This is a genomic window from Nissabacter sp. SGAir0207 (assembly GCF_005491205.1).
Classification (GTDB): Bacteria; Pseudomonadota; Gammaproteobacteria; order Enterobacterales; family Enterobacteriaceae; genus Chimaeribacter.
On sequence record NZ_CP028035.1, the window covers coordinates 2339767 to 2394659 of the forward strand.

At 58.6% G+C, this 54893-nt stretch carries 60 protein-coding genes and 4 tRNA genes (2 of these 64 only partly in view); 34 read left to right on the plus strand and 30 right to left on the minus strand.

What is annotated here, in order from left to right:
- A protein-coding gene (rne, locus tag C1N62_RS10280) for a ribonuclease E (RefSeq protein WP_137763549.1) crosses the window boundary here: on the plus strand, nt 1–1256 show its 3' end. The gene continues 2212 nt to the left of window position 1, outside the view; the window shows 1256 of its 3468 coding nt (coding positions 2213–3468); its start codon lies beyond the left edge, outside the window; the stop codon is at nt 1254–1256.
- Between the two features lie 84 nt (nt 1257–1340).
- On the opposite strand, the gene C1N62_RS10285 is transcribed toward rne, so the two are convergent.
- On the minus strand, nt 1341–1628 hold the full coding sequence (locus C1N62_RS10285) for a putative quinol monooxygenase (protein ID WP_137763550.1): 288 nt from the start codon (nt 1626–1628) through the stop codon (nt 1341–1343).
- A gap of 214 nt (nt 1629–1842) precedes the next feature.
- Here C1N62_RS10285 and pyrC point away from each other — a divergent pair, with 214 nt between their 5' ends.
- The 8 genes from pyrC to C1N62_RS10325 all read left to right on the plus strand — a co-directional run bounded on the left by pyrC (nt 1843) and on the right by C1N62_RS10325 (nt 7755).
- Nucleotides 1843–2898, plus strand: a complete 1056-nt coding sequence (pyrC, locus tag C1N62_RS10290) for a dihydroorotase (RefSeq protein WP_137763551.1) — start codon at nt 1843–1845, stop codon at nt 2896–2898.
- A gap of 67 nt (nt 2899–2965) precedes the next feature.
- Complete coding sequence (dinI, locus tag C1N62_RS10295) at nt 2966–3208, plus strand: DNA damage-inducible protein I (RefSeq protein ID WP_137763552.1); 243 nt, start codon at nt 2966–2968, stop codon at nt 3206–3208.
- Between the two features lie 184 nt (nt 3209–3392).
- A complete protein-coding gene (locus tag C1N62_RS10300; protein ID WP_137763553.1) occupies nt 3393–3662 on the plus strand; it encodes a hypothetical protein in 270 nt (89 codons plus the stop codon).
- A 225-nt stretch (nt 3663–3887) separates the two neighbouring features.
- Nucleotides 3888–4142 (plus strand): biofilm formation regulator BssS, encoded by a 255-nt coding sequence (bssS, locus tag C1N62_RS10305; RefSeq protein WP_072925467.1) that lies wholly within the window; start codon nt 3888–3890, stop codon nt 4140–4142.
- A 140-nt stretch (nt 4143–4282) separates the two neighbouring features.
- Nucleotides 4283–5398 (plus strand): N-methyl-L-tryptophan oxidase, encoded by a 1116-nt coding sequence (gene solA, locus C1N62_RS10310; RefSeq protein ID WP_137763554.1) that lies wholly within the window; start codon nt 4283–4285, stop codon nt 5396–5398.
- A 183-nt stretch (nt 5399–5581) separates the two neighbouring features.
- Nucleotides 5582–6238, plus strand: a complete 657-nt coding sequence (locus tag C1N62_RS10315) for a response regulator transcription factor (RefSeq protein ID WP_168195848.1) — start codon at nt 5582–5584, stop codon at nt 6236–6238.
- 331 nt (nt 6239–6569) lie between these two features.
- A complete protein-coding gene (locus C1N62_RS10320) occupies nt 6570–7124 on the plus strand; it encodes a cytochrome b (protein WP_137764975.1) in 555 nt (184 codons plus the stop codon).
- Nucleotides 7125–7167: 43 nt separating this feature from the next.
- The gene (locus tag C1N62_RS10325; RefSeq protein WP_137764976.1) at nt 7168–7755 is read left to right on the plus strand and encodes a YceI family protein; all 588 of its coding nucleotides are present in this window, start codon (nt 7168–7170) and stop codon (nt 7753–7755) included.
- Between the two features lie 49 nt (nt 7756–7804).
- Here the strand turns inward: C1N62_RS10325 and C1N62_RS10330 are convergent, their stop codons facing one another.
- Nucleotides 7805–8866, minus strand: a complete 1062-nt coding sequence (locus C1N62_RS10330) for a rhodanese-related sulfurtransferase (protein ID WP_137763556.1) — start codon at nt 8864–8866, stop codon at nt 7805–7807.
- A gap of 271 nt (nt 8867–9137) precedes the next feature.
- Between C1N62_RS10330 and C1N62_RS10335 the strand changes: the two genes are divergently transcribed.
- The 5 genes from C1N62_RS10335 (at nt 9138) to C1N62_RS10355 (ending at nt 13812) form a co-directional block, all read left to right on the plus strand.
- Nucleotides 9138–10241 carry an NADH:flavin oxidoreductase/NADH oxidase gene (locus tag C1N62_RS10335; protein WP_137763557.1) on the plus strand — a complete coding sequence of 368 codons (1104 nt, stop codon included), beginning with the start codon at nt 9138–9140 and terminating at the stop codon, nt 10239–10241.
- A gap of 315 nt (nt 10242–10556) precedes the next feature.
- Complete coding sequence (locus tag C1N62_RS10340) at nt 10557–11477, plus strand: Kdo(2)-lipid IV(A) acyltransferase (RefSeq protein ID WP_137763558.1); 921 nt, start codon at nt 10557–10559, stop codon at nt 11475–11477.
- 52 nt (nt 11478–11529) lie between these two features.
- Nucleotides 11530–11814: a YciI family protein gene (locus tag C1N62_RS10345; RefSeq protein WP_137763559.1), complete on the plus strand. Its 285-nt coding sequence runs from the start codon at nt 11530–11532 to the stop codon at nt 11812–11814.
- A 163-nt stretch (nt 11815–11977) separates the two neighbouring features.
- Nucleotides 11978–13195, plus strand: coding sequence for a multidrug efflux MFS transporter MdtG (gene mdtG / locus C1N62_RS10350; RefSeq protein ID WP_137763560.1), 1218 nt, complete (start codon nt 11978–11980; stop codon nt 13193–13195).
- A 236-nt stretch (nt 13196–13431) separates the two neighbouring features.
- Entirely contained in the window at nt 13432–13812 is a 381-nt protein-coding gene (locus C1N62_RS10355; RefSeq protein ID WP_137763561.1) for a MysB family protein, read from the plus strand.
- A 21-nt stretch (nt 13813–13833) separates the two neighbouring features.
- Here C1N62_RS10355 and C1N62_RS10360 read toward each other — a convergent pair whose 3' ends face one another.
- The 4 genes from C1N62_RS10360 to C1N62_RS10375 all read right to left on the minus strand — a co-directional run bounded on the left by C1N62_RS10360 (nt 13834) and on the right by C1N62_RS10375 (nt 18994).
- Nucleotides 13834–14079 (minus strand): YceK/YidQ family lipoprotein, encoded by a 246-nt coding sequence (locus C1N62_RS10360; protein WP_206057747.1) that lies wholly within the window; start codon nt 14077–14079, stop codon nt 13834–13836.
- A gap of 116 nt (nt 14080–14195) precedes the next feature.
- Nucleotides 14196–14804: a hypothetical protein gene (locus C1N62_RS10365; protein WP_137763562.1), complete on the minus strand. Its 609-nt coding sequence runs from the start codon at nt 14802–14804 to the stop codon at nt 14196–14198.
- A 148-nt stretch (nt 14805–14952) separates the two neighbouring features.
- On the minus strand, nt 14953–17496 hold the full coding sequence (gene mdoH, locus C1N62_RS10370) for a glucans biosynthesis glucosyltransferase MdoH (RefSeq protein ID WP_137763563.1): 2544 nt from the start codon (nt 17494–17496) through the stop codon (nt 14953–14955).
- On the minus strand, nt 17489–18994 hold the full coding sequence (locus C1N62_RS10375; protein ID WP_137764978.1) for a glucan biosynthesis protein G: 1506 nt from the start codon (nt 18992–18994) through the stop codon (nt 17489–17491). Before C1N62_RS10375 ends, mdoH begins: the two co-directional genes overlap by 8 nt.
- 354 nt (nt 18995–19348) lie before the next feature.
- Between C1N62_RS10375 and mdoC the strand changes: the two genes are divergently transcribed.
- Nucleotides 19349–20506 carry a glucans biosynthesis protein MdoC gene (gene mdoC / locus C1N62_RS10380; protein WP_137763564.1) on the plus strand — a complete coding sequence of 386 codons (1158 nt, stop codon included), beginning with the start codon at nt 19349–19351 and terminating at the stop codon, nt 20504–20506.
- A 40-nt stretch (nt 20507–20546) separates the two neighbouring features.
- Here mdoC and C1N62_RS10385 read toward each other — a convergent pair whose 3' ends face one another.
- Together C1N62_RS10385 and C1N62_RS10390 are read right to left on the minus strand one after the other, a co-directional pair.
- Nucleotides 20547–21575: an HlyD family secretion protein gene (locus C1N62_RS10385; protein ID WP_137763565.1), complete on the minus strand. Its 1029-nt coding sequence runs from the start codon at nt 21573–21575 to the stop codon at nt 20547–20549.
- Nucleotides 21576–21612: 37 nt separating this feature from the next.
- Entirely contained in the window at nt 21613–23226 is a 1614-nt protein-coding gene (locus C1N62_RS10390; RefSeq protein ID WP_137763566.1) for an MFS transporter, read from the minus strand.
- Nucleotides 23227–23487: 261 nt separating this feature from the next.
- Here C1N62_RS10390 and C1N62_RS10395 point away from each other — a divergent pair, with 261 nt between their 5' ends.
- The 3 genes from C1N62_RS10395 to C1N62_RS10405 all read left to right on the plus strand — a co-directional run bounded on the left by C1N62_RS10395 (nt 23488) and on the right by C1N62_RS10405 (nt 25118).
- Nucleotides 23488–24264, plus strand: a complete 777-nt coding sequence (locus C1N62_RS10395; RefSeq protein WP_137764979.1) for an IclR family transcriptional regulator — start codon at nt 23488–23490, stop codon at nt 24262–24264.
- A gap of 29 nt (nt 24265–24293) precedes the next feature.
- Entirely contained in the window at nt 24294–24740 is a 447-nt protein-coding gene (locus C1N62_RS10400; protein ID WP_137763567.1) for a universal stress protein, read from the plus strand.
- A 138-nt stretch (nt 24741–24878) separates the two neighbouring features.
- On the plus strand, nt 24879–25118 hold the full coding sequence (locus tag C1N62_RS10405; protein WP_206057748.1) for a hypothetical protein: 240 nt from the start codon (nt 24879–24881) through the stop codon (nt 25116–25118).
- Between the two features lie 240 nt (nt 25119–25358).
- Here the strand turns inward: C1N62_RS10405 and C1N62_RS10410 are convergent, their stop codons facing one another.
- Both C1N62_RS10410 and C1N62_RS23490 read right to left on the minus strand, forming a co-directional pair.
- Nucleotides 25359–25610, minus strand: a complete 252-nt coding sequence (locus tag C1N62_RS10410; RefSeq protein ID WP_137763568.1) for a hypothetical protein — start codon at nt 25608–25610, stop codon at nt 25359–25361.
- A 320-nt stretch (nt 25611–25930) separates the two neighbouring features.
- Nucleotides 25931–26062 carry a hypothetical protein gene (locus C1N62_RS23490; RefSeq protein WP_255508601.1) on the minus strand — a complete coding sequence of 44 codons (132 nt, stop codon included), beginning with the start codon at nt 26060–26062 and terminating at the stop codon, nt 25931–25933.
- Between the two features lie 204 nt (nt 26063–26266).
- On the opposite strand from C1N62_RS23490, the gene C1N62_RS10415 reads away from it, so the two are divergent.
- Nucleotides 26267–26482 carry a YccJ family protein gene (locus C1N62_RS10415; protein WP_137763569.1) on the plus strand — a complete coding sequence of 72 codons (216 nt, stop codon included), beginning with the start codon at nt 26267–26269 and terminating at the stop codon, nt 26480–26482.
- Nucleotides 26483–26513: 31 nt separating this feature from the next.
- On the opposite strand, the gene C1N62_RS10420 is transcribed toward C1N62_RS10415, so the two are convergent.
- The 3 genes from C1N62_RS10420 to C1N62_RS10430 all read right to left on the minus strand — a co-directional run bounded on the left by C1N62_RS10420 (nt 26514) and on the right by C1N62_RS10430 (nt 27671).
- Nucleotides 26514–26774 carry a hypothetical protein gene (locus tag C1N62_RS10420; protein WP_137763570.1) on the minus strand — a complete coding sequence of 87 codons (261 nt, stop codon included), beginning with the start codon at nt 26772–26774 and terminating at the stop codon, nt 26514–26516.
- A gap of 14 nt (nt 26775–26788) precedes the next feature.
- Entirely contained in the window at nt 26789–27061 is a 273-nt protein-coding gene (locus tag C1N62_RS10425; protein WP_137763571.1) for a hypothetical protein, read from the minus strand.
- Between the two features lie 91 nt (nt 27062–27152).
- The gene (locus C1N62_RS10430; protein ID WP_137763572.1) at nt 27153–27671 is read right to left on the minus strand and encodes a YlaC family protein; all 519 of its coding nucleotides are present in this window, start codon (nt 27669–27671) and stop codon (nt 27153–27155) included.
- Between the two features lie 584 nt (nt 27672–28255).
- Here C1N62_RS10430 and adiC point away from each other — a divergent pair.
- The 5 genes from adiC (at nt 28256) to C1N62_RS10455 (ending at nt 34711) form a co-directional block, all read left to right on the plus strand.
- A complete protein-coding gene (gene adiC / locus C1N62_RS10435; RefSeq protein WP_137763573.1) occupies nt 28256–29599 on the plus strand; it encodes an arginine/agmatine antiporter in 1344 nt (447 codons plus the stop codon).
- Between the two features lie 33 nt (nt 29600–29632).
- A complete protein-coding gene (locus tag C1N62_RS10440; RefSeq protein ID WP_137763574.1) occupies nt 29633–31936 on the plus strand; it encodes an Orn/Lys/Arg decarboxylase N-terminal domain-containing protein in 2304 nt (767 codons plus the stop codon).
- A 239-nt stretch (nt 31937–32175) separates the two neighbouring features.
- Entirely contained in the window at nt 32176–32367 is a 192-nt protein-coding gene (locus tag C1N62_RS10445; protein ID WP_137763575.1) for a hypothetical protein, read from the plus strand.
- 305 nt (nt 32368–32672) lie between these two features.
- On the plus strand, nt 32673–32852 hold the full coding sequence (locus C1N62_RS10450; protein ID WP_137763576.1) for a hypothetical protein: 180 nt from the start codon (nt 32673–32675) through the stop codon (nt 32850–32852).
- A 383-nt stretch (nt 32853–33235) separates the two neighbouring features.
- Nucleotides 33236–34711, plus strand: coding sequence for a sugar porter family MFS transporter (locus C1N62_RS10455; RefSeq protein WP_137763577.1), 1476 nt, complete (start codon nt 33236–33238; stop codon nt 34709–34711).
- A 46-nt stretch (nt 34712–34757) separates the two neighbouring features.
- Here C1N62_RS10455 and C1N62_RS10460 read toward each other — a convergent pair whose 3' ends face one another.
- On the minus strand, nt 34758–34991 hold the full coding sequence (locus C1N62_RS10460; RefSeq protein ID WP_137763578.1) for a hypothetical protein: 234 nt from the start codon (nt 34989–34991) through the stop codon (nt 34758–34760).
- Nucleotides 34992–35273: 282 nt separating this feature from the next.
- Between C1N62_RS10460 and C1N62_RS10465 the strand changes: the two genes are divergently transcribed.
- Both C1N62_RS10465 and C1N62_RS10470 read left to right on the plus strand, forming a co-directional pair.
- A complete protein-coding gene (locus tag C1N62_RS10465; protein WP_240775688.1) occupies nt 35274–35525 on the plus strand; it encodes a CsbD family protein in 252 nt (83 codons plus the stop codon).
- A gap of 167 nt (nt 35526–35692) precedes the next feature.
- A complete protein-coding gene (locus C1N62_RS10470; protein WP_240775689.1) occupies nt 35693–35878 on the plus strand; it encodes a GhoT/OrtT family toxin in 186 nt (61 codons plus the stop codon).
- Nucleotides 35879–35882: 4 nt separating this feature from the next.
- On the opposite strand, the gene C1N62_RS10475 is transcribed toward C1N62_RS10470, so the two are convergent.
- Nucleotides 35883–36437, minus strand: coding sequence for an XRE family transcriptional regulator (locus C1N62_RS10475; protein ID WP_137763579.1), 555 nt, complete (start codon nt 36435–36437; stop codon nt 35883–35885).
- Nucleotides 36438–36507: 70 nt separating this feature from the next.
- On the opposite strand from C1N62_RS10475, the gene C1N62_RS10480 reads away from it, so the two are divergent.
- Together C1N62_RS10480 and C1N62_RS10485 are read left to right on the plus strand one after the other, a co-directional pair.
- Nucleotides 36508–37029: a GNAT family N-acetyltransferase gene (locus C1N62_RS10480; RefSeq protein WP_137763580.1), complete on the plus strand. Its 522-nt coding sequence runs from the start codon at nt 36508–36510 to the stop codon at nt 37027–37029.
- 48 nt (nt 37030–37077) lie between these two features.
- Nucleotides 37078–37785, plus strand: a complete 708-nt coding sequence (locus C1N62_RS10485; protein WP_137763581.1) for an SOS response-associated peptidase family protein — start codon at nt 37078–37080, stop codon at nt 37783–37785.
- A gap of 30 nt (nt 37786–37815) precedes the next feature.
- Here C1N62_RS10485 and C1N62_RS10490 read toward each other — a convergent pair whose 3' ends face one another.
- Nucleotides 37816–38646 carry an alpha/beta fold hydrolase gene (locus C1N62_RS10490; RefSeq protein WP_137763582.1) on the minus strand — a complete coding sequence of 277 codons (831 nt, stop codon included), beginning with the start codon at nt 38644–38646 and terminating at the stop codon, nt 37816–37818.
- Between the two features lie 296 nt (nt 38647–38942).
- Between C1N62_RS10490 and C1N62_RS10495 the strand changes: the two genes are divergently transcribed.
- Entirely contained in the window at nt 38943–39173 is a 231-nt protein-coding gene (locus C1N62_RS10495; protein WP_137763583.1) for a hypothetical protein, read from the plus strand.
- Nucleotides 39174–39664: 491 nt separating this feature from the next.
- Here the strand turns inward: C1N62_RS10495 and C1N62_RS10500 are convergent, their stop codons facing one another.
- The 7 genes from C1N62_RS10500 to uvrY all read right to left on the minus strand — a co-directional run bounded on the left by C1N62_RS10500 (nt 39665) and on the right by uvrY (nt 43955).
- Nucleotides 39665–40183, minus strand: coding sequence for a GNAT family N-acetyltransferase (locus C1N62_RS10500; RefSeq protein WP_137763584.1), 519 nt, complete (start codon nt 40181–40183; stop codon nt 39665–39667).
- 227 nt (nt 40184–40410) lie between these two features.
- Nucleotides 40411–40496: transfer RNA gene (locus tag C1N62_RS10505), tRNA-Leu, on the minus strand.
- An 11-nt stretch (nt 40497–40507) separates the two neighbouring features.
- Nucleotides 40508–40581 (minus strand) — tRNA-Cys (locus tag C1N62_RS10510).
- A 69-nt stretch (nt 40582–40650) separates the two neighbouring features.
- Nucleotides 40651–40726: transfer RNA gene (locus tag C1N62_RS10515), tRNA-Gly, on the minus strand.
- Between the two features lie 141 nt (nt 40727–40867).
- Entirely contained in the window at nt 40868–41416 is a 549-nt protein-coding gene (gene pgsA / locus C1N62_RS10520) for a CDP-diacylglycerol--glycerol-3-phosphate 3-phosphatidyltransferase (RefSeq protein ID WP_137763585.1), read from the minus strand.
- Nucleotides 41417–41473: 57 nt separating this feature from the next.
- The gene (uvrC, locus tag C1N62_RS10525) at nt 41474–43306 is read right to left on the minus strand and encodes an excinuclease ABC subunit UvrC (RefSeq protein ID WP_137763586.1); all 1833 of its coding nucleotides are present in this window, start codon (nt 43304–43306) and stop codon (nt 41474–41476) included.
- On the minus strand, nt 43299–43955 hold the full coding sequence (gene uvrY, locus C1N62_RS10530) for a UvrY/SirA/GacA family response regulator transcription factor (protein ID WP_137764983.1): 657 nt from the start codon (nt 43953–43955) through the stop codon (nt 43299–43301). Before uvrY ends, uvrC begins: the two co-directional genes overlap by 8 nt.
- Nucleotides 43956–44676: 721 nt before the next feature.
- Between uvrY and C1N62_RS10535 the strand changes: the two genes are divergently transcribed.
- Nucleotides 44677–44901, plus strand: a complete 225-nt coding sequence (locus tag C1N62_RS10535) for a DUF2594 family protein (RefSeq protein ID WP_137763587.1) — start codon at nt 44677–44679, stop codon at nt 44899–44901.
- A 36-nt stretch (nt 44902–44937) separates the two neighbouring features.
- On the opposite strand, the gene C1N62_RS10540 is transcribed toward C1N62_RS10535, so the two are convergent.
- From C1N62_RS10540 to C1N62_RS10550, 3 genes are all read right to left on the minus strand, one after another.
- Complete coding sequence (locus tag C1N62_RS10540) at nt 44938–45570, minus strand: glycoside hydrolase family 19 protein (protein WP_137763588.1); 633 nt, start codon at nt 45568–45570, stop codon at nt 44938–44940.
- Between the two features lie 684 nt (nt 45571–46254).
- Nucleotides 46255–46752 carry a CinA family protein gene (locus C1N62_RS10545; RefSeq protein WP_137763589.1) on the minus strand — a complete coding sequence of 166 codons (498 nt, stop codon included), beginning with the start codon at nt 46750–46752 and terminating at the stop codon, nt 46255–46257.
- Between the two features lie 86 nt (nt 46753–46838).
- A complete protein-coding gene (locus C1N62_RS10550) occupies nt 46839–47126 on the minus strand; it encodes a hypothetical protein (RefSeq protein WP_137763590.1) in 288 nt (95 codons plus the stop codon).
- 215 nt (nt 47127–47341) lie between these two features.
- Between C1N62_RS10550 and C1N62_RS10555 the strand changes: the two genes are divergently transcribed.
- A complete protein-coding gene (locus C1N62_RS10555; protein WP_137763591.1) occupies nt 47342–47611 on the plus strand; it encodes a hypothetical protein in 270 nt (89 codons plus the stop codon).
- Nucleotides 47612–47720: 109 nt separating this feature from the next.
- On the opposite strand, the gene C1N62_RS10560 is transcribed toward C1N62_RS10555, so the two are convergent.
- Together C1N62_RS10560 and C1N62_RS10565 are read right to left on the minus strand one after the other, a co-directional pair.
- Nucleotides 47721–47796 (minus strand) — tRNA-Lys (locus C1N62_RS10560).
- 87 nt (nt 47797–47883) lie between these two features.
- Nucleotides 47884–49464: an ABC transporter substrate-binding protein gene (locus C1N62_RS10565; protein WP_137763592.1), complete on the minus strand. Its 1581-nt coding sequence runs from the start codon at nt 49462–49464 to the stop codon at nt 47884–47886.
- A gap of 535 nt (nt 49465–49999) precedes the next feature.
- Between C1N62_RS10565 and cycA the strand changes: the two genes are divergently transcribed.
- The gene (gene cycA, locus C1N62_RS10570; protein ID WP_137763593.1) at nt 50000–51406 is read left to right on the plus strand and encodes a D-serine/D-alanine/glycine transporter; all 1407 of its coding nucleotides are present in this window, start codon (nt 50000–50002) and stop codon (nt 51404–51406) included.
- A 29-nt stretch (nt 51407–51435) separates the two neighbouring features.
- Here the strand turns inward: cycA and C1N62_RS10575 are convergent, their stop codons facing one another.
- Together C1N62_RS10575 and rutR are read right to left on the minus strand one after the other, a co-directional pair.
- Complete coding sequence (locus C1N62_RS10575; protein WP_137764984.1) at nt 51436–52425, minus strand: metal-dependent hydrolase; 990 nt, start codon at nt 52423–52425, stop codon at nt 51436–51438.
- Nucleotides 52426–52561: 136 nt separating this feature from the next.
- Nucleotides 52562–53233 (minus strand): HTH-type transcriptional regulator RutR, encoded by a 672-nt coding sequence (gene rutR / locus C1N62_RS10580; RefSeq protein ID WP_137763594.1) that lies wholly within the window; start codon nt 53231–53233, stop codon nt 52562–52564.
- Between the two features lie 327 nt (nt 53234–53560).
- Here rutR and rutA point away from each other — a divergent pair, with 327 nt between their 5' ends.
- On the plus strand, nt 53561–54652 hold the full coding sequence (gene rutA, locus C1N62_RS10585; protein ID WP_137763595.1) for a pyrimidine utilization protein A: 1092 nt from the start codon (nt 53561–53563) through the stop codon (nt 54650–54652).
- Nucleotides 54652–54893: the start of a pyrimidine utilization protein B gene (gene rutB, locus C1N62_RS10590; protein WP_137764985.1), read on the plus strand. Its footprint extends 523 nt past the window's final position; the window shows 242 of its 765 coding nt (coding positions 1–242); the start codon lies at nt 54652–54654; its stop codon lies beyond the right edge, outside the window. Before rutA ends, rutB begins: the two co-directional genes overlap by 1 nt.

The following is a 54893-nucleotide window of genomic DNA, read 5'->3' on the forward strand; positions in this document are numbered from 1 at the left end:
AGGAGGCCGTCGCTGCCAACGCCGATGACGTTGAGCAGGAAGATCGCCCGCAGCCGGTCATGCAGCGCCGTGAACGCCGCCAACTGACCCAGCGTGTGCGTATTGGTGACGAGCAGCCGCTGCCGGTGGTACAACAGGCAGAGAACGACACCGCCGCGCCCGCCGAGGAGGAGAACAACGCCGAGTCGCGCAATGGCAACGAGGGCGGCATGCCGCGCCGTTCACGCCGTTCGCCGCGTCACCTGCGCGTCAGTGGCCAGCGCCGCCGCCGCTACCGTGATGAGCGTTACCCGTCCCAGTCGCCAGTGCCGCTGGCAGGCGCCTTCGCCTCGCCAGAGATGGCCTCTGGCAAAGTGTGGGTCAGCTATCCAGTGACGGCCGCTGCGGAAGAGCATCATGAAGAGATGTCGCCGCACACTGCCCTCTCCGCTGGCATTGCTGAACTGCATGAGAACGGTGACTACGTCTACCGCAACAAACCGGAAGATGAGGTGGCTGACGCCGCAGAGGTCGCTACCCCGACGCTGGAAATTGTCGCCGATCCGCTGGTCAACGCTGACAGCGTGGTGATTGAAGCGCCGCAGGGTGCCATTGAGATGGACGTGGAACCGGTGAACGCCGAGCCGGCTGAACAGCCTGCCCCGGTGGAAGCCCCGGCCGCTGAGCAACCGGCAGAGCCGATTGCCGCCGCTCCGGCCATCTCAGCAGAGGCGCCAGTAGAGGCCCCGGCTGAGACGCCAGTGGTGACGGAAGAGGCAGCCCGTCTGGCGGAACCGGCAGAGCACGCCGTGGCCGAGCCAGCGCCAGCCCCGGAAGCGCAGCCGGTTCATGAGGTCGAGCCTGCTGAAATCACCGAAGCGGTGCAAGAAGAAGCTCCGGCAGCCGTTCCTGCACCGGTTGAGGCAGAAACCCCGGCACCGGTTGCCGTGGACGCTGCCCCTCAGGCTGAAGAAACCGTAGTGGAAGCCGCGCCTGCAACAAACGTTGAGGTTGCCCCGGCAGTGGAAGAGGAAGCCGCCAAGGCGACCGTGGTGGCCGAAGCCGCCCAGGCAGCTGAACAGCCGCAGGTTGCTTTCAAGCATCACGCCACGGCACCGATGACCAAGGCACCGGCCCCGGCCTACCAGCCGGAAGCACCGCGCGAAAGCGACTGGCAGCGCCCAACCTTCAACTTTGAAGGCAAAGGCTCCGCTGGCGGCCACGCGGCGGCCAGCACCGCCACTGCCCCGGCTACTCGCCCAGAAATGAGCGAGTAAGCCTGCCGCCCTCCCCACGGGGAGGGTTGGTAAATAAGAAAAAACCCGCCAACTGGCGGGTTTTTTTATGCCTGCGCCCAGTGGTCAGGCAATCTGTTTCAGCGTTTTGATGTCCAGGGAGGCGAGCTTGCCCTCCAGCTGGCTGGCAAAGCGGCCAAAGTGTTCGCTGTTATTGTGCTTATCCAGCGCCTCCTGCGAGCGCCAGCGCTCAAAGAAGACGAAGCAGGCTGGATCTTCGCTGTCCTGATGCAGTTCATACTGAATGCACCCCACTTCCAGCCGGCTCGGTTCAATGATCTCATGCAGTGTGCTGGCCACCTCTTCCTGATGTTCAGGCTTGGCGACCAAGGTTGCGACGACACGCACTTCCATAGGTAAACTCCTTAATTATGAGGCCGGGCCTGCGGATAATGCGGCCCCGGCCGAATGAATACACTCACTATGGCCCCATCACGCAATCGATTTCAACTTTGGATTAACAAACAGATGCATCGACGGCACTTTCCGCTTATGCTTACACCCCGCCATAAATCGCCTCTTCACAAGGCCGCCCATAACGCCTTTTTTATTTATGCCGGAGTTTGAAATGACCGCACGACCGCAAGTTCTGAAGATCCGCCGCCCTGACGACTGGCACATCCATCTGCGTGATGATGACATGCTCAGAACCGTGGTGCCCTACACCAGCGAGGTTTTTGGCCGGGCGATTGTCATGCCGAATCTGGTTCCCCCTGTCACCTCGTGTAAGCAAGCGATTGCGTATCGGGATCGTATCCTGGCGGCCGTGCCCGCGGGCCACCGTTTCGAACCGCTGATGACCTGCTACCTGACTGACACCCTGGACGCCAATGAACTGGTGCAGGGCTTTGAGCAGGGCATCTTTACCGCCGCCAAACTCTACCCGGCCAATGCCACCACCAACTCCTCCCACGGCGTGACGCACGTGCCGGGCATCTATCCCCTGTTCGAGCAGATGCAGAAGATCGGTATGCCGCTGCTGATCCACGGCGAGGTGACCCACGCGCACGTGGATATTTTCGACCGCGAGGCGCGCTTCATTGATGAGGTGATGGATCCTATCCGCCGCCACTTCCCGTCGTTGAAGATTGTGTTTGAGCACATCACCACCAAAGATGCGGCAGAGTACGTGCTGGGCGGCGACCGTTTCCTCGGTGCCACCGTCACTCCCCAGCACCTGATGTTCAACCGCAATGACATGCTGGTGGGCGGCATCCGTCCCCATCTGTTCTGCCTGCCAATCTTGAAGCGCAATATCCACCAGGAGGCGCTGCGCCGCGCGGTCGCCAGCGGCAGTGACCGCTTCTTCCTCGGCACTGACTCCGCGCCGCACACCCGCCACCGCAAGGAGTCCAGCTGTGGCTGTGCCGGCTGCTTCAACGCGCCGCTGGCAATGTCTGCCTATGCCACCGTCTTTGAGGAGCTGGGCGCGCTGGAGCATCTGGAGGCCTTCGCCTCGCTCAACGGCCCGCAGTTCTACGGCCTGCCGGTCAATGAGGATTTCATTGAGCTGGAGCGCGTTGAGGTAACCCAGCCGCAAGAGATTGCCCTGCCCGGTGACACCATTGTGCCTTTCCTGGCTGGCCAGACGCTGCCGTGGCGGGTACGCAATCAGAGCGCATAAACGGGCTTGCGCACCCTCACGCCATACTGTATAAATAAACAGGTAACTCTGGCGCAGGGGGTGCGTAATGCGTGTTGAATTGACCCTTGATAAAACCAAACCCTTGCCGGGCGGTGCCCTTGAGGCGCTCTCTGGCGAGCTGAGTAAACGCCTGAACCAGCAGTTCGACGGCGTATCGGTACAGGTGCGTTATGCTGGCGCCAACCATCTCTCCGTGTTGGGCGGCGCCAAAACAGACCGGGCACTCATCGAAGAGATCCTCCAGCAAACCTGGGAGAGCGCCGATGAGTGGTTCACCACCGATCTCTGACCTTTCGCTGTTTTTTGCCGGGCGTCGCTTCCCGGCTTTTTTATCTGCCGCTCTCCCCTGTTCAACTTGCCCAAGCCGATATAGCATTAAGTGGTCTTCTTAGCGTTCCCGCTCCGGCGGCTCCCCGTGCCGGGCTGCCCATAGCGGCGTCTATATCTGGCTTGTCATCAAACAGGAGAAACACATGGCCACCGAAAAACCAGAAGAGGCAATGACGTTTGGCGAGCTGCTGGAGCTGATCCGCGATCAGCAACGGCGGTTAGGTGTACTGGAAGCGGCATTCTCTTATCTGGCATTCAGTCATGACGATAAATCAGCACAATTAATGATTCACAGCCTGAAACTGGAAGCCCAAAACCAGAATCGGGATGCCGAGACGCAGAAGCATTTCGCCGAGCTGGCGGAACAGTGGGAAAAACGATTTTCTCCAACGATTACCCCCACTGCCGAATAAAATTCAGCCTCTCCGGCGTGGCCGGGGAGGTTCCTATAGCTTAAGTGGAAAAAAAGCGAATTTTGCTCAATTCCTGCCCGTTCAGGCATTTTTTTAGCCTATCATCAACTTTTACTTTCCAAAAACCTGTCGGCCGTGCTTATACTTAACCTGCTCACCTGATAACGAGCCGCCTTGATCCTCAGTTAGTCACTCACGTTAGTCACTACCACCTAAGGGGTCTATATGGACAGAAAAGATGAAGTAATTCAGACACACCCGCTCGTAGGTTGGGATATCAGTACCGTCGATGTTTACGACGCCATGATGATTCGTCTTCATTACCTGTCTTCAACAGACCAGTCACCCGAAGAGGCCCATGTCGACAGGACATTATGGCTGACTACCGATGTTGCACGGCAACTCGTCTCCATTCTTGAAGCTGGCATCGCAAAAATCGAATCCAATGAATACCTGGATCTTGATCACCGTAAACATTAACGTTGTTTACCTCTCGGCCTAAGGCACCCTCTTCCGGGTGCCTTTTGCATTTTCAGGCCGCTCCCTGCGCCACGCATTGTCATTGGCAGGAAGATCTCTATCATGGCTAGGATTCAGGGTGCCTAAGAGGAAGCAGTTTCATGGAATATGATTTGATCGTTGTCGGCAGCGGCTCCGTGGGGGCGGCGGCGGGCTACTATGCGCATCAGGCCGGGCTGAAGACGCTGATGATTGACAGCGCGATGCCGCCGCACAAGAGCGGCAGCCACCACGGCCAGACACGCATTATTCGCCATGCCTACGGTGAGGGTGAGCGCTATGTGCCGCTGGTGCTGCGTGCGCAGGCACTATGGGAACAGCTGGCGACGCTGAGCGAAGCCACGGTGTTCCACCGTTGCGGCGTCATCAATATTGGCTCAGCGCAGTCAGCCTTCCTGCACAATGCCCGCCAGAGCGCGGAGCGCCACGGCCTGCCCGTGGAGATACTGGACGCCCAGCAGGTACAGGCACGCTGGCCAGTGTTTACCGTGCCGGACGAGTTCATCGGGATTTTTGAGCCGCGCTCTGGGGTACTGGAGTGTGAAAAGGCGATTGAAAGCTACATCCGGCTGGCCCGTGAGGCCGGTTGTGCCCAGCTGTTCAACTGCCCGGTCAGCGCCGTTACCCCGCTCGAGCAGGGCATGAGCGTCACCACGCCGGAGGGGGTATTTACCGCGCGCAAAGTGGTGATCTGCGCCGGTAGCTGGGTGAAAGCGCTGCTGCCTGAGCTGCCGATGCAGCCGGTGCGCAAGGTCTTCGCCTGGCATCAGGCCGATGGGCGCTACAGCCAGGAGAACCACTTCCCGGCCTTCACCGTTGAAGCGGGCGAAAATGACCACTATTACGGTTTCCCGGCGGGCAAAGAGGGGCTGAAACTGGGCAAGCACAATGGCGGCCAGCCGATTGAGACGCTGGCTGAGTGTCGGCCATTCGGCAGTGTGGCGGAAGATGGCACCGAGGTGTTCCGCTTCCTGCGCCGCTTCCTGCCGGGTGTTGGTGTCTGCCTGCATGGCGAAGCGTGCAGCTATGACATGTCGCCAGACGAGGACTTTATCATTGATACCCTGCCCGACTGCCCGCAGGCGATGGTCATCACCGGCCTGAGTGGCCACGGCTTTAAATTTGCCAGTGTCCTCGGGGAGATTGCCGCCCTTTATGCCGATGACCAGCCCATTCCCTTTGACCTCACGCCGTTCCGCCTGAACCGTTTCGACTGACCGGCCCGCAATAACATACAGGCAAAGAATATTAATTCTTTGCCTGTATTTATCTAGAGAATATATTCGGCTTTTGCAGGGGTGACGCCCCTCTTTTTCTGAATTGACGTTGCGGGAGGTTCTGCTTATTTTTGCGCACTGATGAAAATGGACATTCATGTATTGCCCACGAGTGAGCAGAGAATGCGAATACTTATTGTTGATAGTTGTGCCTATACCTTTCTCGGCACATCCAGTTTCCTGGCAGATTATCCCCATATTACCCTCCAGCAGGCCGCCTCCCCTGAACAGGCCCTCCCGATGTTGCGCGGCGCCTTCTTTGATGTGGTGCTGGTAAACCTGACCCACCACTGCCGTTGCAGCGGCCCTTTTCCTTCGCTGGCGGATTTTTTCCTGTTGTGCGGCCCGGCGCGGGTCTACATCTACCTTGATGCCCCCTATCCCACCTCAACGGCCCCGATTCCGCTCTCTGGCCGGGTGGCGCTGATGAACAAACATGGCCTGACGGCTCTGCTCCCCATGCTGACCGCGCCATGCCAGCCAGGTGGCTTTATCACCTATACCAACAACGGCTATCTCTTTACCCGGCAGGAGCTGGCCGTGATCGTGCTGTGGATAGACCACCAGAAGACCAACCACCAGATCGCCCAGCAACTGGGGATCTGCGGCCGTACGGTGTACGTGCACAAGCGTCACGCCACCCAGAAGCTGGCGGTGCGCAACCGGCTGGAGTTCTGTTCCCTCTACCCGATGCTTAAGTATGTGATCTTCCCGCCCGCCTATCGCCGCCTGACAGATAATCCGCTGCTGGCTTACCTGGATTATGATTTGGTTCCCTAACCGCCCAGGGTGATGGGCAATGGATCGCCGCCGCTGCCCGTTATCTTCCCATTGGGTCAAATCACTTTGGTTATATTGACACTTCCTGAATAAAACTGACGTATGAATAACGTTAATTGACATTAATAACGGCGAGCGCCGGTGTCGATTTTTTTCCTGCTCGCTATTTCCACCCTCACTCAACCGATGGCATTGAATAACCTTCCCATATACCGGTCAAAAAAGATGAATAAAGTTATCTGATTATTTCATTTGAGAAATAATTGTTGCTTTTAATTTGGCTGATGACTATTTTCTGGAAAATCCCCTGTCGGCAAGCAAAAGGTCGATGATGAAATTCCGCAATGATACCCATGCCTTTGGGCATACCAGTATTGTGATCCATTGGCTGGCGGCGCTGGTGGTTTATGGCATGTTCGCCCTCGGATTATGGATGGTGACACTTGGCTACTACGATACCTGGTATCACCGGGCACCAGAGCTGCATAAGAGCATCGGCACCCTGCTGTTTATCGTGATGCTGTTCCGCGTGCTGTGGCGCTTTGTCTCGCCGCCGCCCCTGCCGCTCAGCAGTTACAGCGCGCTCACGCGGATGGCCGCCACAGCTGCGCACCTGCTGCTGCTGGCCGGGCTGATTGCCATCATGGTCACCGGTTATTTGATCTCCACCGCGGAGGGCCAGCCCATTAGCGTCTTTGGCTGGTTTAACGTGCCAGCGCTGTTTAGCCTCGACGCCACCCAGACCGATCTGGCCGGTGACCTGCACCTCTGGCTGGCGTGGGGCGTGGTGATCCTCTCGGTGCTACATGCGCTGGCTGCGCTGAAACACCACTTTATCGATCGCGATGACACCCTCAAACGGATGCTGGGTCGCCGCCTCTCTTGATAACGCGTTACCTACTGGATACATGGAGAATGTTATGACAACGATGACCCACCTGCTTAAGCGCAGCGTTCTGGGCGTGACCCTCGCCTCCCTGATGATGAGCGCGGGGGCGGCCGTGGCCGCTGACTACAAGATTGATAAAGAGGGGCAGCACGCGTTCTTGCAGTTCCGCATCAAGCACCTGGGCTATAGCTGGATCTATGGCAGCTTCAATGATTTTGACGGTAACTTCACCTTTGATGAGCAGAACCCTTCCGCTGACAAGGTGAACGTGACCATCAATACCAACAGCGTGGACACTAACCATGCCGAGCGTGACAAGCACTTGCGCAGCGCGGAGTTCCTGAATACCGGCAAGTATCCGCAGGCGACCTTCACCTCCACCAAGGTGGAGAAGGATGGCGACGAGCTGAAGATCACCGGTGACTTTACGCTCAATGGCGTGACCAAGCCGCTGACGCTGGAAGCCAAGCTGATTGGCCAGGGGGATGATCCGTGGGGCAGCTACCGCGCTGGCTTTGAGGCCGAGGGCGAGTTCGCGCTGAAGGATTACAATATCAATACCAAGCTTGGCCCGGCCTCACAGAATGTGGAGCTGATCATCTCGCTGGAAGGGGTCAGGCCGAAATAAGGCCGCCGCCATAAAAAAGGCCACCCGTGGGGTGGCCTTTTTCGTCTTATCAGGCGTCGCTGTTGTCCGGCGCCGGGATGTGCAGGCGTGGGCGCAACATGCCCTTCGATTTGTTGAAAATCTTATTGCCATTCTCACGGCCGGCACGGCGCGCGCGCTGCTCCTCAGGCGGCAGCTTCAGCTCTTCACAGCAGATCTCGCTACAGCAGCCCTCAAAGGCCTCGGCACACTGCGGGCACTGGATGAACAGCAGGTGGCAGCCGTCATTCTTGCAGTTGGTGTGGGTGTCGCAGGAGGTGCCGCACTGGTGGCAGTGGGCAATCACATCGTCCGACACCCGCTCGCCCATGCGCTCATCAAAGACAAAGTTTTTGCCGATGAACTTCAGCGGCAGCCCCTGCTCGCGGGCGCGGCGGGTGTACTCAATGATCCCGCCCTCGACGTGGTAGATGTTCTTGAAACCGTGGTGCAGCATGTAGGCACTGGCCTTCTCGCAGCGGATACCGCCGGTGCAGTACATCACGATGTTCTTCTCTTTCTGCTCCTGCAACATCTCTACCGCCATCGGCAGCTGGTCGCGGAAGGTGTCAGAGGGCACCTCCAGGGCGTTGCTGAAGTGGCCCACTTCATACTCGTAGTGGTTGCGCATGTCGACGAACACCGTGTTGGGATCGTCAATCATCTGGTTGACCTGATCGGCCTTCAGGTACGCGCCGACGTTGGAGGGATCAAAGGTCTCATCCTCAATGCCATCGGCCACGATGCGCTCACGTACCTTCATGCGCAGTACCCAGAATGATTTGCCATCGTCTTCCAGCGCGATGTTCAGGCGCACCTGATCCAGCGCCGGGTGGCTGGTGAACAGCGCCTGCTTGAACGCCTCTACGCGGCTCTGCGGTACGCTGATCTGGGCATTGATGCCCTCTTTGGCGATATAGACGCGGCCGAACACCTTTTCCGCGATGAACGCCAGATAGAGTGCGTCACGGAACGCCTTGGGATCGTCAAGGGTGAAATATTTGTAGAACGAAATGGTGGTGCGCGGCTCGGTTTCGGCCAACATGCGCGCCTTCAGTTCTTCATTGGAAATCTGGTTATGTAACACTGGCATGGTGTACGTTCCTGAGATATTTGGTATGAATCGGGCCAGCAGTCGCCGCGGGGGCGAAAACGGCGGCCGTATGATACATGATAGTTTTTGCTAAAACATCATCAGAACCAATGAATGCTGGCTTTTCCGGCAATAGGCACGCCGAAACAAAATGTTGCTGGACAATGGGTTGACGTAATGAGGAAAAGCGATAAGCCTTGTTATCGTTTCATTGTAAAACATTCACCTTTGGGGAGGCCCGCCCCTCCCCGCCAGACAAGCGAGGTTACCCATGAGTCAGCTATTTACCCCCTACCACCTTGGCTCCCTGACGCTTCCCAACCGTATCGTCATCGCACCGATGTGCCAATACTCCTCTGACGATGGCAAGGCCACCTCCTGGCACACCATCCACCTCGGCAATCTGGCGCTCTCCGGTGCTGGTCTGCTGATTGTGGAGGCGACGGCCGTAGAGGCCGTGGGCCGCATCACGCAGCAGGATCTGGGGCTGTGGGATGATGAGACGGAGCAGGCGCTCTCCGGCGTGGTGAAGGCCATCCGCGAAAATAGCGACATTCCACTGGGGATCCAGCTGGGCCACGCAGGCCGCAAGGCCTCCTGCCAGCGTCCGTGGGAGGGCGGCGGCTCCATCCCGGCGGGCCAGCCAGGTGGCTGGAAAACCGTTGCCCCCTCCGCCATTCCCTATAACCCAGAAAAGGATGAGACGCCGGAAGCCATGTCGTTGGCGCGCATTGAGGAGTTGAAGGCCAATTTTGTCGCCGCCGCCAAACGCGCTGACCGGCTGGGCTTCGACCTGCTGGAGCTGCACGCGGCACACGGCTACCTGCTGCACCAGTTCCTCTCGCCGCTCTCCAACCAGCGTGATGACCAGTATGGCGGCTCGCTGCAAAACCGTATGCGGCTGGTGCTGGAGATCTATCAGGCGCTGCGTGACGCCTTCCCGGCAGAAAAACCGATTGGGGTGCGCATCTCCGCCACTGACTGGGCGGACGGCGGCTGGGATCTGGAACAGTCCGTGGCGCTGGCAAAAGCGCTGGATGAGCTGGGTTGCAGCTACATCCACGTCTCCAGCGGCGGCAACTCCACCGCGCAGAAGATTGCCGTCAGCCCGAACTATCAGGTGCCTTTTGCCGATCGCATCCGTCAGGCGGTCGAGATGCCGGTCATCGCGGTGGGGCTGATCACCGAGCCAGAGCAGGCGGAGGCGATTGTCGCCACCGGCCAGGCCGATCTGGTGGCGCTGGCGCGCGGTATGCTGTATGACCCGCGCTGGCCGTGGCACGCCGCTGCCCGTCTGGGCGCGAAGGCGATTGCCCCTGACCAGTACAAGCGCTCGGAACCCCACGCGCTGAAAGGGCTGTTCAACGACAAATAACCCTGCCCGGCGGCGGGTCAGCCAGCCCGCCGCCAAGCTGCCTTGATGGCCGAAAAAGCGTGCAAATCGCCGCTAATCTGCGCATCTTTCTGGCAAAATGAATCTTTTATGCGGTCGATTTTCACCTGTGCCGGGAATAATGGCACAATGATTAACAATGTAGTGGATGAATACGTTCATTGATCCCTACTGCATCCTGTCCCTGCGCCTGCCCTTAAGCCTTGTGCCACGGAGAGCCGCCATAGGTTTGTTTTCCGCAGGCCGGGACGCCCGATCCATGATTGTTACGTCGTAACACAATAAAGCAGAGAAATTATGACGCACCTTCCAACCTTCAACCGATCCCTGCTGCATCCACGCTACTGGCCCACCTGGCTGGGGCTGGGCATCCTCTACCTGCTGGTGCTACTGCCCTACCCGGTAATCTACCGCCTTGGCACCGCGCTGGGACGCTTCTCCATGCGCTTTTTAAAACGTCGGGTGCACATCGCCCACCGCAACCTGACGCTCTGCTTCCCTGACATGCCAGCGCACGAGCGCGACGAGCTGGTACGCAAAAATTTTGAGTCGGTCGGCATGGGGCTGTTCGAGACCGGCATGGGTTGGTTCTGGCCGGAGTGGCGGGTGCGCCACTGGTTCACCGTCACCGGCGATGAGCACATCAAACAGGCCCACCTTGATAAAGAGGGCGTCTTGCTGGTGGGCATCCACTTCCTGACGCTGGAGCTGGGGGCGCGCATCTTCGGCATCTATAACCCCGGCATCGGCGTCTACCGCCCGCATGACAACAAGCTGATGGACTGGATCCAGACCTGGGGCCGTACCCGCTCCAACAAGAGTATGCTGGATCGCAAGGATTTGAAGGGCATGATCCGCAGCCTGAAACAGGGCGAGATTATCTGGTATGCGCCAGACCATGATTACGGCCCGCGCGCCAGCGTGTTCGCGCCGCTGTTCGCCGTGCCGGATGCCGCCACCACTACCGGCACCTACCTGCTGGCGCGGATGGGCAAGCCGGCCATCATCCCGTTTGTGCCGCGCCGCCTGCCGGATGGCAAGGGCTATGAGATGCACATCCTGCCGAAGGTGCAGGATATGCCGCTGGAGAGTGAGCTGGCGGCCGCCACCCGCATGAATCAGGTGGTGGAGGAGGCGATCCTGATGGCCCCTGACCAGTACATGTGGCTGCACCGCCGTTTCAAGACCCGCCCGGAGGGGCAACCGTCGCTCTACTGACGTTTCCCGCCCGGCCCCGGCCGGGTGCTTTTCATGCCGTAAGGATAAGACCATGTATATTGTCAGCCTCACCTATAACCAGCCCATCGACGCCGTGGATGCCCACCTGGCGGGCCATATCGACTGGCTCGACCGCTACTTTGCGCAGGGGGTGTTTTTGGCCGCTGGCCGCAAGGTGCCGCGCAGTGGCGGCGTGATTATGGTGCAAAATGTCGACCGTGACGAACTGGCGCGCATTCTGGCGGAAGACCCGTTCCAGGCCGTGGCCGACTATGAGGTGACCGAGTTGGCGGTCACCCGCACCCAGGAGGCGCTGGCCGCCCTGCAAGGCCAGTAACGTCCCCCGGCTGGCATCAGGCTGGCCGGTCTCCCCCTCGTTTTTCCCGCCCGGCAGGTTGAATGCCTGCACAATCAAGCCCATACTGTTTTCCTGTCTGTTTTTCACCCTCCGCCGGCAGGCGACTGACACGGCGGTTCCACCTCCTTAACTGTGGGACACTATGACCTCGGCTGAACCCATCAACTGGAAACGCAATCTCGCAGTGGCCTGGCTGGGCTGCTTTCTGACCGGTGCCGCCTTCAGTCTGGTGATGCCCTTCCTGCCGCTCTATATCGAAGTGCTGGGCGTGCAGGGCCATGAGGCGCTGAACATGTGGTCTGGGCTGGTCTTCAGCATCACCTTCTTGTTCTCCGCCGTGGCCTCGCCCTATTGGGGCGGGCTGGCCGACCGCAAGGGGCGCAAGCTGATGCTGCTGCGCTCAGCGCTGGGGATGGCGATTGTGATGGTGCTGATGGGGCTGGCGCAAAACATCTGGCAACTGCTGGCGTTGCGGGCGGTGCTGGGGCTGCTGGGCGGCTTTGTGCCGAACGCCAACGCGCTGATCGCCACCCAGGTGCCGCGCAACCGCAGCGGCTGGGCGCTTGGCACCCTCTCCACCGGCGCGGTGAGCGGGGCGCTGATTGGCCCGCTGATCGGCGGCCTGCTGGCTGACCGCTATGGCCTGCGCCCGGTGTTCTACATCACCGCGCTGGTGCTGTTCCTCTGCTTTATCCTGACGCTGCTGCTGATCAAAGAGCAGTTCGTGCCGGTGCTGAAGAAGGACATGCTCAATGCCCGGCAGGTGCTGGCCTCGCTGAAAGATCCGAAACTGGTGCTCTGCTTGTTCGTCACCACCCTGATTATCCAGGTGGCGACTGGCTCTATCGCGCCAATCCTGACGCTCTATGTGCGCGAACTGGCTGGCCAGACGCAGAACCTGGCCTTTATCAGCGGCATGATCGCCTCGGTGCCGGGGGTGGCGGCGCTGCTGAGCGCCCCGCGCCTCGGCAAGCTTGGCGACCGCATCGGCCCGGAGCGTATTCTGGTGGCGATGATGGCGCTGTCGGTGGTGATTTTAATCCCAATGGCCTTTGTGCAGACCCCGTGGCAGCTCGGCGTCCTGCGCTTCCTGCTGGGGGCCGCCGATGGCGCGCTACTGCCAGCGGTACAGACGCTGCTGATCTACAACAGCACCAGCCAGGTGGCGGGCCGCATCTTCAGCTATAACCAGTCGTTCCGCGACATTGGCAACGTCACCGGGCCGCTGCTGGGGGCGGCAGTCTCAGCGGGCTACGGTTTCCGCGCGGTATTTGGCGTGACCGCCTGCGTGGTGCTGTTCAACGCCTTCTACTCCTGGTGGAGCCTGCAACGCGCGCCGAAACGGGCCTTGCTGAAGTGATCGGGCCGGGCGCGATTTCGCCCAGATGCCCGGCCCGGCGTTGGGCGGATCGCTCAATTTTCACCTGATAAAATAGTGCAATATCGACACCTTGCCGCCCGGCCGCAGAATAAAAAATTTTATTCGTTTTCGCCCGGCCAAAAACTTGCATCCTTGGTTTCACCGACAACACTTAACCGGTATCTCCCTTTTACTGCGCCGACGCGGCGCAACCATGCCATTGATGGAGGCCAACTATGAGCATGTACGCAACCTTGGAAGAAGCCCTTGAGACTGCCCGCGAAGAGTACCTGGAAGCGCTGGCGGATGACTTCGCCGATGAGGAAGTGCCCCCGCCGCAGCAGTTCAACCTGCAAAAGTACGTGTTGCAGGATGGCGACATCATGTGGCAGGCGGAGTTTTTCCTGGATGAGGGCGATGCGATAGAGGGCCTGCCGTTCCGCAGCGGCGCGGCGGCACAGGCTATCTATGACGGCGATTTTGATGAGGAGGAGCTGCGCCAGGAGTGGCAGGAGGAGAACACCCTGCACGAGTGGGATGAGGGCGAGTTCCAGCTTGACCCACCGCTGGACACCGAAGAGGGCAAAACCGCCGCCGATGAGTGGGACGAGCGCTAAGCCCCACTGCCGTCGCGGCCGCTATTCGTAGGGGCCGTGGCGGGCATCGATGGGCAGCATAAAGGTATCGACAATCATTGAGAGCGGCACATCAATCACCGTGACGTAGCGCCAGCGGCTGTCACGCAGATCCCACTGGACGCCGGGATAGTACTGGTTGCCATGCCCCTGCCCCGGCATGGTGCGGCTGATGATGCTGCCACACCCACTCAGGCTGGCCGCCGCCAGCACCACCACGCCGATGCGCAGAAAGAGATTGACCTTCACGTTATGCTCACTGTATTGACCGGGCTTTGGCCGGCGCGGTGCGCCGGCCCTGATGCCCTTAGCATAGCATGTCGGCGCACCCTGCCGCGCCGCTGGCAAAGTTAAGGGAGTGTAAATCAGCGACGCGCCAGCGCGCGCATGAATTGCAGGCTGGCGATAAAGCAGAGCGTATAGCCAAACAGCTCCGTCCCCTCTTCCACCACATTCTTCGCGGTGCGCACATAACCATCCAGCAGCACATTTTCCCAGATCTGGTGCATCCCCATCAGGCGCGAGAAGAGCAGGATACAGAGCAGCGCGCAGAGCATGATGCCGTAGCTGCGGGAGCGGACAAAGCAGGCCAGCCCTGACAGGGTGGAGGCCATATTGCGCGCCGCGCCAAGCAGACAGAGCACTGTCACCAGCAGGGCAAAGTAGACCCAGCAGCCGTGGACAATCAGGTCAAACACCCCATCCAGTTCGCGGATCAGCATGGTCAGCAGGAAGCCGCCCAGCAGTACAAAGCCATAACGCCACTGCGGGTGGCGCTGCGCCAAACGGAAGAAGATCAGGGCGCTCAATCCCAGCAGTGTCTCTTGGGCGATCTCCGTCAGGGAGACCTCTTTTACCGCGTTATGCAGCCAAATAATATCGATGAATAACAAGGTGCTGACTAAAGCGACAGCCACAGCGCACAGCACAAATTGCTTGAGTGCGCGAAGGATGGTGTATAAATCAGAAGACATATAATTACTCTTATCATTATAAGGGGCGTGAATATTAGAGAGCTTTTGCCCGACCGTTTAGTCTTTTTATGCCGATAAGCGAGTAACTGTGGATAAAAAAAGCGGAATGCTTACGCATTCCGCTTTTCAGGAGGAAAATCAGGCAGGATCAGCCCGCTTTCGGGAACGCCAGCGGGTTGTGCGGCAGCGTCGCGTAGTACTCACGCCACTGCGTATGCTGGGCCGGATCGCTCCAGACCGCCTGATGCAGGCGCGCCATCAGCACCGGGTCGCTCAGCAGCAGCAGACGATCGGCCTTGCCAAGCTTGGCCGGGCCGGTTGCCAGCGCCTGTGCCAGACGCTCCTGACGCCAGTGCTCGATCGCCGAGCGGGTATAGTGACGTGAGGTCGCCATCGCCGTCGCCAGTGCGTTGAAGGAGGGGTTCACCACCGCGTGCATAAAGCCGTTGCGCAGCGCGCGCTCACGGTTATGTTGCAGGTACTCGTCGGTGGCCACCAGTTCACGCGGCGGATCGTACTCCTCCGGGATCAGGAACAGCTTGGCACGCTTGCTCTTCAGGCCCAGCGTCGCGCGGCTCGACAGCGCCGACACGATAGGCGAGAGGATCAGCGAGAAGACGATCGGCCCCAGCCACCAGAGGAAGCGCAGATCCAGCCAGGCCATGCCACCCGCCCACACCAGCCCAAGCAACATCTGCGAGCCGTGGCGGCGGAATGCTTCACCCCAAGGGGTGTCATCATCATCACGCTGCGGCGAGTTCCAGACCACTTCCCAGCCGAGGAAGGCGCTGACCACAAACACCGTATGGAACAGCATCCGCACCGGGGCCAGCAGCACCGAGAACAGCATCTCCAGCAGCATGGAGATCAGCAGGCGGAACCCGCCACCATACTCTTTCGCACCTTTGGCCCAGATCAATACCACGCTCAGCAGCTTCGGCAGGAACAGCAGCACCAGGGTGGTGGAGAAGAGCGCAATCGCCAGCTCCGGCCGCCACTGCGGCCACACCGGGAACAGCTGGCGTGGTTGCAGGAAGTACTGCGGCTCCATCAGCGTATGCACCACCTGCAAGGCGGTGGAGAGCGCCAGGAACATGAACCACAGCGGCGCGGAGAGGTAGGACATTACGCCGGTCAGGAACACCGCACGGTGCACCGGGTGCATCCCCTTCACCAGGAACAGACGGAAGTTCATTAGGTTGCCGTGGCACCAGCGGCGGTCACGTTTCAGCTCATCCAGCAGGTTCGGCGGCAATTCTTCATAACTGCCCGGCAGGTCGTAGGCGATCCAGACGCCCCAGCCAGCGCGGCGCATCAGGGCCGCTTCCACGAAGTCGTGGGAGAGGATGGAGCCAGCGAAAGAGCCTTCGCCCGGCAGCGGCGCCAGCGCACAGTGCTCAATGAACGGCTGCACGCGAATGATGGCATTGTGCCCCCAGTAGTGGGACTCGCCCAGCTGCCAGAAGTGCAAGCCCGCGGTAAACAGCGGCCCATAGACGCGGGTAGCGAACTGTTGCAGGCGCGCATAGAGGGTGTCCATGCCCGACGCCTTCGGCGCGGACTGGATGATACCGGCGTGCGGGTTGGCATTCATCAGGCGCACCAGCCCGGTCAGGCACTCGCCGCTCATCACGCTGTCGGCATCCAGCACCACCATGTAGCTGTAGTCCTTGCCCCAGCGGCGGCACCAATCATCGATGTTACCACTCTTGCGCTTCACGCGGCGACGGCGACGGCGGTAGAAGATCTTGCCGTGGCCCTCTACTTCGCGGCACAGCTCCAGCCAGGCCTTCTGCTCGGCGACACAGATATCAGGATCGTAGCTGTCACTGAGGATGTAGACGTCAAAGTGCGCCAGATCGCCGGTACGTTTCACCGACTCATAGGTGGCGCGCAGGCCAGCGAAGACGCGGTCCACGTCCTCATTACAGATAGGCATGATCAGCGCGGTGCGCTGCGCCGGGTCCAGCGGCTCAGTGCCGGTGCTGGAGGCGGAGATACTGTACTTATCCTTGCCGATCAGCAGTTGCAGGAAGCCCATCAGCGCCGTCCAGAAACCGGCCGAAACCCAACAGAACAGGATGGCGAACAGCACCAGAATGCCGGTCTGCAACACATAAGGCAGCAGTTGCAGCACCGACTGCATCAGATCCTGATTCACCATCTCCATCGGGTCGATCAGCGCCCAGCCCTGATAGGGCAGGATGGTCTTCATGTACCAGGTGGCGATGCCGGTCTGTACCAGCATCAACACCAGCAGGATGTAGCGACGCAGCGTGCCAACGGTACGCCAGCGCTTCTCGGACTCCGCCATCTCTTTAGAGAGCGGGGCCTGCGGCATGTTGCCACGCCCCAGCAGCGAGTCCCAGAAACGTGCCAGCGGGTTGGTGCGCCAGGCTTCCGGGAACATGCTGGCGCGCTTGATCGGCGGCATCGCCTTGAGGGTGGTGCGGCCTTCCGCGTCGGCGTCCAGCAGCTTGCCGCCGTCCAGCGCATCTGGCCAGGCCTGCTCCAGACGGGTTTTCACCGAGGCCAGCGGCGCGTCGTCTGACGGCAGGCCCTCCCCTGCCCCGCCCAGCCGGCGGTGCAGCTCCGGCAAGGCGTCAGCCTGGCCGCTGAGCGCGCCCTTCTCCTCCGCGGAGAGGGGCAGCGCCTCAATATATTGATGAGGTAAAGGCGTTGACTTATTCATTGGCAGGCAGCTGATAGCTCCAGGTTTCACTCAACGGTTTGTCACCATTGACCAGCGCAGCGCGCATCTCAACAGGTTTCTTCGGATCCTTGACCTTGACGCGCAGGGTGAGGCGCCAGCCCTTGGTGACCGGGTTATAGCGGACGTTGTTCTCGACCATGTCCGCGTTGTCGTTCACGCTGATCTGCGAGGCAACCGGGGTATCTTCCTTCAGCGCCTTCAGCACCGGGCCAGCGAAGTCGATCAGCAGCGCGATGCTGCCATCCGGCTCGCGGATCAGGTTGGATTGCTTCACGTCGCCCGCGGAGCGCATGGTCTGCTTGACGTAGGCCAGATCCGGCGCGTGCAGCGCCTCCTCATTGCGGGTGAAGTGCAGGCGGTAGCTCAAGTCCAGCGGCTGGCCAGCATCCGGCAATTTCTCCGGCGACCAGAAGGCCACGATGTTGTCGTTGGTTTCGTCGGCGGTTGGGATCTCCACCAGCTCGACCCGGCCCTTGCCCCAGTCGCCATGCGTCTCGACCCAGCCACTCGGGCGCAGGTCGTAGCGGTCATCCAGATCCTCATACTGCGCGAAGCTGCGGCCACGCTGCAGCAGGCCGAAGCCGCGCGGGTTCTCGATGGTATAGGTGCTCACCGACAGGTGGCGCGGGTTATTGAGCGGACGCCAGATCCACTCGCCGTTGCCAGCATGGATCGACAGACCGTCGGAGTCATGCAGCGCCGGGCGGTAGTTCATGTTCGGGGAGGGCTGGTTCTGGCCAAACAGGAACATGCTGGTCAGCGGGGCGATGCCCAGCTTGCCCACTTTGTCACGCATGTAGACCTTGGCCTGCACATCCACGGTGGTATCGCTGCCCGGATAGAGATCGAAACGGTAGGCCCCGGCCGCGCGCGGCGAGTCCAGCAGCGCATAGATCACCAGGTGCTTCTCGTCCGGGTTCGGGCGCTCAATCCAGAACTCGCGGAAGCGCGGGAACTCTTCGCCGGAGGCGAGCGCGGTGTCGATGGCCAGGCCACGCGCCGACAGGCCATAGACCTGGCCCTTGCCAATGACGCGGAAGTAGCTGGCACCCAGCACGCTCATGATCTCATCATTCTTGTCGGCTTTGTTGAGCGGATAGAGCACCTTGAACCCGGCGAAGCCGAGGTTTTTCACCGCGTCAGCGTCATGGTTGACGTTGCCGAAGTTGAAGTAGTCCGGGTTGTATTTGATCTCGCTGACCTTGTCGGCCGCGACTTCATTGATTTTCACCGGGTATTCGAAATACATGCCCTGGTGGTAGAACTCCAGCTTGAACGGCGTATTCAGCGAGTTCCAGTAGGCTTTGTCATGGTTGAACTGAATCTGCTGGTAGTCAGCAAATTTCATTTCCCGGAACTGGGAAGGTAGGTTGCTTTTTGGTGCCTCAAATCCCTTTCCTGCCAGATCCTTGGCCTGTTTGGCCACGTCATCGAGCGAGAATGCCCATGCATGTGACGCGCCCAGTGACAGGAACATCGCGGCGCTCAACGCACATACCTTTGCCGCACGTGGCCCCTTGGATAAATTTTTAACTCGCACAACCCCCCCTTTCGAGTGCTGAAATCATTCTAAATCCATATTAAAGGATTATTTAGCTATCCGACAACATGATAAATGGATGGTTCCTCTCTGTGGGTTAGAGTTTAATCAGCCAGACAGCGTTATCAGTGCCGGATGCAGATTAAACCACAGTAGAAAATTAGCAACACCTATAGTAGGGTTCCGGCCGGTGATTTAAGCCAATCGGTTTGGGAGTAAACCCCATCGATGCGATTTATCGGACACGCTAAAATAAGCGGCGCACCCTTTAAGTAAAAATCCTGGAAACTTATGACAAAAAAAACAGTACAACGGGAATACTTTCTCGATTCCATCCGGGCCTATTTGATGCTGCTCGGGGTTCCTTTCCATCTGTCGTTGATCTACTCCAGCCACAACTGGGCGGTGAACAGCCAGACCCCCTCTGACCTGCTGACGGTGCTCAACGACATCATCCACGCCTTCCGGATGCAGGTGTTCTTCGTCATCTCCGGCTACTTCTCCTATATGTTGTATGAACGTTATGAGCCAGTGCGCTGGTTGAAGGTGCGGCTGGAGCGCGTGGCGATCCCAATGCTGTCGGCGATGGTGCTGATCACCCTGCCACAGTTCTACATGCTGAAAAATTATACCCAGCGCATCCAGGGGTGGGCCCATTTCAGCGGCTATGAAAAAATCAACGTCGGCATCTGGGAAATAGTTTCACACCTGTGGTTTTTGTTAACATTGGTAATATTGACCTGCGCGGGCTTCTATATTTTCCGCCGCCTGCGGAACATTCAGATTCTTCCGGCACGGTTTAGCGAAAAGCGCCTTAATAACTTAGGAAAACTCTTATTTTATTTTGTCCTGCTGGGTTTGGTCTATGCAATTATTCAATTTACCTTGGATTATGCCCTGCCCGGCCTGCTATTCAACTCGCTGCTTAACTTTATCGTTATGCAACCGCTGTTCTATCTGCCGTTCTTTATTCTGGGTGCGCTGGCGTTCAAATATGGCTGGCTTAAGGCCTTGCTGCTCAAGCCTTCCCCGCTGGCGCTGCTGCTGGCGCCGTTGCTGTTCGCCGCCTATATCGCCAACCAGCACCTGAATGACGGCGCGCACCTTTCGCCCCAGCTGGATACGCTGATCACCTACATGCTGGGGATTGTGATGGTCAACCTGGTGTTTGCCTTTGGCCATCGGATGCTCAACAGCCACTCGCCGCGGATTACCTATCTGGTTAATGCCTCACTATTTATCTATCTGGTCCACCACCCGCTGACACTGATATATGGCGCATTCATCACACCGAAAATTGAGAATAATCTGGCAGGCTTTGGCTTGGGGATGATATTTGTCTTTGGCCTGGCCTTCTTGTTGTATGAGCTGCACAAACAGGTGCCGATGCTGCGTTTCCTGTTCTCCGGCAAATCACAAAAACCGGTGCCTATCCCGCCTGCCGCCTGAGGGTGGCAATAAAAAGCCCGCCATCAGGCGGGCTTTTTTATTAGTGGGTATTGATGGTCGGCACCACCGACATCCCGACCCGCAGGCGCTGCGCCTGCGGCTGGTCGGCGTCCAGCACAATCTTCACTGCCAGACGTTGTGCCACCTTGGTGAAGTTGCCCGTCGCGTTGTCTGCGGCAATTGGCGAGAAGGTCGCGCCGGTGGCCGGGGCAATGCTCTCGACATGGCCATGCAGCTGCACGTCTGGCAGGGCATCGACGCGGATGCTGACCGGCTGCTGCGGCTGCACGCTGCCGAGCTGCGTTTCCAGATAGTTAGCGACAATGTAGGCCTGTTGCAGCGGCACCACCGCCAGCACGCGGGTGCCCGCGCTGACATAGGCACCCACGCGCAGCGAGCGCTGGCCGACGGTGCCGGCAATCGGTGCCTTGATCTCGGTGTAGGAGAGGTTGAGCTGCGCCTGCGCCAGATCGGCCTTCGCCGCCTCAATTGCCGCCAGCGCCTCGGCGCGTTCCGCCTTCAGCACGTCCACCTCCTGCTGGGCGGCTTCCAGCGCCGCCACATTGCTCTGGTGCTGTGCTGCCTTCTCGCGGTAGTTGGCATCCGACTCGTCACGCTGGTCAGCGGTGCCGGAGCCATTCTGCAACAGCCGGCGGTAGCGGTCAGCGCTCTGGCGCGCATAGTTCATGCCAGCGGTGCTGGAATCAATGTCCGCCCGCGCCTGAATAATCACCTGCTGCTGCTTGGCGAGCTGGGCATCCAGGCTCTGGATCTGCGCCTGCTTGCTGCCCAGCGTGGCCTTCGCGGTATTCAGGGCATTGGTGTAATCACGGGGATCGATGCGCGCCAGCAACTGGCCCGCCTGCACCTGTTGGTTGTCCTCCACCAACACCTCGGCGATATGGCCGGAGATGCGCGGCGCCACCAGCGTATAGTCGGCGGTGACGTAGGCGTCATTGGTGGTTTCGTCACCCCGACCGGCCAGTCGCCAGACAATAAAGGCCACCAGCAGGGCCACCAGAATAACCGCCACCAGCAGCGGGATGCGTTTTGACGATGTTGCTAACATAATTCTCTTCTCTCAATGCTCTCGGAAATAGGGGCAATCAACGGTTGACCAACGACTGCGGCGGATAGGTGCGCTGCGGCATCAGGGCGGCCAGCACAATCAGCGCCAGCGCCACCCCCATAATCATCAGGTAGGCGTCGCTCAGCCCGAGGATGGTGGCCTGCTTCTTCACCAGCGAGGAGAAGCGCGCCAGCACCTCGGTGGAGATGGCGCTGCCATCCGGGTTGAGCGGCGCGGGCGGCGCACGGTTGCCGTCATAGGGCTGCGACAGCAGGTGGCTGACCGAGCCAGCGTGGTCAAGCAGCACATGGGAGTGGAACTTCTCCCGGTGCGTAATAAAGGTCTCCAGCAGCGCCGAGGCCGTGACGCTGCCCAGCCCGCGCACGGTGTTGAACATGGCGGAGGCGAAAGGCCCCTCCATCGGCTGCACCACGCTGGTGGCGCTCATCAGGATCGGGATCACCGCCATCGGCTGTGCCACCGCCTGCATCGCCTGCAACCAGTAGAAGTTGCCCTGCACCCAGGCGCTGTTGATCGACGAGCCGCAGTAGCAGGTGAAGGCCAGCAGCCCCAGCCCACTGGCCAGCACCCAGCGGCTGTCCACCCAGCGCAGGTTGCAGATCGCCGCCACCAGTGGTGCCATCAGCAGCTGTGGCACGCCGATGGTCAACGCCAGCGGCCCCACCTCGGCGGCACGGAAACCGCTGACCGAGATCAGGTAGTTGGAGGGCAGCGCCGAACCGGAGAGGTAGACCAGCATCAGCCCGGCCAGCGTCAACAGGCCGTGGGCGAGGTTGCGCCGCCCCAGCAGTTGCAGCTTGAACAGCGGCAGCGGGTGATACCACTCATTGATCAGGAACACCGTGATCAGCACCGCCGCGCCATACAACAGCGCGCAGATCAGGTCGGACTCCAGCCAGTCCTGCCGTTCACCCTGCTGCAACGCCAGCACCAGCATCGCCACGCCGCTACAGCCGGTGATCATGCCGAAGGCGTCAATCTGCTTCAGCCGCTCCAGCCGCAACGGATCCTGTGGGATGCCGTGGCTGATCATGGCGAAGGCCAGCAGACAGGGCGGGATCACCTGCCAGAAGACGAACTGCCAGCCAACGTCATCGGTCCAGAGTGCCGCCAGCGAGGTGGCGAGGTTGGGGCCAAAGGTGGCGCTCAGGGCATAGGCACCCAGCCCATACAGCTTAAAGCCGGGCGGCAGGAAGCGCAGGGCAACGGTCATCAGCAGTGGCGGCAGTGCGCCACCAAACAGCCCCTGAATGACCCGCAGGGTGATGAAGACTGTCAAATTGGGCGAAAAGGGCAGGATCGCCCCGAGCAGCCCGAAGCCGAGCACCATGCTCATGGCGAAGCGCCGCATGGAGAAGGTCATCGCCAGCCAGGGGGCCAGCATCATGGCGGCCACTTCCGCCGCCTGATAGCCGCCGACCAGCCAGGAGCCTTCATCACTGCCGATGCTCAGCGCCCCGCGGACGTCGGCCAGCGCGATGTCGGTCACCCGGTCATTCAGGCCGGATGAGAGGGCGGCGATCAGCACGCCGACCAACCCAATCACCAGCCGGACAGTAAAGGGCTGGGCCACCGGGGCAGCAGGAGGAATGCCGCTGGCATTGGCCGGCGACACACTGACTACACTCATAACTAAACTCATCTTTTTTTTGTGCGCACTGTACCTGCCGCCAGCGGCCGGCAGCAGAGGGCCTGGGCGCGGGGCGCAACGGGAAACAGATACGGGTGCAGTAATGGCAGGTGAAAGCGAGGCCGTCATTATGCGAACGGCATCACAGCGCGGGATACTACAATACGGTCCACTGTATTGCAATGTGGTTAACGATTGAGTTCCGGCAGGGAATGCCGTTAAATATCCGGGCGTTTATTGATAAGGAGCCTTAGCGTGACCATGCATCATACCCCCTCCACGGAGGAGGAGCGCAGCGGCGGCATTCAGGTGATCTCCCGAGCCGCCAGCATCCTTAATGCACTCGGCGCGCACCCGGAAGGGATGAGCCTGGGGGCCATCGCGCAGGCCGTCGCCCTGCCCCGCTCCACGGTACAGCGCATTGTGGCCGCACTGGCGGATGAGGGCATCGTGCGCAGCGACGGCAGCCACGGCATCCGGCTGGGGCCGACCCTACTGCGGCTGGTGGCGACCGTGCACATCGATATCATCGCCATCGCCACCCCCTTCTTGCAGGCGCTGTGCAAGGAGACCAACGAGACCGTGACCCTGGCGCGCCCTAGCGGGCGGCAGATTGCCATCGTGCACATGGTGGTGGCCGACCGCGAGTTGCGGGTGGTGCCGCGCTTTGGCCTCAACCTGCCGATCTACAGCACCTCCGGTGGGCGGGCGCTGCTGGCGCTCAGCAGCGACCATGAGGTGCGGCAGTTGATTGGCGACGAGTTCGAGCCAGTGACTGGCCGGACGGTGCGCGACATGGAGACGCTGCTCACCCGGCTTGCAGAAGTGCGGCGGCTGGGGGTGGCGATTGAGCATGGCGAGACGCTGGAGGGCATCTCCTCGATGGGCATCGCCATCGATACCCTGCTGGGGCGCTATTCGGTGTCACTGCTGGTACCCACCGAACGGCTGCACCACCACTTACCGGCCTTGCAGGCAGCCATTCTGGCCTGCCGGGCCTCTTTGATGGGCGAAATCGGCAAGCTGGATTGCCGTTGATACCGGCAGCGCCGGTGTAAGGAGCGACGATGTTTACCCATATCCTGCTGGCGGTGGATGGCTCCAGCCAGACGCCGCGCGTGGTGGCACTGGCCGCCGAACTGGCGTCCAAAACCGGTGCGCGTATTTCCGTCACCTGCTGCGTGGATGAGTCTTACGCCGTGGACGCTGGCACACCCGGTGGCCCCGGCGAGGTGAGCCTCTACCAGCCCGCCTGTGAGGAGCAGGATACCGCCTGCCAGGTGGTACGCGCGGCGCTAACCCAACTTGCCCCGTTGGGCGAACGGGTCAGCGGCCAGGTGATTGTCGGGGAACCGGCGCAAGCGCTGGTGGCCGAGGCACAGCGGCAACAGGCGTCAGTGATTGTGATGGGCCACCACCGCCGCACGGTGTTTGGCCGGTTGTTGAAAGGCTCGGTCAGCGCCGATGTGGTCGCCACGGCCCCCTGCCCGGTGCTGGTGGAAGTCAGGGAGTGAAATCAGTTCTACTCCTATTGACAGGAGTAAAATTAATGTTTCATTTTCATAGTTTTCTTATTTGTTTAAGGTTATCCAACAGTTAAACTGGTAAGTGCTTTATGGCAAGTCAGATCCCTTTAACGCAAGGAGTTACTTATGTCCAAAGTATTGACCATTACCGCTGTTGCGCTCTACCTGGCCGGGGCGTCCACCGCCTTTGCCGCCACCACCGCTGGTGCGGACGTGGCCGTGGGCAATGGCGCAGGGGCAGCCGCCACCAGCGGCGCGACCCTGATCTCGGGTGGCGTGGCCGCAGCGGCTTCCGCTATGGACCCGAGCGGCAGCACTGGCACCTCGACTGCCACCTCCACCTCGACCACCACCCAGACCCGCTAAGGCCGGCTTTCGCCGGGGGTCACGCGGCCCAGCCGAAACCAGCCGGAGGGCTGGTTTTTTTATGCCCGGCGCGCCAGACATAAAAAAGGCTGCCGAGAAAACATGGCAGCCTGTGAAGTGCAGGGTCATCCCTATTTTTGTACACCCTGGTGATGGCGGTACAGAATTACCCTGCTCCCTTGAAAACGCTATTTTGTACATATTCTTTGCGTTGTACAGATATTAATAGCGAGGGCGTCCTTAACTGACACCCATTTTTTCCGCCCAGTCGGCAATTTGCTCACGATAAATATAGGTCACTTCATTATTCAATGGCTGATGAGTTTGCGAGGTAATGGTGACCAGGCAAGGATAATCGCGTGGCCGCAGCTCAAACAAATATTCATCCAACTCCTCTTCTGACAGTAATGAGGTGCTGTCTGTGCCCTCAATCATAAAGTAGTTGTGCAGCATCCAGTGACGGTACTCAAAGTGGTTATTTAACAGTTGCATGGCGCGACCTTAAGGCTAGTCAGGCTAGGGCGGGAAACCCGGCTCATCAAAGGCAAATCCCCCGGCTCATGACGCATTCCGGCGTAAATCTGGCGTTCCCTTGCACTACTGGGATCGAAAATAACAAAACAGAAACATAGAAGCAATAAATACCGCTTTATTTACTACATTTAATTAAAAAACGAGTTAAGTGCTGATAATAAAATCAGAATTATTTCTATAACGAATGAATTGATAATTCAAAATCAGAATTTTTTATTATTTCCCAGAAAAGTCCCATAAAAAAAACCGCCGAAGCGGTTTTCTTTATGTCGGGGGCGTCAGATTTTGCAGCCTTCGCAATCCTCTTCCCCACCGGCCACCTCGGGCACCTCATTGACGCGCTTTTCCGTCTTTTCAGCGGCCTTGGCCAGTTCAGCATCAATGTCAAAATCAAAAATATCATCGCTCATCGCAGTTCTCCTGTGTCGTGGTGCGGCAGCGGATTATAACCGACGGCCGCCAGCCTGTCCTGGGGGGCGCACAGAAAGCCAACTGGTGAGAAACCCGGCACTTACCCGCGCTGGATTTGCATCCCTGCCGGGTCAGTACCATAGTTAAAGGGTCAACACTATCACTGGGGCGCCGCCGGCGTCCCCCAGCAAGGGAGAGATTGAATGGCCGATAAACATGATGTGAAGTCCTGGGCAGAGATCCGTGAGACCTCGATTGAGATTGCGGAAGCGATTTTTGAGTTTGCCGAGAATGATGAGACCCTGGCGCAGAAGATCTGGGAAGAGGGAAATGATGAGGTGCTGATTCGCGCCTTTGAGAAGACCGACGCCGATCACCTGTTCTGGGGCGAAGAGAAGGTCGACCGCAAAAACGTCTGATGCCCACGGCCGCCGCGCTGCGGCGGCCCGGTTAGCTGTCGAAGCCAAATCCCATCTGGTGCGCCCACTCGAATACCTGCTCTTTATAGACAAACTTTGGCTCACACACCGCTGGTTGCCCCTTGGCCTGCACCATCACCGCAATGCAGGGATAGGCACCGGGCCGCGCGTCAAAGATAAAATCCTCAATCTCCTGATCGACAAACTGCGCCGCCTCGCCGGTTTCGCTGACCAAAAACAGCTCCGCCATGATCCAGTTACGGTAATCGCGCTCATTGTGCAGCATTTTCATCGCCTGTCTCCCTGTTAGTGCCACTCATCCCCGCCGCAGCAAGGGCACACTTCCGTCCGCGCCACCGACATCGCCGCGCTGCCGTCGCTCTCCCACTCCACACGCAGTGGCTGGCCGTCATCCTCCGCGGCGCTTAAATAGCGCGGATAGTGCTCCGCCTGGCCAAACATGGTTTCGGTATGGATAAGCCGATCGCCGGCATAGATGCGCGCCGTGGCGTGGGCATCGCGGCGGCCGCCCTCGCCCTGCTGGTAGAGGTGGTGAATGGTGAGTTTGATCTTTTGCACGCCGGCTCCCGATGGTAGTAACACATTGATTGCGTGAATACGCATAGTGTACCCCATCGGGAGCGGCCAGGGATATGCCGTTTACGTGCGCTTAATGAGCCGGCTGGTGCTGGTGCAACTCAGTGCGCGCCGCCTGTTGCTGGCGACGCTGCTTGCGGGCCAGGTCATAGACGTCGTAGAAGTCGATCATGCCTTTATTGCGGATGATTTCGCGCATCCGGTTTTTGATCTCTCCCGCCACCTGCGGGTGCGCCAGAATCTCCTCCACCGCCGCCGTGGGCAGCTCGCGGCTGAAGTACCACTCGCCATTGACGCAGACACGCAGATCCAGCACGCCAATGTCCTCATAGCGGTAGATGGGCTTGATGTCCATCAGCAGGCCGGCGGAGACCACTAGCAGGAAAGCGGTGAAACCCGCGAACCAGCCCAGCCCCATATAGGGCGAACAGTACATCACCACGCCCACCGCCAGGTAGCCGATCAGCATCGCCAGGCAGAGCCAGGGGTGCTTGGTGAAGAACTCGGTGTTGAAGCGTGCCTTGCCGTCACGGCGCTCGGCGCGGTTGATGTGTGCGATCTCGCGGACCAGGATGGTCTTGATGGCGTCCATGGTGTCACCCTCATCTGGATACTGTCGTGGACTGGGAAGTGCCAGCCGCAGGCTGGCTCCGCCGGCAAGCCGGGGTGGCCCCCTGGCCGGATATAGTGGCGATGATAGTAGCACAGCCACTGTTATAGACTGCATAGCAGTTGCCACCGATTCCAGGCCAAACTGTTATAGCACACGCCCTATTGCGGGCAACTATTACCGCCGTTGATGGATATTTTCATGCCGTTAAATACCAGCCACTTATTTAGCCCCTTACCCGAACCATTATTTCCCTGTGCGACAGGGTGTTATTATTGCTGCGGATAAATTATTTGTGCGGATATTTCATGCGGGCTGACCACGCTTATTCCCCTTGCCCTTAAACACCCCTAATAAAATGGGCGCAACCGCTTCATCATGATAAATTTCGCCGTTAAATTATAGATATAGTTTAACTTCATGATTTTCATCATTGAAAAAATATTAGCCGGTTATTACTTTTTATTCCTGCCAGAGGGTCTATCTTATTTAACATTACGCACCGACGGCTGCCGGCGTAAAAACGTTTCCCGCCCCGATCGCAATGAAATAAATAAGGGTGAGTTATGGCAGAAAATTCAGAAAGTCAAAAAGTGGGCTTGATTCCGGTGATGTTGATGGTCTCCGGCAATATTATGGGTTCCGGGGTCTTCCTGCTGCCGGCCAGTCTGGCCGCCACCGGGGGCATCGCCATCTGGGGCTGGCTGGTGACCATCATTGGCGCGCTGTCGCTGTCGATGGTGTATGCCAAAATGTCTTCGCTGGATGACAGTCCCGGCGGCTCTTACGCCTACGCGCGCCGCGCCTTCGGCCCCTACCTCGGCTACCAGACCAACGTGCTCTACTGGCTGGCCTGCTGGATCGGCAACATCGCGATGGTGGTGATTGGCGTTGGCTACCTGAGCTACTTTATCCCGCTGTTGAAGCAGCCGATCCCGCTGACCATCGCTTGTGTGGCGATCCTCTGGCTGTTTGTGTTCCTCAATATTATCGGCCCGAAGATGATCACCCGCGTGCAGGCGGTGGCCACCACGCTGGCGCTGGTGCCGATTGTCGCCGTCGCACTGCTGGGCTGGTTCTGGTTCAGCGGGGAGACCTATATGGCGGCGTGGAACGTCAGCGGCCAGAACCCGTTCGGTGCCATCCAGAGCACCCTGAGCGTCACGCTCTGGTCATTTATTGGCGTGGAGAGCGCCTCGGTGGCGGCAGGGGTGGTGAAGAACCCGAAACGCAACGTGCCGATTGCCACCCTCGGCGGCGTGCTGATCGCCGCCGTCTGCTATGTGCTCTCCACCACCGCCATCATGGGGATGATCCCCAATGCGGAGTTGCAACTCTCCACCTCACCCTTTGGCGACGCCGCGCGGCTGGCGCTCGGTGACCTCGCTGGCGGCACCGTGGCGCTGTGCGCCGCGCTTGGCTGCTTAGGCTCACTGGGCGGCTGGACGTTGCTGGCTGGCCAGACCGCCAAGGCCGCCGCCGACGATGGGTTGTTCCCGCCGATCTTCGCCAAGGTCAACAAGGATAATGTGCCGGTCGCCGGGCTGCTGATCATCGGCATCTTGATGACGCTGTTCCAGATCAGCAGCATCTCGCCCAACGCCACCCAGCAATTCGCGCTGGTCTCCTCGGTCTCGGTGATCTTTACGCTGGTGCCCTACCTCTATACCTGCTCGGCGCTGCTGCTGGTCGGGCATGGCCATTTGGGGCGGCTGCACTTTGCCTACTTCCTGATCACGCTGGTGGCCTTCCTCTACTGCATCTGGGCGGTGGTGGGTTCTGGCCCGCAGGAGGTGATGTGGTCATTCGTGGCGCTGATGGTGATCACCACCCTGTATACCGTCAACTATAACCGCCGCCATAAAAACCCCTTCCCGCTCCATCGCCCCTATGTGCGTGACGATGATTAAGCGTCGGCGGCCAACTGATATCTGGGAGAGAGCATGATTGACTTAGGCACCCCTAAAAAGCGCAAGGTTCTGGTGGTGGACAGCAGCCTGCTGGAGCTGAATACCACCAACGGCCGGGCCGTGCAGGAGCTGGTTGACGCACTGCGCGCGCTCCATTTCGAGGTGATCCCGGCGGCCAGCTTTGAGGATGGCCGGGCAACGGTGATGTCTGATGCCTCGCTCTGCTGCCTGTTCATCAACTGGACTGCCGGTGGCAATGACAGCGCCTCCCACGGCCAGGCCAGCGAGCTGCTGCGCGAGATCCGCCGCCGCAATAAGGAGGTGCCGGTGCTGCTGATGGCCGAGCACTCCTGCATCGACAGCCTGACGTTGGACATCATGCGGATGGTGAATGAGTTCGTCTGGATGCACGAGGATACGGCGGAGTTTATCGCCGCCCGCGCCAAGGCGCTGATCACCCAATACTATGACCAGCTATTGCCGCCCTTTACCAAGGCGCTGTTCCGCTACACGCTGGAGTCGCCGGAGTACTCATGGGCCGCGCCGGGCCATCAGGGCGGCGTGGCCTTCACCAAAAGCGCCGTGGGCCGCGAGTTCCTCGACTTCTATGGCGAAAACCTGTTCCGCACCGACACCGGCATTGAGCGGGCGGCGATGGGCTCGCTGCTCGATCATAGCGGCCCGATCCGCGAGTCAGAGGACTACGCCGCCAAGGTGTTTGGCTCGCACCGCAGCTATGCGGTGCTGAATGGCACCTCCGGCTCCAACCGCGCCATTATGGCGGCGGTGGTGGGCGAAGGCCAGGTCGCGCTCTGCGACCGCAACTGCCACAAGTCAATTGAGCAGGGGTTGGTGATGACCGGCGCACTGCCGGTGTTTTTCGTGCCGACCCGCAACCGTTTCGGCATCATTGGCCCGATCCCGAAGCAGCAGTTCCGGCCAGAGGCGATCGATGCGCGCATTGCCGCCCACCCGCTGATCGATCAGGCCAGCGATCGCACGCCGGTCTATGCGGTGATCACCAACTGCACCTATGACGGCATGTGCTACCACGCCGGTCAGGCGCAGGATCTGCTGGCAGAGCGTGTCGACCAGATCCACTTTGACGAGGCGTGGTACGCCTACGCCCGTTTCAATCCCTTCTATGCCGGACGCTTCGCCATGCGCGGCAACCCGGAGGAGCATAATCCCGACGGCCCGACGGTGTTCGCCACCCACTCCACCCACAAGCTGCTGGCGGCGCTGTCGCAGGCCTCTTACATCCACATCCGCAACGGGCGCAAGCCGGTGGTGCACTCGCGCTTCAATGAGTCCTACATGTTGCAGGCCAGCACCTCGCCGCTCTACGCCATCATTGCCGCCAACGAGATTGGTGCGGCGATGATGCAGGGCGGACAGGGGCAGACGCTGACGCAGGAGGTGATCAACGAGGCGGTGGATTTCCGGCTGGCGCTGGCCAAGGTCAACGCCACCTTCCGCGATCGCGGCGAATGGTTCTTCGCCCCGTGGAACCCGCCGGAGATCACCGATCCGAAAACCGGCAAGAAGATCCCCTTCCGCCTCGCGGACAAGGCGCGGCTCACCACCGATCCCTCCTGCTGGGTGCTGAAGCCGGGCGAGAGCTGGCACGGTTTTGAGCAGTTGGAGGAGGAGTGGTGCATGCTCGATCCGATCAAGGCCGGTATCCTGACGCCGGGCATGAATGATGACGGCAGCCTGATGGAGAACGGTATCCCGGCGGCGATGGTGACCGCCTTCCTGACGCAGCACGGCATTGTGCCGTCACGCACCACGGACTTCATGGTGCTCTGCCTCTTCTCGGTCGGCATCACCAAAGGGAAGTGGGGTACGCTGATCAACGCGCTGCTGGAGTTCAAGCGCCACTATGATGAGAACACCCCGGTCACCGCCTGCCTGCCCAATCTGGCTGGCGGCCACCCGGCGCGCTATGCCGGGATGGGGCTACAGGATCTCTGTGACGAGATGTTTGACTATATGAAGAACAGCCAAATGGATCGCCTGCAAGCCGAGGCATTTGGCCAGTTGCCGCAGCCGGTGGTGTTGCCGCGCCGCGCCTTTCAGGCGCATATGGCCGGGGAGTGTGAGCACCTGCCGCTGGATAAGCTGGCTGGCCGCGTCTCCGCCGTGGGGGTCATCCCCTACCCGCCCGGCATCCCGATTGTGATGCCCGGTGAAAACTTTGGCGACCCGACCCAGCCGTGGCTGAGCTATATCCGCAGCATCGCCGAATGGGGGGAAAAGTTCCCCGGCTTCGAAAAGGAGCTAGAGGGCGCGGAGATGATCGACGGCAAATACCATATTTGGGCGCTGGCATAAGCCAGAGATTCACGGCACACTGGGCCGGTTGCCGCCCCTGTCATGGCAACCGGCTTTTATAGCGCAAGCCCCGGTATAAGGCGAGCATGACGCCCCCCTTTCAGAATATCCTTACGGAAATAGCCAAACATAAACAACCACTTACATTTCCTGTCGCAATCATTACCTGACGGACACTGTTTGGCAATGAGGGAATTTGTCAGCATTAGGAATACTCCTAAACTTACTGAAAAAGCACTATGTTTCAAGAAATGGCTTCTGTATTGGTATTGGCGGCGGTGTCGGGGTTCTCTTTCACAAAATATCAGGACGACCAGAAGCGACGTAAGCCACGCACCCTGTTCCAGCATTACACCCTCCACCCCCTGATCAAAAAGCGGCGGCGCCCATTACGCACCCGCCTGCTGCGCCGTTTCCCTTTGGTACATTGAGGGCGCTATATGCTGTGGCGCTTGCCCAAGGCATAAAAAAAGCGCCAGCGGGTTAAGCTGGCGCAACATACTGGAAGCAATGTGAGCAATGTCGGTCTTCCGTGCCGGCAGAGCCGCCGTCCGGAAGACATTTGAATGATAACCATTATCATTCTCTGTTGTAAAGCGCTTTTTACCCTGCCCAGCCTGAGAGGGAGGTGATGAGATAATTTTAGTGCCGGGCAATGTTGATTTGGGCTAATGTTAGATTATCAGCCGTTCACAACATGCTGGCATGGCAACAGCCTTTGAAAAAAGGAGAGACAATGAGCATTGGCGTCCACTCTCTGGTCAAACATAAAACGGGCAATATCATTGGCCGCGTCATTTCCCTGCTCTCACGGCAGGACAAACCCTGGGCGATGGTTGACTGGGGCAATAGCGGTATCTCAATGCATGCGGTGAGTGATTTGATCGAAGTGACCCAGGAGAACCGTCGCTCCTGAGCGCAAATGATTAGCCGCCGTTACCTGTTAACCTCCCCCTGATGAAACCCCTGCCGTCGCATCCAACGCGCTTACCCCTTTGATCCGCCCTCAGCCTGACGGGCAGCGCGGGATTTTTCATCCGCAACACCTTTAAAGTCAGAACATACGTTCCAAATTGATTTGTCTGGAATCGGCAATTGCGTCGCAGGAAAACCATTACTTTGATGAAAAGCCCTCAAAATCGCATTTTATGCCTCTTTTTATGACCCCACCCACAAAATCAATTTTTCACTCTTCATGTAAATAAAATTAAAAGTCTATAAATAGGATGTTATTTTTTTGTACCACGATGATCTCTGTCAGCCCCTACCTTCAGAGTCTGTACCACTACTGGAGTCACCATGGAAAACTACATAACAACCAACCCCGCATCCGGCCCCAACAGCCGCACCAAGACTGAGCCGTTCGTCAAAGTGATTGTCATTATCTCAACGCTGGGCGGTCTGCTGTTTGGCTATGATACTGGCGTCATTTCGGGTGCCCTGCTGTTTATGGGCGAAGAACTGCATCTCACCCCCTTTACTACCGGGCTGGTCACCAGCTCCCTGCTGTTCGGTGCCGCCTTTGGCGCGCTGTTGGCTGGCCACATGGCCGACGCCGCCGGGCGGAAAAGAATCATCCTGTTTTTGGCGGTCATTTTTGCCATTGGCGCGGTAGGCACTGCCCTGGCGCCAGATGTCACCTGGATGGTTGTCTTCCGCCTGGTGCTCGGCGTGGCGGTGGGCGGCGCGGCGGCGACCGTGCCGGTCTATATCGCTGAGATCGCCCCGGCCAACCGGCGTGGCCAGCTCGTCACGTTGCAGGAGCTGATGATCGTCTCCGGCCAGATGCTGGCCTACATCTCCAACGCCACCTTTAATGAGATCTGGGGCGGTGCCACCACCTGGCGTTGGATGCTGGCGCTGGCAACGGTGCCCGCGGTGCTGCTGTGGTTCGGCATGATGTTCATGCCCGACTCCCCACGCTGGTACGCGATGAAGGGGCGTTTCGCCGAGGCGCGCCGGGTGCTGGAGCGTACCCGCGCCAAGGAGGATGTCGAGTGGGAGATGACCGAGATTGAGGAGACGATTGAGGAGAACCGTCATCTCGGCAAGGGGCGGGTGCGTGATTTGGCGACCCCGTGGCTGATGCGGCTGTTCCTGCTGGGCATCGGCATCGCGGTGATCCAGCAACTGACCGGTGTGAACACCATTATGTATTATGCGCCGACGGTGCTGACGGCTACCGGCCTGAGCGCCGATGCCGCGCTGTTCGCCACCATCGCCAATGGGGTGATCTCCGTGCTGATGACCTTTGTCGGCATCTGGCTGCTGGGCAAGATTGGCCGTCGGCCGATTGTGCTGATTGGGCAGATTGGCTGCACCAGCTGCCTGTTCTTCCTCGGGGCGGTCTGTGTGCTGATGCCAGAGACGGTGGCGGGCGCGCCTAACCTGCTGCGCAGCTATCTGGTGCTGGCCGGGATGCTGATGTTCCTCAGCTTCCAGCAGGGGGCGCTCTCGCCAGTGACCTGGCTGCTGCTGTCCGAGATCTTCCCGACCCGCCTGCGCGGCATCTGTATGGGGGCTGCGGTGTTCGCCATGTGGATCGCCAACTTCCTGATCTCCCTCTCCTTCCCCATGCTGCTGGCCAGCGTCGGGCTGGCCGGGGCCTACTTCACCTTTGCGGTGATTGGCATTGCCGGTTCCCTCTTTGTGATCCGCTGCATCCCGGAGACGCGGGGGCGCAGCCTGGAGCAGATAGAGCACTTCTTCCGCGAGCGTTACCAGACAGAGCCTGCCACCCGGCCGCTGTCGACCGGGCAGAAGCGCAAAGCCTGACGATAAAAAAAGCCCACCAATCGGTGGGCTTTTTTCTGGATGCGGATTAACGCGGCGCCTGCGGGTGGTGGGCCACCGGCTTGGCCTTCTTCACCGGTTTTTTGACCGGGTGGTGCGCGGCCTTGTGCAGCACGGGCTTCGGCGCGGCATGTTTCGCGGCCGGATGCGGGGCGACATGCGCCACCTTTTTCACCGGCTGATCCTGGTGTGCCGGCGCGGCCATCGCGGCGCTGCTCAATACCAACAGTGATCCCAGCATCACTGATTTCATCATTTTCATTATGACCTCTATGTAGGCTGTTCTGGCGATTCATTCGCTGGAAACGATACTACAGGGTTTGGCTGTAAGGATTCCGGCAGCACAATGTAACAAGTTGCTAACCCAGCGGCATACCGGGATAACCGGCCATAAACCCTGTCATGGCGCGCCTTTTTCGGCTAAAAACCGCGGTTTTTTAGCGCCAGAGAGTGAAAACCATTGTTACTGCATGTTAATAACGCCGCCAAACCCCATTTTCTGGTCTACGCTTTAAGTACGTTCACCAACAAATGGAGTTTGCGTATGTTTGAGAAAGCCAAAGATAAAGCAGAAGAAGCCGTAGGCGCAGGTCAGGAACAATTTGGTCGTGCGACTGATGACAGCAAAACCCAATTTGAAGGGGCAGTGCGTAAGAACCTCTCTCAGGCCTCTTATGCCGTCAACGATGCGGTAGACACCATCAAAAGTAAGACCTCTGACAACCCGGTTCCGGCGCTGTTAGTGGCTGCAGGTGTTGGCTTCGTTCTGGCCAAGCTGCTGGGCGGTCGTCACTGATCCTGCCCTCTTGCTGAGAAGCCCGGCCTGGCCGGGCTTTTTTATGCCCGTTTTTTGCCCCTGTCGATGAAATTTTTTTGCCGTTGTCTATTAAGCCGATCAAACAATTGAACGAAAAGAGCACATTTAATACAATAATGACATTGTGTAAATTACAGGTAACAGATGTGTCTGCTCATACCGCCTGGGAAGCGTTAAAAACCATTTTCTACGTCGGCTTTGCCCTCTCCGCCCTTTTCACCCTGTTTGTCAGCCGCGACTCCTCATTCAGGATCCGCCTGTTTACCTCCGGCATCATTGGCCTGACCTGGCCGTTGAGTTTCCCGGTCGTGCTGCTGTTTTCCCTCTTCTGATCCGCTAACCTGCCGTCATCACCAGCAGATAACGGCAGGGCTGCTGCGCCGGGTTGATGAAACTGAGTGGCGCATCCACGCCGAATGTCAGGCAGTCCCCTGCTTCCAGCTGGTAGCGCTGCGCGCCATAGTGCAGGTGCAGGCGGCCTTCGCACAGCCAGAGCCGCTGATGATAGGGGGCATCATGCCACGGCGGGTAGTTGACGCGCGCGCCAGCCGGCAGGGTGATCTCCACCAGTTCCAACCCATGCAGTGGATCTTTTTCACTCACCTGCCGCCGCAGGTAGCCCAGATTGGGGTCGCGCCACACGGCCTGATCGGCCAACCGGCGCAGGGGCGCGGCTTGTGGCTCCGTGGCCGTCACCAGTTCCGCCAGTGACACACCGAGTGCCGCCGCCAATCGGCCGAGGATGGCCGCACTCGGGCTGCTCTCGCGTCGTTCGATCTTGGAGATGGTCGCCTTACTGACCCCCGCCTGCTGCGCCAGCTCCTCAAGGCTCCAGCCTTTGGCGCGTCGCCGTCCCTGTAATTGGTCGGCGATGATCTCGTCAATTGACATGGCTGTCCCTGTTGTTTAGCTTAGTGGAATAATTTCCACTATAGTAGACATGACAGCGGGAGCGAGCAATATGAAGTGGGTGGCCTGTAGTGAAGAACGACATGCAGAGGCGATTCTGGCAATTTTCAACGACGCAATTGCGACCTCAACGGCCCTATATGATTACCATCCGCGCCCGCTCTCGGCGATGGCCGGCTGGTTTGCCGTAAAACGGGACAATGGCTTCCCGGTGATTGGGCTGGAGGATGAGGATGGCACGCTGCTCGGCTTTGCCAGCTACGGCACCTTCCGCGCCTGGCCAGCCTTCAAGTATTCGATGGAGCACTCGCTCTATGTGCATAAGGATCACCGTGGCCGCGGCCTTGGCCGCCAACTGCTGGCACGCCTGATTGAAGAGGCGCAGGCCAATCAGGTGCACACGCTGGTCGGCGGCATTGACAGCGGCAACCTCGGTAGCATCGCGCTGCATGAGTCACTGGGCTTCCAGCACTGTGGCACCGTCAAGCAGGCGGGCTACAAGTTTGACCGCTGGCTCGATCTGGCCTTCTACCAACTCTTGCTGCCCACGCCCCACCAGCCGCAGGCGGACTAAGCGCCCGGCGTCCGCCCCTCTATACTTAGGGGAAACCCAGGAGGAACTATGTGCGGACGCTTTTCACAACACCAGACCCGGGCCGACTATCTCGATGCACTTGGCTCGGATCTCCCCTTCAACGGCGCGCTCGACCCGGTGCCGATTGGCCGCTATAACGTGGCACCCGGTACCCGCGTGCTGCTGCTCAACCAGCGTGACGGCGAGCTGCACCTCGATCCACTGCGCTGGGGTTACCAGCCGCACTGGGCCAAGGAGGCGCATCGCCCCCCGGTGATCAATGCCCGGGTTGAAACCGCCGCTACCAGCCGGATGTTTAAGCCGCTGTGGCAGCATGGGCGCGCGCTGGTGATGGCCGATGGCTGGTTTGAGTGGAAAAAAGATGCCGAAGACGCCAAGAAGAAGCAGCCCTACTTCATCTATCACCGGAGCAAAACGCCGCTGTTTTTCGCTGCCATCAGCCGTTTCCATCCTGACGCGTCAGAGTCACCAGACGATGATGGCTTTGTGATTGTCACGGCGGCATCCGATGCCGGGTTGCTTGATATTCACGATCGCCGCCCGTTGGTGCTGACCCCGGCGGCCGCCCGCGATTGGCTTGATCCCGACTACAGTGCGGAAGAGGCAGAAAAGCTGGTGGCAGAAGGGGCGGTCGCGGCGGAGGAGTTTGACTGGCACCCGGTGGGCAAAGCGGTGGGCAATGTTCACCATGATGAACCGGCGCTACTGGAGCCGATCAGCGATCCACTGGTGTAGCAGGCCGGCGCAGTGCGCCGGCTTAGGGACTCAGGCGCGGATAAACTCGAGCAGATCCTGATTGATTTGGTCTTTGTGGGTGGTGCAGATGCCATGCGAGCCGCCCGGATAGACTTTTAGCTGTGCATTGGGCAGCATCTCTGCCGCCTGCTTGCCACAACTTTCGAATGGCACAATCTGGTCGTCATCGCCGTGGATCACCAGCGTCGGGATGGTCATCTTCCGCAAATCTTCACGCAAATCGGTCTCCGAGAAGGCTTCCACACAGTCATAGAGCGCCTTGATGGAACCGGCCATGCCCTGTAACCAGAAGGCATTTACCACGCCTTGCGAGGCGCGCACATCCGGGCGGTTGTAGCCATAGAAGGCCGCAGGCAAGTCGTGGAAAAATTGCGAACGGTCTTGCTGCACGTTCTCACGGATGCCATCGAATACCTCTTTTGGCACGCCGTTCGGGTTGAAATCGGTCTTCAGCATAATGGGCGTGACAGCGGAGATCAGCACCGCTTTCGCCACCCGGCTGGTGCCGTGACGGCCAATATAGCGCGCCACTTCGCCGCCACCGGTGGAGTGGCCGACGTGGATGGCATCCTGCAGATCCAGCATAGCGGTCAGCTCGGCCAGATCATCGGCATACTGATCCATATTGTGGCCATCCCAAGGCTGCGACGAGCGCCCGTGGCCACGGCGGTCATGGGCGATAACCCGGTAGCCCTGCGAGGCGAGGAACAGCATCTGATCCTCCCAGGCATCGGCGGTCAGCGGCCAACCGTGGCTGAACACAATGGGTTGCCCTTCACCCCAATCCTTAAAATAGATTTGCGTGCCATCTTTAACCGTAATTTTGTCAATCGTCTGCATAACGGGAACTCCATATAAAAAGTGTAATAACCGACAGCGACCGCATACTGGCAGAAGCCAGGCGGCTGACGGTTCTGGAGGCTGCATCAGTGATCGTATTCAGAAGTGAAAGCCCGGCTTTGCCATGTGACCCAAAGGGGAAAAGGGCTTTCCGTGCTGTAAGACTAGTCGATAAACATGACATTCAAGCGAAACCTACCTATTACTCAGCAAAATCAGACAAAGCCCAGCGGCCGATAGGCAGCCACTTACGGCGCGCACTATAGTTAAAGGATGTCCCCCTCTGGAGCGCCGCCATGTTAAATGTGAAAGCCCTGTCCCATATTTACCATAACCTGCCGGAGCTGATTGAGGAGGCGGCGGGCCAGAGCGGCACCAACCTTGCCAGCGCCCGCGGTGTGGCCCGGCAGATTATGGCGGAGAAGACGCTGGCCAATCTGTCGCCCGCCCAGCTGCGGGTATTTGATCAGGCGCTACGGCCATTGATTGAGAATGCCCAGTGGGGTAACTGGAAGGAGAGAGAGTGAACGCGGCTTGTACCTATTCCTGCCAATAGGAGCCAGCCAACGCAGCGTGGTGTCTTAACGTTTTATTGATCTCGTTATCAGGATTGAGCTTTATGTGACGCCGCTTTTGACGTAACGCTTTTGATTTCCAGATGCTCGCCATCAAGAGCGAGCTTTATATGACGCCATTTTTAACGTAATGCTTCATTTCCTCCCGAATACTCGTCAGCGTTACGTTCGCCAGCAGGAACGAGCTTTATGTGACGCCGCTTTTGACTCAACGCTTCATTTACTCTCGAATAGTCGTCAGCGTTACGTCCGCCAGCAGGAGCGAGCTTTATGTGACGCCGCTTTTAACTCAATGCTTCATTTACTCTCGAATAGTCGTCAGCGTTACGTCCGCCAGCAGGAGCGGGCTTTATGTGACGCCATTTACCTCTGCCCTTCCCTGCAACTCTTCATCTCTTTCACACGCTGACGCGTGCCAACAGAAGGATGCCAACTGACGTCTTTCACACCGGCCCTTTGACCTTTCGCAGATAAAACTTGCTATCCACTGCCATCAGGGGAAATGCCGCTGGCAGCGCAGCCACTTCAATCTCCTGAAAACCATGTTTCTCATAGAAACGATGCGCCGCCAAAAATTTTGCCGTGGTGCCCAAATAGATCTCCTTCACACCCGCATCATAAGTATGTTGTAACAAAACCTCAAGGAGCCGGGCTGCAACGCCATATTCCTGTCCCCGCACCGTCTTTTTAACGAACATTTTCCGCAGCGCTGCCTGCCCGTTACCAATGTCTTTCAGCCCCAACGTGCCTACCACCTCTTCTCCGCGCTTGGCCAGCCAGAAATCACCGTATCCCTGCTGATAAAAGGCGGGAATCTCGCTTAAATCGGGTTGTTGCTCTGCCGTGATGGCAATACCAAACTCCTGATTTTGAATCGGTAGGATAACGTCAATCACGCCCTGCCGATCGGCCGGGGTAAAACGATGCAGGGTAATGACTTCAGAGGGGAGATGGTGGTGCATGGTGCCGCTCCTGATAGAAAGAAGCATCGAGGTTACAAAATATTCACATCGGTGGCTATGGCGCGGGATAATACGAAGGGAATGGCTACCAGAGGCAAGTATCGGCGTGGGTTATGGTTTAACGAGTTGATCAAGCAGTAGATTATTTTGGCAAGCAGGGACAAAAACAAAAAAACCGCCTCTCGGCGGTTCACGACATTGCTTATTGCTTTTTTATTGCTTTTCCGTGGTACCCGGGGCGGGACTTGAACCCGCACAGCCATAAGCCGAGGGATTTTAAATCCCTTGTGTCTACCGATTTCACCACCCGGGCATCGGGAAAAGTGGAGGCGCGTTCCGGAGTCGAACCGGACTAGGCGGATTTGCAATCCGCTACATAACCGCTTTGTTAACGCGCCGTAACAGGTTTGCCGTCTTTCAGGCTAAGCTCGTTGACATCACTCGTCAATCAACCAACTTATTTAATTTGGAGCGGGAAACGAGACTCGAACTCGCGACCCCGACCTTGGCAAGGTCGTGCTCTACCAACTGAGCTATTCCCGCAAACATCAGAACTTGCTGATTTCATTATCTTTCGGCGTTTCGTGCTGCCGTCTGATGCGATGCATTCTACTTACCTGCGCCGATGAGTCAATACAATTATCAGCGCAAAATGTTCGTTTGCCGGTTTTTAAATCACATCGATCACGGTTCAAGCAGATCTTTGCGCGCCGCATACAGATACTGGAACATCGACCAGAAAGTCAGCACCGCCGCGATGTACAACGCAATCACCCCAACAAACTCCAGGGCCGGATCGGGCCGCCATAGCAGCGCCACCAGCGACAGCATCTGCGCCGTGGTCTTCACCTTGCCAATCCAGGAGACCGCCACGCTGCTGCGCTTGCCCACTTCCGCCATCCACTCCCGCAGTGCAGAGATGATTATCTCGCGCGCAATCATGGTCGCCGCCGGCAACGTTATCCACCAGGAGTGGAAGTACTCCGCTACCAGCACCAGCGCTATCGCCACCATTACCTTGTCCGCCACCGGATCAAGGAAGGCGCCGAAGCGAGTGGTCTGCTTCCAGCGCCGCGCCAGGAAGCCGTCAAACCAGTCGGTGATGGCGGCAATGACAAAGATTACGGCACAGGCCATCGGCGCCCAGATAAAGGGAAGGTAGAACGCCAGCACAAAAAAAGGTATCAAAACCACGCGAAACAGCGTGAGGCAAGTCGGTATATTAAATTGCATAGCGCTCAGTAACTATCTGGCAAAAGTGATTATTGTGAGTATGTTGCTACATTGCCCTTAGTGTTTCAACGCATTGTAGATTTTTTCTGCCAATGCATGTGAAATACCCGGCACTTTTGCAATTTCCTCGATGCTGGCATTGAGCAGGGGTTGCAGACCGCCCATGTATTTTAACAATACCTGGCGACGCTTTGGCCCGATGCCCTCAATGGTTTCCAGCGCGCTGGTATTGCGCACCTTCGCCCGTTTCTGCCGGTGACCGGTAATGGCGTGGTTATGGGCATCATCACGGATATGCTGGATCACGTGGAGTGCCGGTGAATCTGATGGCAGGGCCTTGCCCTCCCCCTCTGGCTTGAAGAACAGCGTCTCCAGCCCAGCCTTGCGGTCAGTGCCCTTGGCGATGCCAATCAGCTTAGGACGGCTCTTGTCCCACGGCACGTCCAGCTCGGCAAAGACATCCATCGCCATCCCCAGCTGCCCCTTGCCGCCATCAATAAAGATAACGTCCGGGATTTTGTTCTCCTCCAGCGGCTTGCCGTAACGCCGGCGCAATACCTGCGCCATGGCGGCATAGTCATCGCCCGGGGTGATGCCGGTAATGTTGTAGCGGCGATACTCTGAGCGTACCGGGCCGTTGCCATCAAACACCACGCAGGAGGCAACGGTCTGCTCCCCCATCGTGTGGCTGATGTCAAAACACTCCATGCGGTTGATCTCCGCCAGCCCCAGCACGCTGGTCAGCTCCGCCAGCCGTTGATGGATGGTAGATTGCTGCGAAAGCTTGGTCGCCAGCGCCGTGGTGGCATTGGTGCGCGCCAGCTTCAGATAGCGTGCCCGATCGCCGCGTGGCTTGGTCTGGATGGCAATCTTGCGCCCGGCCATCTCGCTCAACGAGCCGGCCAGCAGATCTTTTTCCGGCAAGGCGAAGTCCAGCAGGATCTCGCCCGGCAGGGTACGCCCCTCGCTGCCCTGAAGGTAGAACTGACCGATAAAGGTCTGCACCACCTCCGCCAGCTCCGTGCCGCCTGGCACTTTCGGGAAGTAGCTGCGGCTGCCAAGCACCTTGCCCTGACGGATAAACAGCACATGCATACAGGCCAACCCGGCATCATAGGAGACGCCTATCACATCCAGATCATCGCTGTCGCCCGAGACAAACTGGCGTTCGGTCACCCGGCGCACCGCCTGGATCTGATCGCGGATGCGCGCGGCCTCCTCGAAATTCAGCCCCTGGCTGGCGCGCTCCATGCGCTCAATCAGCTGGGTCAGCACCTGCTGGTCTTTGCCGGCCAGGAACAGCCGCACATAATCGACCTGCTGTTTATACTCCTCTTCGCTCACCAGCCCGGACACGCACGGCCCGAGACAGCGCCCAATCTGGTACTGCAGGCAGGGGCGCGAGCGGTTGCGGTAGACGCTGTTCTCACACTGGCGGATCGGGAACAGTTTCTGCAACAGCGCCAGCGTTTCACGCACCGCATAGGAGTTAGGGAAAGGGCCGAAATATTCGCCCTTCGCATGTTTGGCACCCCGGTGAATTGAAAGACGCGGGTGCTCGTCAGCGCTGAGGAAAATCAGCGGGTAGGACTTATCATCGCGCAGCAACACGTTGTAGCGCGGCTGGTACAACTTGATGTAGTTGTGCTCCAGCAGCAGCGCCTCCGTCTCCGTGTGGGTGACGGTCACGTCAATCTGCTGGATGTTTTTGACCAGATTTTCCGTCTTGCGGCTGCCTACGTTGGTGCGGAAGTAGCTTGAAAGCCGCTTCTTCAGATCTTTGGCTTTACCTACGTAAATTACCGTCCCGGTGGCATCATACATGCGATACACCCCGGGCTGGCTGGTCACTGTCTTCAGGAAGGCTTGGGAATCAAAACGATCACTCACTGCTGGTCAGGCTCTCAGTATTGAATAAGCCGTGACGAATAGCCAAGTGGGTCAGCTCAACGTCACCGCTGATATTTAACTTGCTGAACATCCGGTAGCGGTAGCTGTTCACGGTTTTCGGGCTGAGATTGAGTTGTTCCGAGATCTCATTGACTTTCTGGCCCTTGGTAATCATAAGCATGATTTGCAGCTCACGCTCAGAAAGGCAGCCAAAAGGCGTCTCCGCCTGCGGCTCCAACTGGCTGAGCGCCATCTGCTGGGCAATGTCGGAGGCGATATAACGCTGGCCGGAATAGACCAGACGGATGGCATTGATCACCTCCTGCGGCGCGGCACCCTTGCTCAGGTAGCCAGCGGCACCTGCCTGCATCACCTTGGCGGGCAGCGGATTTTCTGTATAGATGGTCAGCATGATGACTTTGATATGGGGCGAGAAGCGCACGATCTTGCGTGTGGCCTCCAACCCGCCGATACCCGGCATGTTCATATCCATCAGCACGATATCAACGTCGTTGCTACGGCACCATTTGACGGCATCTTCACCGCACTGCGCCTCACCTGAGACTTTGATACCTTTAATATCTTCAAGAATGCGTCGTATCCCTGCGCGCACCAATTCGTGGTCATCAACAAGAAGAACGCTAATCAAAGAGAATTCTCCAAAAAAAGGGAGTAACGCCGTCAGCTTTTGTTCACTGCGCGAGAATGACGATGTCTGAGCCAGAGATGAACAGGCCAGCGTAACAAACGCCAGACGGGGCGGGATACGCGGCGCCTGGCACGATTTCACATCTGTTGAACTAACCAAAAGTGGCAAAGAACGGCAGCTTCCGGCGAACGTTGTTATTATTCGTAACGAAAAGGAGAGCCGCTATTTGACCCGCTCATTTTACTGCATGCCTCTATATTTGACCAACAAACACTGTAAAAAATTGCTAGCGGTCTTGGCGCGCAAAAAGTGCGCAGTAACTTCTTGAATTAAAGCACAAATTCTAAAATATGCAAACTTTGTCAGAACATTTTTACATCAAGTTTACAGTAAATCTGCTTTTTTATTTTTGTGCCGACTTTATGCTAAATAAGCAACATCTTCTTATCCTTAAGTTGCCTTGAACATGCCATTAATAATGATTCTTTTTTAATAAGCCGTAACATAAAACCCTGTTTATAACCCTTCCCGCCAGAATGAGCAGATTTTGGCATATGCTACTGCCAGTCTTGTCGCTTCCCCGCGCCATTCATGCTTTTTCGCTACCGCAGAGGGGAGTGAAGGTGGATGTGACTGTGGTATACTCCCCCGCCTCGCTATTTTGCGTTGCCATGCCGCCTGTCGCGCATGTCAGCGCGCTGTTCATCGCCAGGAGATGAGAATGAGCCTTAATGAATTTGCCACCGCCCCGAATGTTGAGACGCTGGCTACCGAAGTTGCCTGCCTGAAAGCCACGCTGACCATGATGCTGAAGGCCCTGGGCCAGGCAGATGCCGGCAAAGTGGTTCTGAATCTGGAGAAGTTCATTACCCAGATTGAGGACGAGCAGCAGGCGGAGACCTTCCGCACCACGCTGGCTCAGATCAAGCAGGCGTACCGCCAGTAGTCCTCAGGCCGGGCGTCACCGCCCGGCCCCTCCCCTTTAGGCCAGTCCCAGCGCCTTGCGCGCGACCTGCAAACGCGCCAGCCGATCCTCCAGCCCATTCAGGCCACCATTGATCGCCTTGGTCATCCCGGTAAAATCACCACGATCGGCAAATTTGCTCAAATGATGCTCCTGCCAGAACCACCCCGCCGAGCGAGCCGCATTGCTCTCCAGTAGCAGGAGATCGGGATTGGCCAACAGATCCAACCCCAGCGCCTTGCCACACGCCTGATAGTTCGCTTTGAAGGTGATCTGTTTTAACCCACGGCCACGGTAAGTCCAGCCATCATCTGGGTGGCTGTTGCCCAGCCGGCCGCCGTAGACCAGATTAGCGATGGCTCGCTGCCGCTCTTGGGGCAGTGATGGTTCACCGGGTTTACGCCCAAGGGTCGCCCGCTGCTCAGCGGTCAGGCGTGGGCCAAAAATGACCAACCCTTTGACGCTGTAGTTGAAGGACTCGATCAGCTGGGTAAAACCGCCTGATTCCGTCCCAATCTGCGCCAGGAAGCAGGCCTGGCGCGTCAGGGTATCGATCATGAATTCATGGCAGGTCTGCATGAAGGGTTCATACCAGCGATCTGCCAAGGCGTCAGTCAGCCCAGCGGCCTGTTTGAATTGCTCACGTGTCATAGCTTGCCTCCTCGATAGATAAGCTTTTTTAAACGGTAGCATTCATACGAGCGATAACCGCCAGGGCGAAAACACGAAATATCACCAAATAACTCATTGATATTATTTAAATTAGTGATGAAGGCTAACGTTTATCCATTGTAACTTTGGCCTCCCCTCCAAAGCGCGACGCAGCTCTCTAAGCAAAATAAAAATCGTCTGCGCCACCCTCTTTTTCATGATTTATTTCGCTCACCCTGCACTCCATTGTGTCACGCATTTAATGGCATTAGCCGGAGTGAACTCTTTGACCGACCCACCCATACATAACTCTTTAGCAAGTTGTTGATATAAATAAATTTAAAAAATAATTCGGTTTTTTGAGATTGATGACTACAATTATCCTGGGTTTTATGACGAGCACGTAATTAGCCTGCCTACTCTTTTCCCTTCAATAGGAGTGTGGCGCTGTCTATTATTACTCTGCCGGAAAGCAGGACAATTTCCCAGCTGATAAAAAGTTGATATCGACACCTGCCCTCTTTTTTATACGGGAGGAGATGGTCAGCCGATAATAGGCCAGATGAGCAGCATTAAGCGACCGGCGCAGTGAAGTCTGGCGGTTTTATAATAGAGGGCAAAAGGTGGGAAAATCTCATCAATTCAGGGGCAATCAGGCCCGCCTTGCCAGCGGGCCTCTGTCTCTCAGGCAGGTTTTTGCTGCACCAATGTGGTCAGGCGGGTCAGAGCATAATCTGCCGCCGCCAGCATGACCTCCTCACACTCACCGGGAAAGTGCTCGACCTCCGCGATGGTCAGCCCGTCGGCGAAGGCCCAGCCGAACCAGACCGTGCCCGCTGGGGTGCCATCTGGTCCGCCATCAGGCCCCGCGTAGCCTGTGATCGCCACGGCCACCTCCTCGCCTGACACCCGCAGCGCGCCTTCGGCCATTTCACGCGCCACCGGTTCGCTCACAGCAGTGTAGGTTTCCAGCGCGCTATTACTGACGCCCAGCACTTCGCGCTTGGCATCGTAGGTGTAGGTGATATAGCTGCGGCTGAAGAACTCGCCGCTGGATTTGGCTGACGCGACAGCCATGGCAGCCAGGCCAGCCGTACATGACTCCGCAAAGGTGACGCGCATACTCCGCTTTTTCAGCTCTTTTCCCAGCCTTTCTGCGCTCTGTTGCAATTTTTTATCCATATAATCTCCAGTCAGTAGCACATAACCCGGCGCAGGCGCGGGTTAGTCAAGATATAAGCATAGTTCGCTTTTATCTTGCAGGCGGCCTATTCACTGTGCTGCTGGCGCCAGGCTGCGGCCTCCTCATCACTAATATCATTTTTATAACAGAGCGGTGATTCGCCACCCGGCCGGCTCCAGGCGCTGCGTTTCCCGCAACTGCGACCATTGCGCATGGTGTTATAGGGACAAGGGCAGTTCCCATCATAGGCCGCGATGGACTCCTCAATCATTTGCTGTTTAATTTCATCGTTCGAAGGGGCGGCCTGCGCGGTGGACAAACTGAACAGGCCAAGGGCCAGCAAGAGCGCTGGCAGGGTAACGCGAGGGTGCATAGTGGCTCCTGATGAGTGGTGTACGGATGCCCGGTAAAGCAATCATTATCGGGAAAGCGATCATCTGGATAAACTCCGTTTCCTGACGTGACGGAGCGCACACTTTCCACACTGTTCCAGCGTATACTTTTTCGACAAGGCATCTCTTTTGTCTTACACCATCGTCAAAAGCTGCACCCACCCCAAACTGCCGTATAACCTGAGGGAGGATGAAAATGAGCGAAGATGTGGTTGTATTCACGCGAGAAAAACATTTCCACCTGACCACGCTTACCGGTTTTATCAACGAGGAGCCTGATGGCGTCATCGCTGACGAGGCCGGACATATCTATAGATTGATGACCTTCACCTTTAATGATTATGACGAAGGTTTTTTGCGTGAGTATTGGTATGCCGCTGAGGAGCCAGAGAAGATGGACGCCAGCGATCTCTATCTGGCCATCACCCAGCTTAATCCCAAGCCTGTCACCGTGAAAAAGCCCTGATGCTGTCATGCCCCACTTAACCTCGCCACGGCGGGGTTTTTTAATGCTGGCAGTTGTTGCAATCAAATAAAAAAGGACTTGTGCCAACCCGGCACAAGTCCTTTCTGTTTGGTGGGTCGTATAGGGCTCGAACCTATGACCAATTGATTAAGAGTCAACTGCTCTACCAACTGAGCTAACGACCCGATGTGCTGAATTATTCTCCTGTCCGCCGGGGATGTCAAAGGCCGGCGGTCACTTTTGCTGCTGATTTCTAAGCAATAGGTGCGTTTTTATTGTGCTTTGCTGACCGTGTCAAAGAACAGCAGACTGTTGCCGAGGTTCTGGGTTGCGCCCTCAATGTTGCTGCGCAAGCCTACCTGCCGCTGGCCCTGAAGCGTGACCACGTAGGGGGAGTTTTGCTGAACTTCCGTCTGCAACTGGGTGTAGAGCACGTTACGTTGGCTGGCGTCGCTGATGGCGGCGGCGTTGCGGGTCTGCTCACTCAGTTGCGGGATCTGCCAGCCGACGCGCCAGGCCAGCGTTTTCGGGCCATTCGAGACGTTATAGACAAAGGCGCTGGCATTGGTGTTCGGGTCTATGTAGTCCGGCCCCCAGTAGATAAAGATCGACTGGAAATCGCGGCTGCGCATCTTGCCCCACAGCTCGGCCTCTGCCACGGGCTGGATGTCGATGTTGATATCAGCCTGTGCGAAGCTGGCCTGCAATGCCTGCGCGACCTCGGTGTAGGGCGGCTGGTTGACGATGGTCAGGGTAAAGCGGGTGCCGGGCTGGATGCCGCCCTGTGACAGGATCTGTTTGGCCTTCGCCACATCCAAATGGAAAGGCTGGTTCTCCAGTGCGCCATCAAAACCCTGTGGCAGGAAGGACTGGTGCACCTGGAACTGCCCCTTCAATAGCTGGTTCGCCAGCGCATCATAATCCACCAGCCAGCGTGCCGCCTGCCACAGCGCCGGGTTGCCGAGCGCCGGTTGCTGCGCGTTCTGGGTGTTGAAACCGAGGTAATAGATCAGGCCAGAGGGGAAACTTGCCACCTTCACGCCCGACTGGTGCGCCAGCGCGGCAAACTGATCCGCGCCCAAATCATAGGCGACGTCAACGTCCCCCTGCGTCAGCAGCAGGCGACGCGTGCCGGGATCGGCCACGTTTTTAAGCAGCACGCGCTTCAGCTTCGGTGCCGGGTTGGCCTGCGGGTTCTGCTCCAGAATCAGCGCCTCGTGCGGAATATAGGTGCGTACCTGATAGGCGGCGCTGCCGGCGGAGTGGGTGCGCAACCAGCCATTGCCGAAGTCACCCTCAGTGGCGTGCTGCTGCGTCAGCTTGCTGTCGACAATATTGGCGACCGGCGCGGAGAGCAGCCGTAGCGCCAGATCGCGCCCGATGGGCGATACCCAACGGATCTCCACCTGATGGTCGCCGTGGCGTACGAACTGCGCGTCAATGTTCTCCGGCGTCCAGCCGAACTCCCCCAGAATAAAGGAGGGGGTTTTGTTGAGCTTCACGCCGCGGGTCAGCGAGTAGATCACATCCTCCGCCGTGACCGGGTTGCCGCTGGCAAAGCGCGCCTGAGGGTTGAGGGTGAACAGCAGGCTGTGCTCCCCCTCCCCCGGCTGCCATTGGGTGGCGAGTTGCGGCGTCAGTTTACGGGGATCCTGGCGGTCAGCGGCGACCAGCCCCTGATAGGTATCGACCAGACTGCCGGTACTGATGGTCTCAAAACTCTCGGCCGGATCCAGACTGATGATGCCGTCAAGGGAGACCGCCACCACCAGCGTGTCAGGCGGCGTGGCGGCGTGGGCCGGGGTAAGTGCGGTCAGGGCAAGGGCAGCGGCTACGGGCAACAGTCGGTTCATGGCATCATCCTGAAAAAGAAGCGATAAGCCGACTATAGGGGGTTCCGTTGCCGGGAGAAATGCCAGATCCGGCAATGCTTAGCACAATTCAGAGGATGGCCAGATCGTCTGCTTATGGCCATCCGTCGCACCAGAGGATTTACCCATCCAACGAATTTTCTGCCCCTTGGGCGATAGGCTGCCTTTTATTCTGCGCCTGTTTTGCCCCGCCGCAGAATCGCAAACGGTTGCCCTGCCCTAGTGGCGAAATAACGCGTCATGGCCGCCCGAGATTTATATCCTGTGATAGGAATCACGTTGTTTGCCTGTAGTTATTTTGTTAGCCTCTTGCGCTCTGAATTTTATGCCCGCAACTGTCACCAAACCGTAAAAATAAATATACAAATGACCCCGCTTGCGCTGCAGGAAATAGCATATAAGACACTAACAATTAACACATGCATTACATTATCTTGAAGATTGCCGCAGGCAAACACAACACAACAAACAAGGGCCAGTTAGAGCCCGCCACCAAGACAGACAGGAACCCTCATTAATGGTTGATCAAACAAAAGAGCTTGCCGCCGCGCCAGAGCGCGGCGAAGAGAACCTAAAACGCAATCTGACAAACCGGCATATCCAGTTGATTGCCATTGGCGGTGCTATCGGCACCGGCCTGTTTATGGGGTCAGGCAAAACCATCAGCCTGGCCGGGCCGTCGATCATCTTCGTCTATATGATCATCGGCTTTATGCTGTTCTTCGTGATGCGCGCGATGGGCGAGCTGCTGCTCTCCAACCTGGAGTACAAATCCTTCAGCGATTTCGCCACCGACCTGCTTGGCCCCTGGGCTGGCTACTTCACTGGTTGGACCTACTGGTTCTGCTGGATTGTCACCGGCATCGCCGACGTGGTCGCCATCTCCTCCTATGCGCAATTCTGGTTCCCCGGCCTGTCACATTGGGTCGCCTCGCTGCTCTGCGTGCTGCTGCTGCTGAGCCTCAACCTGGCGACCGTCAAGCTGTTCGGTGAGATGGAGTTCTGGTTCGCGATGATCAAAATCGTGGCGATCGTGGCGCTGATTGTCGCTGGCGTGGCGATGGTGATGATGCACTTCCCGTCGCCGTCCGGCAGCGTGGCCTCCTTCAGCAACATCTGGAATGATGGTGGCATGTTCCCGAAAGGGGTAAGCGGCTTCTTCGCTGGCTTCCAGATCGCGGTCTTCGCCTTTGTCGGCATTGAACTGGTGGGCACCACCGCTGCCGAGACCAAAGACCCGCAACGCGTGCTGCCGAAGGCCATCAACTCCATCCCGCTGCGCATCATCATGTTCTACGTCTTTGCGCTGGTGATGATCATGTCCGTGACGCCGTGGCGCTCGGTGGTGGCAGACAAAAGCCCGTTCGTCGAGCTGTTCGTGCTGGTTGGCCTGCCGGCCGCCGCCAGCATCATCAACTTTGTGGTGCTGACCTCCGCGGCCTCCTCTGCCAACAGCGGCGTCTTCTCCACCAGCCGGATGCTGTTCGGCCTGTCACAAGAGGGCAGCGCGCCGAAAAGCTTTGGCCGCCTGTCGAGCCGTGCGGTGCCCTCTACCGGCCTGATCTTCTCCTGCATCTGCCTGATGGCCGGTGTGGTGCTGATCTACCTGATCCCGAACGTGATGACCGTCTTTACGCTGGTCACCACGGTGTCGGCGATTTTGTTCATGTTTGTCTGGAGCATCATTCTCTGCTCCTATCTGGTCTACCGCCGCAAGCGTCCGGCGCTGCATCAGGCGTCGCGCTACAAAATGCCGTTTGGCATTGTGATGTGCTGGGTCTGCCTGGCGTTCTTCGCCTTTGTGCTGGTGCTGCTGACGCTGCAGGAGGACACCCGGCAGGCGCTGATGGTGACGCCGCTGTGGTTCCTGCTGCTGGCCGTGACCTACGGCATTATCCGCCGCAAACAGCGCCTCGCTGCCTGATAAAAAAGCCCCGCTCAGCGGGGCTTTTTTTATTCTGTTTTCAACCGCTGCCAGAGGCGGTGCAGGCTTTCGCCAATCGGCGGGCGCACGCTCTCCACCCGCGCCGGTGCCGCCTCACCGCTGGTGTCATCCAATGGCCCCAGATCAAAGGTGAAGGTGTAGGAAGGCTCCTCCCCCATGCGCAGATCGCTCAGCAACAATCGCCCCTCCTGCTCCCGCAGCCGGAAAAAGCCGTGGGTGAACCACGCCATGCGCGCCACATAGGGGTTGTCGCGGTTGCGCGCATAGAGTGCCTCACCGCGCGGGTGGAAGGTGAACTCCAAAGGCCGATCTGGATCCAGCAGCGAGTAGAAGCCCTCGCCGTAGGTGCCGGGGGTCATCACGACCACCCGCCACACCAGCGTATTGAGGCTGGTCGGCGTTACCAGTAGCCGCTGGCCATTGATGTACTGCTGGGCGATGGCCTGACGCGCCGCCTGCGTGGCCTGATACTGGGCAAACACGCTCCATGCCAGATAGAGGCAGCTCAGCAGCAGCCCCATACGGTTCCAGCGCAGCCCACGCGGCGAGCGCAAGATCAGCGCCACGCCGGTGCCCACCAGCAGCGGCAAGGTGTAGAGCGGATCGATAATGAACATGCTGCCGACGGCATAGGGGTAGTCGGTGAACGGCAGGCCAAGCTGGGTGCCGTAGACGGTCATTGCGTCCAGTAGCGGGTGGGTGATCAGCGCCAGCCACACTGCCAGCCAGGTGCGCACCACCTGCCCGCGCTCGCGCAGCAGTAGCGCCCCCAGCCACGAGAGGAGCGGCGACACCAGCGTCAGGTAGAACAGCGCGTGGCTCTCGGTGCGGTGCATGGTCATGTTGCTGACCGGGTCGCCGTGGTTGATAAAGACATCCAGATCGGGCAGCGTGCCACACACCGCGCCCAACAGCGCCGACTTCCACACCGGCATCCGCCGCCCCATCACCGTCACACTGACGGCCGCCCCCAGCACTAACTGCGAAACAGAGTCCATCATCTCTCCCTGGTCGGTAAGCCGGCCTGCGCAACGCCGGTCAACTGGCTATGTAATAGGTTCGCCCAACGGCGTCAGCCTTCGCCGCGGCTGGTTTAACCATATGCATAACCGGCGAAAATTACCAAAAATCCGCTCACGGACGCAGGCGGATGCCGTCAAGGATAATGCGCTGGACGTTCTCCACCGTCTGGCGGAAGAAGTGCTCATCCTGAAGGGAGGTGCCAGAGATCGCCTCCACCTGCACCCAAAAATCGGCGTAGTGCTGGGTGGTAGCCCACAACATGAAGATCAGTTGCAGCGGCGCGATGGGCGCAATGCGCCGCGCCTGCACCCAGCGCTCAATGATGGCGGACTTCTCCGCCACCAACGTTTTCAGTGAGCCTTGCAGCTCCTGCTTCAGGAGCGGCGCCCCCTGGATCATCTCCAGACAGAAGAGCCGCGACGCCTGCGGGTGGTCGCGCGATACCTCCAGCTTCAGCCGGATATATTCACTGATGGCCGCCAGCGGGTCTTGATCGGCGCGCAGTGCCTTCAGCGGCGCCAGCCAGATGTCGAGGATCTCGCGCAGCACCGCCACGTAGAGCGCCTCTTTGGAGGGGAAGTAGTAGAGCAAATTGGTTTTGGAGACATCGGCGCGCTCTGCCACCTGCTCCAGGCTGGTGCCGTGGATGCCGTAGTGGGAGAAGAACTCCAGCGCGGCAGCCATGATGGCGTGGCGCTTGGCGGCCGTGGCGCGTGAACGGCGGGTTGGCTGGCGTTTAGGTGCGGATGCCGGCAGGGCGTCCTCGGCGGCTGGTGGTTTCACATCCCCTCCCGGGATTGGTAGGCGGCTCTTTATTAGCCAAGCATAACAAACCGTGGCGGATGCGCCTACGTGGCTAATGCCCCTCAGCAGCGAACGCCTGACGGATGCGTGTTGAGCAGCACGCACCAAAGCGGCCCAGCACTGCCTGTTTTTCGTGCAATTTGTTTTGACCAACTGGTCTGAAAAGACCACTCAGTCCGTTAATTTCCTGACGTGATTTTTAACACGCTGATTTTAAACCTGTTTAAAAAAGTGGCACTGCCCTTGCAATAGTCAATCCATCGCGCCGCGCCGCGGCCCTTCCCGACTGACTGATGAGGTGTGCAGATGAAAATTGGCGTCTTTATTCCGATTGGCAACAATGGCTGGCTGATCTCCACCGCCGCGCCGCAATACATGCCGACCTTTGAACTGAACAAGGCGATCGTGCAGAAGGCGGAGCACTACCACTTCGATTTCGCCCTGTCGATGATCAAGCTGCGCGGCTTTGGCGGCAAAACCGAGTTCTGGGATCACAACCTCGAGTCCTTCACCTTGATGGCCGGGCTGGCGGCCGTCACCTCGCGCATCAAGATCTACGCCACCGCCGCCACCCTCACCTTGCCGCCAGCGATTGTGGCGCGCATGGCCTCCACCATTGACTCCATCTCCAATGGCCGTTTTGGCCTGAACGTGGTCACCGGCTGGCAGAAGCCGGAGTATGAGCAGATGGGCATCTGGCCGGGCGATGAGTACTTCAGCCGCCGCTACGACTACCTGTCGGAGTATGTCCAGGTGCTGCGCGACCTGTGGGGCACCGGCAAGTCAGACTTCAAGGGCGACTTCTTCCAGATGAATGACTGCCGCCTCAGCCCGCGCCCGCAGACAGAGATGAAGGTGATCTGCGCTGGCCAGAGCGACGCCGGTATGGCCTTCTCTGCCCGCTACGCCGACTACAACTTCTGCTTCGGCAAGGGCGTCAACACGCCGACCGCCTTTGCCCCGACCGCCGCCCGCATGAAACAGGCAGCCGAGCAGACGGGCCGCGACGTCACCTCCTACGTGCTGTTTATGATCATTGCCGATGAGAGCGACGAAGCGGCGCGCGCCAAGTGGGAGCGCTACAAGGCGGGCGCAGACACTGAGGCACTGGCCTGGCTGACCGAGCAGAGCGGCAAGGATACTAAGTCCGGCGCGGACACCAATGTGCGCCAGATGGCTGACCCGACCTCCGCGGTCAATATCAACATGGGCACGCTGGTCGGCTCCTATGCCAACGTGGCGAAGATGCTGGATGAGGTGGCCACCGTCCCCGGCACCGAGGGGGTGCTGCTGACCTTTGATGACTTTATCCAGGGTATTGAACAGTTTGGCGAACGCATCCAACCGCTGATGCAGACCCGCCAGAATCTGCTGACTGACAAGCGCGAGGTGGCATGATGAGCAGACATGAAACAGTGCCAGTGGTACGCCGTGGCGCGGGTGTCGCCGGGGAGGTCACGCTGGCTGCCCGCCCGGAGGCGCTGGCCTTCAGCCCGCAGCAGACTGCGCTGATTGTGGTGGATATGCAGAACGCCTACGCCTCGCCGGGTGGCTACCTGGATCTGGCGGGCTTTGATGTCTCCGCCACCGGGCCAGTGATCGCCAACATCAAACGGGCGATTGCCGCCGCGCGCGCCGC

Coding starts and splice junctions, on each gene's coding strand:
- C1N62_RS10285 (WP_137763550.1), bottom strand. CDS start 1,628: ATGGAAGTGCGTGTCGTCGCAACCTTGGTCGCCAAGCCTGAACATCAG.
- pyrC (WP_137763551.1), top strand. CDS start 1,843: ATGACCGCACGACCGCAAGTTCTGAAGATCCGCCGCCCTGACGACTGG.
- dinI (WP_137763552.1), top strand. CDS start 2,966: ATGCGTGTTGAATTGACCCTTGATAAAACCAAACCCTTGCCGGGCGGT.
- C1N62_RS10300 (WP_137763553.1), top strand. CDS start 3,393: ATGGCCACCGAAAAACCAGAAGAGGCAATGACGTTTGGCGAGCTGCTG.
- bssS (WP_072925467.1), top strand. CDS start 3,888: ATGGACAGAAAAGATGAAGTAATTCAGACACACCCGCTCGTAGGTTGG.
- solA (WP_137763554.1), top strand. CDS start 4,283: ATGGAATATGATTTGATCGTTGTCGGCAGCGGCTCCGTGGGGGCGGCG.
- C1N62_RS10315 (WP_168195848.1), top strand. CDS start 5,582: ATGCGAATACTTATTGTTGATAGTTGTGCCTATACCTTTCTCGGCACA.
- C1N62_RS10320 (WP_137764975.1), top strand. CDS start 6,570: ATGAAATTCCGCAATGATACCCATGCCTTTGGGCATACCAGTATTGTG.
- C1N62_RS10325 (WP_137764976.1), top strand. CDS start 7,168: ATGACCCACCTGCTTAAGCGCAGCGTTCTGGGCGTGACCCTCGCCTCC.
- C1N62_RS10330 (WP_137763556.1), bottom strand. CDS start 8,866: ATGCCAGTGTTACATAACCAGATTTCCAATGAAGAACTGAAGGCGCGC.
- C1N62_RS10335 (WP_137763557.1), top strand. CDS start 9,138: ATGAGTCAGCTATTTACCCCCTACCACCTTGGCTCCCTGACGCTTCCC.
- C1N62_RS10340 (WP_137763558.1), top strand. CDS start 10,557: ATGACGCACCTTCCAACCTTCAACCGATCCCTGCTGCATCCACGCTAC.
- C1N62_RS10345 (WP_137763559.1), top strand. CDS start 11,530: ATGTATATTGTCAGCCTCACCTATAACCAGCCCATCGACGCCGTGGAT.
- mdtG (WP_137763560.1), top strand. CDS start 11,978: ATGACCTCGGCTGAACCCATCAACTGGAAACGCAATCTCGCAGTGGCC.
- C1N62_RS10355 (WP_137763561.1), top strand. CDS start 13,432: ATGAGCATGTACGCAACCTTGGAAGAAGCCCTTGAGACTGCCCGCGAA.
- C1N62_RS10365 (WP_137763562.1), bottom strand. CDS start 14,804: ATGTCTTCTGATTTATACACCATCCTTCGCGCACTCAAGCAATTTGTG.
- mdoH (WP_137763563.1), bottom strand. CDS start 17,496: ATGAATAAGTCAACGCCTTTACCTCATCAATATATTGAGGCGCTGCCC.
- C1N62_RS10375 (WP_137764978.1), bottom strand. CDS start 18,994: ATGTTCCTGTCACTGGGCGCGTCACATGCATGGGCATTCTCGCTCGAT.
- mdoC (WP_137763564.1), top strand. CDS start 19,349: ATGACAAAAAAAACAGTACAACGGGAATACTTTCTCGATTCCATCCGG.
- C1N62_RS10385 (WP_137763565.1), bottom strand. CDS start 21,575: ATGTTAGCAACATCGTCAAAACGCATCCCGCTGCTGGTGGCGGTTATT.
- C1N62_RS10390 (WP_137763566.1), bottom strand. CDS start 23,226: ATGAGTGTAGTCAGTGTGTCGCCGGCCAATGCCAGCGGCATTCCTCCT.
- C1N62_RS10395 (WP_137764979.1), top strand. CDS start 23,488: ATGCATCATACCCCCTCCACGGAGGAGGAGCGCAGCGGCGGCATTCAG.
- C1N62_RS10400 (WP_137763567.1), top strand. CDS start 24,294: ATGTTTACCCATATCCTGCTGGCGGTGGATGGCTCCAGCCAGACGCCG.
- C1N62_RS10405 (WP_206057748.1), top strand. CDS start 24,879: ATGTCCAAAGTATTGACCATTACCGCTGTTGCGCTCTACCTGGCCGGG.
- C1N62_RS10410 (WP_137763568.1), bottom strand. CDS start 25,610: ATGCAACTGTTAAATAACCACTTTGAGTACCGTCACTGGATGCTGCAC.
- C1N62_RS23490 (WP_255508601.1), bottom strand. CDS start 26,062: ATGAGCGATGATATTTTTGATTTTGACATTGATGCTGAACTGGCCAAG.
- C1N62_RS10415 (WP_137763569.1), top strand. CDS start 26,267: ATGGCCGATAAACATGATGTGAAGTCCTGGGCAGAGATCCGTGAGACC.
- C1N62_RS10420 (WP_137763570.1), bottom strand. CDS start 26,774: ATGAAAATGCTGCACAATGAGCGCGATTACCGTAACTGGATCATGGCG.
- C1N62_RS10430 (WP_137763572.1), bottom strand. CDS start 27,671: ATGGACGCCATCAAGACCATCCTGGTCCGCGAGATCGCACACATCAAC.
- adiC (WP_137763573.1), top strand. CDS start 28,256: ATGGCAGAAAATTCAGAAAGTCAAAAAGTGGGCTTGATTCCGGTGATG.
- C1N62_RS10440 (WP_137763574.1), top strand. CDS start 29,633: ATGATTGACTTAGGCACCCCTAAAAAGCGCAAGGTTCTGGTGGTGGAC.
- C1N62_RS10445 (WP_137763575.1), top strand. CDS start 32,176: ATGTTTCAAGAAATGGCTTCTGTATTGGTATTGGCGGCGGTGTCGGGG.
- C1N62_RS10450 (WP_137763576.1), top strand. CDS start 32,673: ATGAGCATTGGCGTCCACTCTCTGGTCAAACATAAAACGGGCAATATC.
- C1N62_RS10455 (WP_137763577.1), top strand. CDS start 33,236: ATGGAAAACTACATAACAACCAACCCCGCATCCGGCCCCAACAGCCGC.
- C1N62_RS10460 (WP_137763578.1), bottom strand. CDS start 34,991: ATGAAAATGATGAAATCAGTGATGCTGGGATCACTGTTGGTATTGAGC.
- C1N62_RS10465 (WP_240775688.1), top strand. CDS start 35,274: ATGTTTGAGAAAGCCAAAGATAAAGCAGAAGAAGCCGTAGGCGCAGGT.
- C1N62_RS10475 (WP_137763579.1), bottom strand. CDS start 36,437: ATGTCAATTGACGAGATCATCGCCGACCAATTACAGGGACGGCGACGC.
- C1N62_RS10480 (WP_137763580.1), top strand. CDS start 36,508: ATGAAGTGGGTGGCCTGTAGTGAAGAACGACATGCAGAGGCGATTCTG.
- C1N62_RS10485 (WP_137763581.1), top strand. CDS start 37,078: ATGTGCGGACGCTTTTCACAACACCAGACCCGGGCCGACTATCTCGAT.
- C1N62_RS10490 (WP_137763582.1), bottom strand. CDS start 38,646: ATGCAGACGATTGACAAAATTACGGTTAAAGATGGCACGCAAATCTAT.
- C1N62_RS10495 (WP_137763583.1), top strand. CDS start 38,943: ATGTTAAATGTGAAAGCCCTGTCCCATATTTACCATAACCTGCCGGAG.
- C1N62_RS10500 (WP_137763584.1), bottom strand. CDS start 40,183: ATGCACCACCATCTCCCCTCTGAAGTCATTACCCTGCATCGTTTTACC.
- pgsA (WP_137763585.1), bottom strand. CDS start 41,416: ATGCAATTTAATATACCGACTTGCCTCACGCTGTTTCGCGTGGTTTTG.
- C1N62_RS10535 (WP_137763587.1), top strand. CDS start 44,677: ATGAGCCTTAATGAATTTGCCACCGCCCCGAATGTTGAGACGCTGGCT.
- C1N62_RS10540 (WP_137763588.1), bottom strand. CDS start 45,570: ATGACACGTGAGCAATTCAAACAGGCCGCTGGGCTGACTGACGCCTTG.
- C1N62_RS10545 (WP_137763589.1), bottom strand. CDS start 46,752: ATGGATAAAAAATTGCAACAGAGCGCAGAAAGGCTGGGAAAAGAGCTG.
- C1N62_RS10550 (WP_137763590.1), bottom strand. CDS start 47,126: ATGCACCCTCGCGTTACCCTGCCAGCGCTCTTGCTGGCCCTTGGCCTG.
- C1N62_RS10555 (WP_137763591.1), top strand. CDS start 47,342: ATGAGCGAAGATGTGGTTGTATTCACGCGAGAAAAACATTTCCACCTG.
- C1N62_RS10565 (WP_137763592.1), bottom strand. CDS start 49,464: ATGAACCGACTGTTGCCCGTAGCCGCTGCCCTTGCCCTGACCGCACTT.
- cycA (WP_137763593.1), top strand. CDS start 50,000: ATGGTTGATCAAACAAAAGAGCTTGCCGCCGCGCCAGAGCGCGGCGAA.
- C1N62_RS10575 (WP_137764984.1), bottom strand. CDS start 52,425: ATGGACTCTGTTTCGCAGTTAGTGCTGGGGGCGGCCGTCAGTGTGACG.
- rutA (WP_137763595.1), top strand. CDS start 53,561: ATGAAAATTGGCGTCTTTATTCCGATTGGCAACAATGGCTGGCTGATC.